Genomic DNA, 57,671 nt, shown 5'->3' on the forward strand with positions numbered 1-57,671 from the left:
TCCGATCCGTCCGAAGGTGTTTGCGTCTTTGCTCCGTGGGCGCCTGATGCGAGGGAGGATCTTCCGCGTGGCCGCCCTGGGCCGGAAGATTCTTACGCCGCATTCCCCTGTGCCGCTCGACGCCCGCTGTGCGGGCTCTCCACCGGTCTGCGAGCGTCCGTCGAGGGCGGGGCGCCAGGCTCGGGGCGTGAGCTCCTCGTGGGCGGCACGAGCCCGAGCGGAGCAGCGGACCGCCCGTCGGCGCCCTACCTTCCCCCGAGGGCACCGGCGGGCTTCCTTCGTGCCGCCGTCATCGTCGTAGCAGGTCGTGTGCCGCGCAGTGGAACGGTCCCGCCTCGGGCGGGGCAGGTCGGCACAGAGGAGACGGAAGGACACATCTACGGTGAACAACACGTGGTTCCGGCGCTTCACCACGGTCGCGGGGGTCGGGCCGCGGCTTGTGTGCTTCCCGCACGCGGGGGGCTCCGCGACGGCGTACATGCACCTGGCGCGTACGCTGCCCGCGGACTTCGACGTGCTGTCCGTGCAGTACCCGGGGCGCCAGGACCGGTACGGCGAGGCGCCGTTCACGGACCTGGCTCCGCTCGTCGAGGCGGTGGCCGAGGAGCTGGCCCGCGAACTGGCCGCGGACCCCGGGCGGCCGTACGCCCTGTTCGGCCACAGCATGGGCTCGCTCGTCGCGTTCGAGACGGCCCGGCTGCTCGTCGAGCGCGAACTGCCCGGCCCGCAGCGGCTGTTCCTCTCCGGCCGGGGCGGGGCGCACCTCCCCAACAGCGCCGACTACCACCTCTTCGACGACGCCGACGTGCTGGCCGATGTGCGCGAGCTGGGCGGCACCGATCAGATCATGCTCGACGATCCCGAGATTCTGCGGATGGTGCTGCCGGCGCTGCGCGCCGACTACCGGGCCCTCGGCACCTACCGCTTTGTCGCGGGAGAGCCGCTCACCGCCCCGATCACCGCCCTGACCGGGGACCGCGACCCGATGGTGACGGTCCAGGAGGCTCGGACGTGGCGGGAGCACACCAGCGGCGACTTCGCCCTGAAGGTCTTCCCCGGCGGCCACTTCTACCTCGCCGAGCGGATCGGCCCGGTCGCCGCGGCCGTCACCGAGGGGCTGCTCGCCGGCACCGCGGCTTCCTGAGCGCTCACCGTCGTACGGGTATGGGTACGGCGACCGCACGCACCACGTCCCCGCAGGTCAGCTGCGCGCGGGACTGACGGTGTGTCATTCCCGCAGGGCATCGAGTGCGGTTGCCGTCTCGACCGGCCGGGAAGCCACCCGAATCACCGCCGGTGGCCCGGGCCGGGGGGCTCCTCGGCCCGGGGAAGGCCGGCGATGAGCAGGTCGAGGGCGAATTCGAACCGCTGGTCGAAGCTGTCGGGGCCGACGTACGGCAGGACCTCGGCCAGGGCCGGGTAGCTGTCGGCCGCGACCTGGTCCGGCAGGAGGGCCGGTGCGGTTTCCTGGGCGGCCTGCTGCTCCTGGGTGAGGCCCAGGGTCAGGTAGAAGATCGTCCAGTGGGTCCACGCGGCCGTGCGCCGCGAGTGGCCGGCCGCCAGCAGGGTCGCGACCACGGTGTCGGCGTAGCGCAGCGTGCGGGGCTCGGCCGCGAAGACGCCCGCGACCATCCTGGCGGCGTCGCGGTGGGAGAGCAGTGCCGTGCGGCAGCGGCGGCTCAGTTCCTTGAGGCGGTCGGGGAAGGTCTCGGGCAGCGGCTCGTCGAGACAGTGCGCGAGGAGTTCGTCGGAGGCCAGTTCGAGCAGGCGGCCCTTGCTGGAGGCGTGCCAGCGGACGGTGTTGTGCTGCACGCCGAGCCGGGCCGCGACGGCGCGCATGGTCACGCCGTCCAGCCCGTCCTCGTCGAGGACTGCCAGCGTGGCGGCGACGATCTCGCCCCGTGTCGTACCCATCCGATGCCCCTCTCCGGTCGGCTTCCGCGCCCTGTTGTGAAGCCCCTGCCGTCCAACCCCTGTTGTCCAATGGACAATTCTAGGGCATGCTCACTCTTGTCCAACGGACAAGAGTGAGAGGAAGTGATGGTCATGCTCGACGTGCTCATCGCCGGGGCGGGCCCGGTGGGGCTCTGGCTGGCCGCGGAGTTGCGCCTGCACGGGGTGGAGGTGACCGTCGTGGAACGCCGGGCGGCACCGGACGGACGGTCGCGCGCGGTCGGCATGCAGGCCGGCACGCTGGACACCTTCGCCACCCGCGGACTCGCGCAGCGGTTCATCGAACGGGGCAACCCGGTGCCGACCGGCCACTTCGGGGCGGCGACCACCAGGCTGGACTTCTCCACGGTCGGAGCGGTGCACCCGTTCATGCTGGCGCTCGGTCAGTCCGTCACCGAACAGCTCCTGGAGGAGCACGCGGTCGCCGTGGGCGCCCGGGTGCAGCGCGGGGAGGAGGTCGTCTCGCTCACCCAGGGGCCGGACGCCGTCGAGGTGGTGGTCCGGTCCGGCCGCAGCCACCGGACCGTGCGGGCCCGCTGGGTGGTGGGCTGCGACGGCACCCGCAGCGCGGTGCGCCAGGCGGCCGGCATCGACTTCCCCGGTCAGGACACCACGCTGACCGGGTGGCTCGCCGACGTCGAGCTCGACGACCCGCCCACCGCACCGCTCTCCGCCACCGGACCGGCCGGTTCGTTCCTGGTGGCCCCGATCGGCGACGGCGTCCACCGGCTGGCGGGCCTCTCCACGGCCACCATGCACCGCGGCGCCGGTGAACCGCTGACTCTGGAGGAGGTGCGCGAGCAGACCCGCGCGCTCCTGGGGCGGGACCTGGCCATCCGCAACCCCCGGTGGCTGTCGCGCTACGGCAACGCCACCCGCCAGGCCGCGCGGTACCGGGACGGACGGGTGCTGGTGGCCGGGGACGCGGCGCACATGTTCTTCCCGGCCGGTGGCCAGGGCATGAACGTCGGCATCCAGGACGCCACCAACCTGGGCTGGAAGCTGGCCGCCACCCTCCAAGGCCGTGCGCCCGACGGACTGCTCGACAGCTACGACACGGAGCGCCGGCCGGCCGGCCGCGCCGTCATCGACAACACCCGTGCGCAGCTCGCCCTGTTCGCGGCGGCGAGCCCGGAGCAGATCGCGCTGCGCGAGGTCTGGTCCGCCGCGCTGGCCGAACCGCGGACCAACCGCCAGTGGGCCCGCAGGATCGCCGGTTTCGACGACCCGCTCCCCGCCGACGCCGCACCCGGCGCGCACCCGCTGGACGGCACGCGACTGGCCGGCCTCGCCCTGGACACGGCCGAGGCACCCACCGCCCACCCGTTGATGCACCACGGCCGGCCGCTGCTGCTGGACCTCGGCGGGACGCGGACGCCGTGTTCCGCGGGCGGTGTGGAGCAGCGGGCGGCGACCGTCGACACCGAGGCGTCGGACGGGATCTGGCGGGACGTCACCGCCGTGCTCATCCGACCGGACGCCCGGATCGCCTGGGCCGGCACCGACACCGACCCGCAGCGCCGGGCCGCTAAGTGCCGCACCGCCCTGCGCACCCTGTGCCGCTGAGCGCGCTCGGTGAGCCCACCCGCCGGACAGCGCCGGCCCACCAGTGGGTGGGCCGGTGCTTCCCGCGTTCCCCTGCAAACGCCGAGGCCGCCCTGAGTGCTAGGCCTGCTCCCAGGAGACCGGCAGGCTGTGGACGCCGTAGACGTTCTCGCGGGTGCGGATGCTGATCTCCTCGTCCGACGCGGCCAGCCGCAGGGACGGGAAGCGCTCCAGCAGCGCGGGGATGGCGACCTGCATCTCCGTGCGGGCGAGCTGCTGTCCGAGGCACTGGTGGACACCGTGCGAGAAGGCCAGGTGGCCGGTGGGCCTGCGGCGCAGGTCGAGCCGGTCCGGGTCGGGGTACTTCTTGGGGTCCCGGTTGCCCACCGCGAGGGAGGACACGACCGTCTCCCCCGCCTTGACGATCTCGCCGCCCAGCTCGACGTCCTCCAGCGCGGTCCGGAACGACATGTCCGCCACGGTCAGATAGCGCAGAAGCTCCTCCACCGCGTCGTTGATCAGGGTGGGGTCCTCCCGCAGCGCGGCGAGCTGGTCGGGGTGGGAGAACAGCACCCACATCCCGGTCGCGATCATGTTGGCCGTCGTGTCCATCCCGGCGAACAGCAGGTACAGGCAGAAGCCCACGACCTCGTCGAGGGCCAGCTCCGTGGCGGCCAGGTCGCTGATCATGTCGTCCGTCGGGTTCGCCCGCTTCTCCGCGACCAGGCCGGTGAGGAACTCCTGGATCCCCGAGATGGCGGCGCCCCGCTCCTCGAGGCCGGCGTCCCAGCTCTGCACGGTGCGGGCCTGCCGGTGGAACTCGCCGCGGCGGTCGTCCGGGATGGCCAGCAGTTCACAGATCGTCAGATACGGAATGGCCTCCGCGAACACCTTCATCAGGTCCACGGGCGGAGTCAGCTTCTCCATGGCGTCCAGATGCCTGGTCGTCATCTTCTCGATGCGCTCGGTCAGCTGCCGCATGCGCCGCACGGTGAACAGGCCGGCCACCGCCCGGCGCAGGCGGGTGTGATCCGGCGGGTCGATCCCCGAAGGGTCGCCGGGCCCCGCCGGCGGCATGGTGTCCCCCTCTCCGAGGAAGGGGAAGGGGAGGTGCCACAGCTCCTGGCGGGAGCTGAACCGCTGGTGATCGGCGAGCACGCTCCGAATCAGCTCGTAGTCGGTGAGGATCCAGGCGTGGTGGCCGTCCGGCAGGTCGACCCGGTGAATCGGGGCGGACTCCTGCAGTTCCCGCCACGCCGGGGAGGGAGCGACGGGGCTTTCCTGAGTGCGCGTCGAGGGTTGCAATATCAGATCGATCATCTGCTCGGTCACTCGTACACCCTCCATGGCAACGGTGTCGTGGGCGGCGGTCGAAGGGGACTTCGCCTGTGGGAACAGTGCAGCAATCTAGCTTCGGGGCCGCGGCGGCTCCCGATTCTGGACCGGGGGTGCGACGCCGGTCGAGCGGATCTGAGGTCGCGGCGGTTCCGGGGCGTGCATCGGATTCGGCCGACGACCGAGCCCAGGTTGGCGCGAAGTCGATGGTTGACCTTGACCTAGGGTCATGGTGGACGCTGCTTCCATGACCAGTTCTACTGCCTCGGCCTGGACCGGCATGGTCCCTGTCGACGACACTGCCCTGGCCGTCAGCGACACGCGAGGCCCCGGCCGTCCGGTCGTGTATCTGAACGGCTCCTACTCCAGCCAGCGGCCCTGGCGGCCCGTGATCTCCGAACTGGGCACCGGATGGCGGCACATCACGTTCGACGAGCGGGCCCGCGGCCGGTCGAAGCGGTCGGCGGACTACTCCTTCGAGGCGTGTGTCCGAGACGTCGACGCCGTGCTGGAGGCGACGGGGGTGGACCGGCCGCTGCTCGTCGGCTGGTCCTACGGCGCGGCGGTGGCGGTGCACTGGGCCGACCGGAATCCGGACCGTGTCCTCGGGGTGGTGTCCGTGGACGGCGCCGTTCCCTACGGTCTGACCGGAGAGGCGGGCCGGGAGCGGATCCGGCGTCAGTTCCGCCAGATGCGGTTGCTGCTGCCGCTGGTGCGCCCGCTGGGCATGGCCGCGCGGATGACCGTCGACCAGCACGCCGATGTCAATATCGAGATCAACGAGATCGCCGCCGCCATCGAGCCGGTCCTCGACCGCCTGACCTGTCCGGTGCGGTACGTCCTCGCCACGGGTGCCAGTCTCGGCGGGGGCCAGGAGGAGATGGAGCAGATGCGGGCCTCTCTGGATCCGGTGCTCGCCCGGAACCCGAACCTCAAGGTGAGCACGAAGGTCACGAGCAACCACTCGCACATTCTGAGCAAGGACTTCCGGGCCGTCGCCGCGGCCGTGCGGGAGACCGCGGCCGCTCACGACCAAAGGGCCCGCTGAGCAGATGGTGTACGGACTCACGATCGGTCAGGCGGCCGTGTTCGCCGACATCACGGTGAAGACCGTGCGCCACTACCACCGGCTCGGCCTGGTCGACGAACCGGAACGCGACGGCTCCGGATACCGCCGGTACGGCTCGTCCCACATGGTACGGCTGGTCCAGGTCCGCACGCTCGCCGGCGCGGGTGTGCCGCTGGCCGAGATCGGTGACCTGCTCGACGCCGATCCCGAGCGGTTCGCCGGTGCCCTCGTCGACGTGGAACGGCGGCTCACCGAGCGGATCGAGGAGCTGATCGCGCGGCGCGCGGTGCTGCACCGGCTCGCCGCCGGCGACCGGCTCCTGCTGCCCGAGCGCGCCTGCACGGCCCTGGACCGGTTCGCCGAACTCGGCTTCAGCGCCGACTACGTGGCCATGCAGCAGGAGGCCCTGATCCTGGCCCGGGCCCTGGTGCCGGAGGTCTTCGACAGCTTTCTGGTCCAGATCGAGCGCCAGCTCGGCGACCCGGAGTACGTCGAGCTGATGAAGTGCTCCCTGGACGCCGAGTCGTGGGATCCGGACGACCCGCGGCTCGCGCAGCTCGCGTCCGCCCTGTCCGCGAAGCTGCTGGCCGATCGCGAACTGCTCGCGATGCCGGCCGAGTTCCGGGCCAGACCCGACGCCGCCACCCGCTACGGGGTGATCAACCACCACCGGGACGACCAGGCGCCGGCCGCCGCCCGGCTGACCGAGCTGCTGGAGGCGAACCTGCGCGCGGCCGGTGTCGACATCCCGCACCAGTGACGGCCGGCCGCCCGGCAGGCCCGGTCGGGGCGATCGACGCCCGCGCCGGGGGCCTGCCTTCGGGTGCCGCGCGGGCGAGCGGCGGACGGCGTTCACAGGACGGCGCCGTCCCTCGTCCTCCTGCGCAGCGTCGGCCTGCTGGACTGGGCGAGGTCCTTCCACATGTCCGACAGACCGATGATGGTGCGTGCCGCGAACAGCTGGCGGATCGACACCTCCTGGTGCAGCTCCGCCCGGATCAGGCCGACCAGCCTGATCGCCCGCAGCGAGTTGCCGCCGAGGTCGAAGAAGTCCTCGTCGATGCCCACCCGGTTCAGTTCCAGTACGTCGGCGAAGGCCGCGGCCAGCACCCGCTCGGTGTCGTTGCGCGGTGCCCGGTACGTGCCGTCGTCGAACTCGGGCTCCGGCAGCCGGGCCCGGTCCACCCTCCCGTTCTCCGTCACCGGCAGGCGTTCCAGCACCGTGAACACCGACGGCACCGCGGACTCCGGCAGCCGCCCGGCGGCGAACCGGCGCAGCTCCTCACCCGGGACGGCCCGGCCGGCGACCGGGACCGCGTAGGCCACCAGCCGCTGCCGGCCCGAGCCGTCCTGCCTGACGACCACCGCCGCCCCCGCCAGCCCGGCGTACTCGGACAGCGCCTCCTCGACCTCGGCCGGCTCGACCCGGACGCCGCGGACATCCAGCTGGGCGTCGGCCCGGCCCACGTACTCCAGCCGGCCGTCGCCGCCCCAGCGCACCCGGTCTCCGGTCCGGTGCATGAGCCCGCCGTCCGGGCCGAACGGGCAGGGCACGAAGCGCTGCGCGGTCCGCCCTGGGCGCCCGGGGTAGCCACGGGCGACGCCGGGCCCGGCCACGTACAGCTCTCCGGTCACGCCGACGGGGACGGGGGCCAGTCCCGGCCCGAGCACATAGAGGGCGGTGTGGTCCATCGGGCGGCCGAGCGCACCGGCGCGGGGCGCCGGTGCGTGTGCGGCCAGGCGGTGGCATGCGGTGAACACGGTCGTCTCCGTCGTACCGTGACCGCTGACGATCGCCAGTTCGGGGCAGGCCTCCCGCACCCGCCGCAGCGCGGTCGCGGGCACCCGGTCGCCGCCGGTCCACACCTCGCGCAGCCCGGCGAGGCACTCGGGGCGCTGCGCCGCGATCGCCGAGAACAGTCCGGCGGGCAGCCAGAGGGCGGAGATCCCGTGGGCCGCTCGCAGCTCGGTGAGCGCGTCGGTGTCGAGGTCCCCCGGGGGAGCGACGACCACCCGGCCGCCGTTGAGCAGAGGCGTCCACACGTCGAGGGCGAGCGCGTCCGAGGTGTGCGGGGCGTGCCACAGCACGGTGCTGCGGCCGGCCTCCTGCCAGTGGCGGTCCAGGACGAACCGCTCCATGTTCCGGTGCGTCACGGCGACCGCCGTGGCCGTGCCGGTCGATGCGGAGCTGTACATCAGGGCCAGCAGGCTGTCCTGACGCGGCGGGGCCGGCGCCTGCGGCGCACCGTCGCCGTCCGTGTCGGCGGTGTCCGACCGGAGGTCGTCGAGCACCAGCGCACTCACGTCCAGGTCGCGGGAGAGCGCTTCGGCGCTCGCCGCATCGGTGGTGAGCAGGGCGCGCGCCGACGAGTCGGCGATCTGCGCCCTGTTCCGCTCGGCCGGGGAGGTCGGGTCGATCGGCAGGTAGGCTCCGCCGGCCTTGACCACTGCCAGCAGGGCGACGACCAGGTCGACGCAGCGGGGCATCGCCACCGCCACGACCGTCTCGGGTCCGATGTGCCGGCGTCGCAGTGCCTCGGCCAGGTGGTCCGAGAGCCGGTCCAGTTCCCGGTAGGAGAGCGCGACGTCGCCGGACAGCAGCGCGACGGCGGCGGGATCCCGCTCCACCTGCCGGGCGAACAGTTGTGCGACCGTCAGCCCCGGCAGTGGCGCGTCCGTGGCGCCCGGCGTCGTCAGCACGCGGTCCCGCTCGGCACCGCTCACCACGTCGAGGGCACCGACCGGCTGGTTGCCGGCGGCGACCACGGCACGGATGTGTGCGATCAACTCCTCACCGATGAAGCGGAGTTCCGCGCGGGAGTACAGGCCCGCGGGGGCGTCGAGCCGGATGAACAGGTCGCTGTCGGCGCTTCCGTCGCGGTAGACGCCGATCGACAGTTCGTCGAAGGCCCCGGTCGTCCCGCCGAGGTAGCGCGCCGGGCTGTCGGCGAAGTGGAGCTGCTCCACGAAGTCGACGACGTTCACGACGGCACCGAAGCTGCCGCGGTCGCTGAGGACGGTCTCGCTCGCGCGCTGGATGTCCGAGTAGTGGCAGGCGGTGTGACCGAAGATCTCGTACGTCTCGTCGACCATCGCGTCGGCGATCTCGCCGAAGGTCGCGTGAAGCGGAACCCGCACCCGTACCGGCACCACGTTGACCGCGAGACCGGGCGTCCTGCTCGCCACCCCGACCCGGTTGCCCACGGCCAGCGAGACGAGGAACTCCGGACGGTCGCAGCGGTGCCGGAGGAACACCGCCGCGGCGGCGGTCAGCATCGTGGACATCCACACGCCCAGGGAGTCCGCGGTCTCGGTCCACACGTCCGCCTCGGCGTGCGGGACGGACAGTGTGCGGCTGACCATGCCGATGGGTTCGGTCAGCTCCCCCCAGCGGTCGGCGCTGTTCACCGGTTCGGACAGCGCGGACCGCGCCGCGTCGGACAACTCGACGCGCGGGATCTGCGCGGGCGCGGGCGCGTCCGCGAGGTAGTCGCGCCAGAACTCCTTGTCATCGGTGAACTTCTGGGACGCGAGGTACTCCGTCGCCTCGGCCGCGAACGACTCGGCGTCCCAGGGGTGGGGCAGCTGCGGCACCTCCTCCCCTCTCGCCAGCGCCGTGTACACCTCGGCGAGGCGCCGGGACAGCAGGCCGCCGGTGCCGAACCCGTCCGATATGAGGTGGTGGTAGGCGATCACCACGACGTTGCGGGCCGCCGCGAGTCTGACCACGCCCATCCGGAACAGCAGGTCCCGCTCCAGGTCGAACGGCCCCCGCAGCAGGTCGGCCAGCGCGGCGCGCGCCGCCCGCTCGGGGTCGGCCTCGGCGGCGAAGTCCAGGAAGAACGGCCGCCAGTCCCCCAGTTCCCGCGGTGTCAGCCGCAGTCCGCTGCCGTCGTCGGCGAAGGTGACGCGCAGTACCTCCGCCTCGTCCAGCACGTGCAGGAACGTGGCTTCCATGATCGCCGCGTCCAGTTCACCGTCCACGTCCCACATGGTCAGCGCATGGTTCAGCGTGTCGGGGGACACCTTCTCCGCCAGCCACAGTCCTTTATGCGCAGGCGGCGCACCGAACGAACGCACACAGATCAACCCCTCAGCAGACAGGCCCGGGAATCGGAGGAATTTCGCAGATCACCCCCACCTTCAGGGAAGTGATTCAGCCGTTCAAGACACCTTGGTGCCGGGCGGGACGGGCCGCTTTCGTGCTTGCGGTGTCCCGCCGGCGGGACATGCCCGCCGGGCGGAAGATCGCCCGGAACCCGGCGGGATCACTACCGGCCGCTCTTGGCCATCGAGGACGTGATGTGCTCGGCGACCCGCCTCGGAGACGGGTGTCGCAGCACCAGGTTCGCCCTCAGCTTGAGTCCGGTGGACGCGGTCAGGCGTTTGCTCAGCTCGACCGAGAGCAGCGAGTCGAATCCGATCTCCTTGAACTCCTGGTCGGGGCCGACGGATTCGCGGGAGGAGTGTCCGAGCACGACGGCGACCTTCTCGAGGACGTGGTCGAGGACGAGTGCCTTCGCGTCGTCACCGGGGAGGTCGCAGAGCCGGTCGGACAGGGGGACGGCATCGGCGTCGTCCGCGGTCGGCTCGGTCGGGGGCAGCTCCGCCGCGGCCGGTGTGTGCGAGGAGTTCAGCCAGTACCGCTGCCGCTGGAACGCGTACGTCGGAAGGTCCACCCGCCGGCGCGCCCCGAACAGGGCGCCGAAGTCCACCGATCCGCCCCGGACGTGGAGGTGGGCCAGCGAGCCGAGCACGGCCTCCACCTCGTCCCGGTCCCGCCGTGCCGAGGACAGGACGACGGCGTCGTCGACGTCCTCGACCATCTCCTGGACCGGGACGGTCAGCACGGGGTGCGGGCTCATCTCGACGAAGACGCGGAAGCCGTCCTCGGCCAGGCGTCGCACGGAGGTCGCGAAGAGGACCTTCTCGCGCAGGTTGGTGTACCAGTAGTCGCCGTTCAGCCGCGCGGTGTCGATGCTCTCGCCGTACAGGGTCGAGTAGAAGGGCAGCGTCGACGTCTTCGGGCCGACGTCGGACAGCGAGCCGATCACCTGGTCGCGGACCCGGGCCACCTGGTGCGAGTGGGAGGCGTAGTCGACCGAGATCCTGCGGGCCTGAGCACCGTCGGCCTTCATCTTCTCGACGAACTCGTCGAGCGCGTCCGGCTCCCCGGAGACCACCACCGAGCGGGGTCCGTTGACGACGGCGACGCTCAGCCTCTCGCCCCACGGGGCGAGCCGCTGCGCCACGACGTCCGCGGACTCCGCGACCGATGCCATCCCGCCGTGGCCGATCAGGTCCACCAGAGCCTTGCTGCGCAGCGCCACGGTCTTGGCGGCGTCCCGCAGGGACAGCGCGCCGCAGACGTGGGCGGCGGCTATCTCGCCCTGGCTGTGGCCCACCACCGCGGCCGGTTCCACGCCCCAGGACCGCCACAGGGCGGCCATGGACACCATCACCGAGAACAGCGCCGGCTGCACCACGTCCACCCGGTCCAGGCCCGGCGCCCCCGCCACGCCGCGCACCACGTCGAGCAGCGACCAGTCGACCCACTCGGCCAGTGCGGCCCCGCACGCGTCGAGGCTCTGCGCGAAGACGGGGAAGGTGTCGTACAGCTGCCGGCCCATGCCGACCCACTGCGAGCCCTGCCCGGGGAACATGAAGACGACGCCGCCGAGCTTCCCTGCGGTGCCTCGCACCACCGCCGGGGACTCGGCGCCGTCGCTCAGCGCCGTCAGGGCGCCGAGCAGTTCGTCCTGATCGCGGCCCAGCACCACCGCACGGTGCTCGAACCGCGACCGGCTCGACACCAACGACCAGCCGAGGTCGGCGACATCCGCATCCGGCGCGGCGGCGACGAAGTCGCGCAGCCTGCCCGCCTGCCGCCGCAGGGCCGCCGCACTCTTGCCCGACACCACCCACGGCACGAGCCCGCCGACGGCGCCCGCGTCCGGGCCGGGCCCGGCCGCCCGCTCCGCGGGCGGGGCCTCCTCCAGGATCACATGGGCGTTGGTGCCGCTGACTCCGAACGAGGACACCCCGGCCCGCCGCGGACCGTCCGCCCGGGTCCACTCCCGCCCCTCCACCAGCAGTTCGACCCCGCCCGATGACCAGTCGACGTGCCGTGAGGGGGTGTCCACGTGCAGGGTCTTCGGCAGGTACCCGTGGCGCATGGCCATCACGGTCTTGATGACCCCGCCGACCCCGGCGGCGGCCATGGAGTGACCGATGTTCGACTTCAGGGAGCCCAGCCGGAGCGGCCTGCCCTCGGCCCGGTCCTGCCCGTAGGTCGCGAGCAGCGCGTCCGCCTCGATGGGGTCGCCCAGCGTGGTTCCGGTGCCGTGGGCCTCGACCAGGTCCACCTCGGCGGGCGAGACACCCGCGTTCGCCAGTGCCCTGCGGATCACCTTCTCCTGGGCGCGGCCGTTGGGGGCGGTCAGCCCGTTGCTGGCCCCGTCCTGATTCACCGCGGAACCCCGCAGGACGGCCAGCACCGGGTGGCCGTTGCGGCGGGCGTCGGACAGCCGCTCCAGCAGCAGCACACCCACCCCCTCGGCCCAGCCGGTCCCGTCGGCTCCGTCCGCGAAGGCCTTGCACCGGCCGCCGGCCGACAGGGCGCCCAGCCGGGAGAACTCCACGAACATCGCGGGCGTGGAGATCACCGACGCCCCGCCCGCCAGCGCGAGCGAGCACTCGCCCGAACGCAGTGACTGCGCCGCCATGTGCATGGCCACCAGCGAGGACGAACACGCCGTGTCCAGGGACACGGCCGGTCCGGTCAGCCCCAGCTCGTACGCCACCCGGCCGGAGGCGACGCTCAGCGAACTGCCGTAGAGCAGGTAGCCCTCCAGTTCCTTCGGGCTCCCCTCCAGGAAGCGCCACCCGTACTCGGTCGAGCTGACCCCGCAGAAGACGCCGACGTCGGTGCCGCGCACGTCGGCGGGGACGATCCCGGCCCGCTCGAAGACCTCCCACGACGTCTCCAGCAGCAAGCGGTGGTGCGGATCGACCGCGAGCGCCTCGCGCGGACTGATGCCGAAGAATTCCGCGTCGAAGCCGGCCACGTCGGTGAGGAACCCGCCCTGGCGCGTGTACGACCTGCCGACGGCGTCGGGATCCGGGTCGTACACGTCCCGCCACCCGCGGTCCTTCGGGAACTCGTCCACGACGTCCAGGCCGCCGCGGACCACACCCCACAGCTCCTCGGGCGAGGTGACGCCTCCCGGGTAGCGGCACGCCATGGACACCACGGCGATCGGCTCGCCGCGGCCGGCTTTCAGGGCGTCGTTCTCCTGCCGGAGGCGGTCGCGCTCCTCCAGGAGTGTGCGGAGCGCTCGCTGGACCCGGTCCGCGCCCTCCGCCGTGCCTTGAGCGGAGTTGGTCATGTCACTTACCTCTTCTCGTCCAGAGCCAGGTCGACCAGTGCTTCCAGGTCCAGGTCCGACAGTTCGTCCGCACCGGCGTCCGTGTCCGCCACCGGTGCGTCGCCGCCCGGCCGGGGCTGGTCGGCGCACGCCAGAACCAGCTCCAACAGGCCCGCGCTGCGCAGGCTGTCGATCGAGACGCTGCGCAGCGCCTCCCGGATCTCCGCGTCCTCGGCCGCGTCCGGGCCCGCGTCCGGTACGGGCCGCAGCAGACCGAGGAGGTGCCCGCTCAGCTCGCGTGGCGTGGGATAGCTGAAGACGAGGGTGGAGGGCAGGCGCAGTCCGGTCGCAAAGGCCAGGCGGTTGCAGAGTTCGACCGAGGTCAGCGAGTCGAATCCGAGCTGGGTGAACGCCTGGTCGACGTCGAGGAGCGCGCCGGCGGGGTGTCCGAGCACGATGGCGACCTGCTCGCGGACCCAGTCCAGGGCGGCCGCCTCCGCCTCGTCCGCCGTGAGGGCGGCCAGCTTCGCGGACAGGCCGAGGGAGCTGCCGTCCTTGGCCGTGCCCGCCCTGTCTCGGCGTGGACGACCGCCGTCGGCGAGGTCGCGCAGGAGCGGCGGCAGTTCGTCACGGGCCCGCTCGCGCAGCGCGGCGACGTCGACCCGGGCCGGGACGAGGACCGGTTTGCCGAGCGCGCACGCCGCGTCGAACAGGGCCAGTGCCTCGGGTGTCGGCATCGCGGCGACGCCCGTCCGCCGCAGCCGGGAGAGGTCGGCCCGGTCCAGGTCCCCGGTCATGCCGCTGCTCTGCTCCCACCAGCCCCAGCACAGCGAGGTGCCGACCAGGCCGGCCGCCCTGCGCTGTGCGGCCAGGCCGTCCAGGAAGGCGTTCGCGGCGGCGTAGTTCGCCTGCCCCGCGTTGCCGAGCGTGCCCGCGAGGGCGGAGAACTCGACGAACGCCGACAGGGGGCGTCGGCGGGTCAGCTCGTGCAGGTTGAGGGCACCGCCGGCCTTGGCCCGCAGCACATGGTCGAGGCTCTGCGCGGTCAGCGACTCGACGGTGCCGTCCGCCAGCACACCGGCCGCGTGCACGACCGCCGTCAGCGGGTACTGCGGGGGCATGTCCGCGAGCAGGTCCGCCACGGCGGCCCGGTCCGCGACGTCGCAGGCCACGACGCGGACGGCCGCGCCCGCGCCCTCCAGGTCCGCGACCAGCTCGGGAACCCCGTCGGCCGCCGTTCCCCGACGGCTCGCCAGCACCAGGCTCCGCACGCCGTGTTCGGCGACGAGGTGCCGCGCCACGAGCGAACCCACTCCCCCGGTCCCGCCGGTGACCAGTACGGTGCCGCCGCCGAGGCCGCCGCCCACGTCGAAGACCAGCTTGCCGACGTGGCGGCCCTGGCTCATCTCGCGGAACGTCCTGCGGGCGTCGCGGATGTCGCGGACGCAGATCGGGGTCAGCCGCACCCGCCCGTCGGCGAACAGCTCCATGACGTCCCGGAACAAGTCGTGGATCACGTCCGGGCCCGCCGCGTAGAGGTCGAAGGCCGCGTAGTCGACTCCGGGGTGATCGGCCGCCACCCGGTGGGGATCGCGGATGTCCGTCTTCCCCATCTCGACGAAGTCCCCGCCCTCGGGGAGCAGCTTCAGCGAGGCGTCGACGTAGGAGTGCGCGAGCGAGTTCAGTACGACGTCCACACCGCGCCCGCCCGTGGCGTGCAGGAACTTCTGCGCGAAGTCCAGATCGCGCGACGACGCCAGGTGCTGCTCGTCCAGTCCGAGGCCGCGCAGGACGGGCCACTTGGCCGGGCTCGCGGTCGCGTAGATCTCGGCGCCGACGTGCTGGGCCAGTTGGACGGCGGCCATGCCGACGCCGCCGGCCGCGGCGTGGATGAGGATCCGCTGCCCCTTCCTGAGCTTCGTCACGTGGAACAGCGCGTAGTAGGCGGTGAGGAAGGTGCTCGGCATGGACGCCGCCTCGGCGTGGCTCCATCCGTCGGGTACGGGCACGAGCAGGCGGTGGTCCGCGACGGCCACGCGGCCGAAGGCGCCGGAGAAGATGCCGGTCACCCGGTCGCCCGGCGCCAGACGTGTCACGTCGGGCGCCACCTCCAGCACGACTCCGGAGCCCTCGCTGCCGAGCCCGGCGTCGATGGCGGTCCTGTCCACCAGTCCGAGGGCGATGGTGACGTCCCGGAAGTTGAGCCCCGCGGCCTGGACGGCGATGCGGACCTGGCCGCTCGTCAGGGGCGCCGCCACCTCGGGGCACGGCACCCAGGTCAGGTTCTCCAGCGTCCCCTTGCTCGGGATGCCCAGCCGGTGGGCGCCGGGCGCCGGGGGATCGAGCCGGTGGTCCGCGGGTGCGGCCGGCGCCAGGCGCGGGACGAGGTACGTGCCGCCGCGCAGCGCCAGTTGGTCCTCGCCGAGGGCCGGCGCGTCGGGCAGGCGGGCCCAGGAGGCGTCCTCGTCGTCGATGTCGAGGAGCCGGAACCTGCCGGGGTGCTCCGTCTGGGCGGAGCGGACCAGTCCCCACACCGACGCGCCGGGAAGGCTTTCGACGCTCTCCCCGCCACCGGTGTCCAGGGCCAGCCGGGTCAGCACCACCAGCGTGGACGCGGCGAGCGCCTCCTCGGCGAGGAACCGCTGGACCAGGTCCAGCACGTGCTTGTCCGCGTCGCCGACCGCGGTGAGCGGATCGGTGTCGGTGCCGGTGTCGACCGAGTCGTCCAGGCAGAGGACGAGGTGCCGGGGCACCTCCCCCGCGAGGACCTCGTCCAGGGACCCGTGGAGCACGACGCTCTCGCCCCCCGCATCGAGGAGCCGGGCGGCCAGGCCGTCGCCCGCGCCGAGCACGCCCCACGGCTCGCGGCGCGTCACCCGCTCGCCGTGCCGGACCGGTCGCCACTGCAGTTCGTACAGCGACCGCTCCTGACCGCCGCGCGCCGAGCGCACCTGCTCGGCACTGGCCGGCCGGAACGTGAGGGACTCGGCATGCGCGACGGGGCGGCCGTGCTCGTCGGCGATCGCCAGCGACACGACGCCTTCGCCGGCCGGGGAGAGGCGGACCCGCACGGTCGGGCCGCACTCCCCGGCCAGGTGCACGCCGGACCACGAGAAGGGCATCCAGCCCTTCTCGCCCGTCACCTCGATGACACCGCCGGCCACCACCGCGTGCAGCACGGTGTCGATCAGCGCCGGATGCAGTGCGAACCCGCCGCCCCTCGAACCCCCGGCGGTGTCCGGCAGGGTGGCGAGGGCGTAGAGATCGTCGCCGTGCTGCCAGACCTCGCGCAGCCCGCGGAACGCCGGACCGTAGTCGAAACCCCCGTCCGCGAGGGAGTCGTAGAGGCCGTCGAAGTCGAGCCGCCTCGCACCGGCCGGTGGCCACACGGCGAGCGAGCGTGTGTCCTCGGCCCCCGCGGCCGGGTGCGGTGTGCTCGGCGACAGGCTCCCCATCGCGTGGCGGGTCCAGCCGCCCACCGCCGGGACGGCGTCGCCGGGACGCGCGTACACGTCCAGGGAGCGGCGTCCCGTCTCGTCCGCCGCGCCGACGACGACCCGCACCTGTACATCGCCCGAGTCGGGGAGGACCAGGGGGACTTCCAGCGAGAGTTCCTCGACCGCGGCGCACCCCACGTGGTCGCCCACCGACAGCGCCAGGTCCAGGTAGGCCGTCGCCGGGACGACGACCGCCCCGAACACGGCGTGATCGGCCAGCCAGTCGTGGGTCCGCAGGGACCACAGGTCGGTGAAGACCAGCTCGTCGGTGCCGGGGTGGTCGACCACGGCACCGAGCAGCGGGTGGTCCGGGGCCGACAGACCGGCGGAGGCGACGTCCGCCGACCGCATCCCGGCCAGGAAGTCCAGCCAGTACCGCTGCCGCTGGAACGCGTAGGTCGGAAGATCGACCGGCCGGCGCGTCCCGAACAGGGCGCCGAAGTCCACGGATGCGCCCCGCACATGCAGCTCCGCGAGCGCGCCGATCAGCGCCTGCGGCCCGGTGCGGTCCCGCCGTGCCGCCGAGAGGACCACCGCGTCGTGCACGCCCTCACCGGCGAAGTTCTCCTTGGTGATGGTCGCGAGCGTCGCGCCCGGCCCCACTTCGAGGAAGACGTGTCCGCCGGCCGCACGGGCGCACTCCACCGCGTCGTGGAAGCGCACGGGTTCGCGGACGTGGTTCACCCAGTACGCGGCGGACGTCAGTTCCTCGGGCGTGACCTCGCGGCCCAGCCTGGTGGAGACGATCGGGATCGACGTCCCGCCCGGGGGGAGCTCGCCGAGTGATCGGGCGAACTCGTCCAGGATCGGGTCCATGAGGGGGGAGTGGAAGGCGTGGTCGACGGCGAGCAGCTTCGCCGAGGTGCCGTCGGCGACGAGCCGGTCGCGCAGGGCGTGGACCTGGTCGCGCAGGCCCGAGACGACGACCGACTCCGGGCCGTTGACGGCGGCGACGCCGACACGGTCGTACCCGCCGAGCAGCGCGCTCACGTGGGCTTCCGTGGCGCGTACGGCGAGCATGGCGCCGGGCTCGGTGACCGTCTGCATGGTGCGTCCGCGCGCGGCCACGAGCCTGGTCGCGGTGTCCAGGTCGAGGACTCCCGACACATGGGCGGCGGCGATCTCGCCGACGGAGTGGCCGATCAGGTGGCTCGGCCGCGGGCAGTACCGGGCCAGGAGCCGGTACAGGCTGACCTGCAGGGCGAACAGCGCGGGCTGCGCGATGTCCGTCCGCTCGGGACGCGCGGGCTCGTCGGCGAGGAGCAGGGGCCGCAGGGCGAAGGGCAGATGGGCGTCGAAGCGTTCGCAGATCTCGTCGAGGCTCTGCGCGAAGGCGGGGTAGGTGTCGTACAACTGCCGTGCCGCGCCGGCCCATGGGGAGCCCTGGCCCGGGAACATGAAGACGGTTCCGCCGAGTTCCCCGGCGACGCCGCGCACCACCGCGGCGGACTCCGTGCCCTCGCTCAGTGCGGTCAGACCGCGTCGCAGCTCGTCCCGGTCGCCTCCCAGCACCACCGCGCGGTGCTCGAAGGGCGTCCGGCCCGACACCAGCGACCAGCCGACGTCGGCGATGTCCGCGTCCGTGTCGGCGGCGACGTCGCGCAGTCTTGCGGCCTGCGCCCGCAGCGCCTTGGGCGAGCGGGCCGACACGATCCACGGCACCGGCCCGTCGGCGGCGGCGGCGGGCGGGACATGACCGGCGGCGTCGGGCGCCGTCTCCTCCTCGGGGGCCTGTTCGAGGATCAGGTGCGCGTTGGTGCCACTGGCCCCGAAGCTGGAGACGCCGGCCCGCCGGGGCCGTCCCGGTGCGGTGGTCCACTGCCTGGCCTCGGTGAGCAGTTCCACCACGCCGGCCGTCCAGTCCACATGTGTCGAGGGACGGTCCACGTGCAGGGTCCTCGGCAGCACCCCGTGCCGCATCGCCATGATCATCTTGATGATCCCGCCGACGCCCGCGGCGGCCTGCGTGTGGCCGATGTTCGACTTGAGCGACCCCAGCCACAGCGGGTTGTCCGGGTCGCGGTCCTGGCCGTAGGTGGCCAGCAGGGCCTGCGCCTCGATGGGGTCGCCCAGCGTGGTGCCGGTGCCGTGCGCCTCCACCACGTCGACGTCGCTCGCCTGCACCCGGGCGTTGGCCAACGCCGCCCGGATCACGCGCTGCTGGGCCGGCCCGTTCGGCGCGGTCAGGCCGTTGGAGGCACCGTCCTGGTTGATCGCCGAGCCGCGGATCACCGCCCAGACGCGCCGGCCGGCCCGGCGCGCGTCCGAGAGCCGCTCCAGGACCAGCATCCCGACGCCCTCGGAGAAGCCGGTGCCGTCCGCCGCGTCGGCGAACGCCTTGCACCGCCCGTCCGCCGACAGGCCCCGCTGCCGCGCGAACTCCCGGAACACCTGCGGCAGCGCCATGACGGTGACGCCGCCGGCCAGCGCGAGGCCGCATTCGCCCTGCCGCAGCGACTGCACCGCCTGGTGCACCGTCACCAGCGACGACGAGCAGGCGGTGTCGGTCGAGACCGCCGGGCCCTCAAGGCCCAGTGTGTACGCCACCCGGCCCGAGGCCACGCTCAGCAGCGAACCGGTCTGCGCGTAGCCCGAGATGGCCTCGGGGGTGAAGAAGTGGTTGCCGTACCCGAAGTACGCGAGACCGGCGAACACGCCGGTGTCGCTGCCGCGCAGGGTCAGCGGGTCGATGCCGGCGCGTTCCAGGGACTCCCACGAGGTCTCCAGGAGCAGCCGCTGCTGCGGGTCGGCGGCCAGCGCCTCGCGCGGGTTGATCCCGAAGAACTCGGCGTCGAAGTCGGCCGCGTCGTACAGGAACCCGCCCGAGCGCGTGTAGCAGGTGCCCGGCCGGTCCGGATCGGGGTCGTACAGGCCCTCCAGGTCCCAGTTGCGGTCCTCGGGGAAGTCCGACACGACGTCCGCGCCCGCCCGCACCAGCTCCCACAGCTCCTCCGGGGAGGCCGCCCCGCCCGGGAACCGGCAGGCGGCCCCCACCACCGCGATGGGTTCGGCGGCGGCCTCCGTCAGCTCCTGCAGCCGCTTGCGGGTCTCGATCAGCTCGATCGACGTCCGCTTGAGGTAGTCGAGAACATCGGCGTTGTTGTCGTTCGTCATCGCTCTCCCCTAGCCGAGCTCTTTGTCCAGTAGCGCGAGAAGCTCTCCCGCCGAGGCCGAACTGATCTGGTCGACGATGGCGACCGGTGATCCGGCGCCCGCCATCGAGCGGACTCGGCCCTGCAGCTCGCCGAGCAGTGTGGAGACGGTCGCCTGCTCCTCCTGTGCGAGCTGCAGGAACGCGTCCTGCAGCAGGGCGCCCAGTCCTTCGATCTCCTTGACCAGGTGATCGGCCGCGGACGGCCGGCCGGCACCGGGGTCGGGGGCGATGCGCGTGGTCAGGAACTGCGCGAGGGCGCTGGGGTTCGGATGGTCGAACGCGAGCGTGGCGGGCAGCTTCAGGCCGGTCACCGCCCCCAGCTTGTTGCGCAGTTCCAGCGCCGTGAGCGAGTCGATCCCGAGCTTCTTGAACGTCGCGTCGGGTCCGATCCTCCCGGTGTCGGCGTGGCCGAGGACGATCGCGGTCTGCGTGCGGACCGCGTCGAGCAGCGCCGCCTCGGCGTCGGCCGGCGGCAGCGACCTCAGGTGCTGCGCCAGCGCGCCGTCGGTGGACTCCCGGCCGCCCGGACCGGCAGGCGTCCCGAGCAGAGCGCGCAGGAGCGGCGAGGCCACGGGCCCGGCGTGCGGGGCGTCCGGTGCCGACAGGCGCAGTCGCGCGGGCACCAGCACCGGCTCGTCCAGCGCGATCGCCGCGTCGAAGAGGGCGAGCCCCTCCCGTGTCGACATCGGCAGCACGCCCTGCCGTTGCAGGCGTACGACGTCCGCGTCGCCGATGTCGGCGACCATCTCACTGCGTTCCGCCCAAAAGCCCCAGCACAACGAGGCGGCCGCCAGTCCTTCGGCCCGGCGGGCCTCGGCGAGGCCGTTGAGGAACGCGTTGGCCGCCGCGTAGTTGGCCTGTCCCGCCGTCCCGAGGACGCTCGCGATCGAGGAGAACAGCACGAACGCGGAAAGGTCCAGATGCCGGGTCAGCTCGTGCAGGTGCCAGGCGCCGCGCACCTTCGGCGCGAGGACCGCGTCGACGCGGTCCTCGGTGAGCGCCTCGACGACGCCGTCGTCGAGCACGCCCGCGCAGTGGATCACCGCCGTCAGCGGATGCTCCGACGGCACCGCGGCGATCGCATCGGCAACCGAGTCGCGGCTCGTGACGTCGCAGGCCACGACCTCGACGTGGGCGCCCGCCCCGGTCAGTTCCTCGCGCAGCGCTGCCGCCGCCGGGGCCGCCGGCCCTCGCCTGCTGGTCAGCAGCAGGCTCCGCACGCCGTGCCGCGCCACGAGATGCCGGGCCAGCTTCGCTCCGAGGCCGCCGGTGCCGCCGGTGATCAGCACGGTCCCGGATCCGAGGGCGGGCACGTCCCGCGCTCCGCCGTGGGACGCGCGAGCGGCGGGCGCACCGTGGGCGTGGGCCAGTTGCGGGGTGGTCACGATGCCGGCCCGGATCTTCAGCTGGTCCTGGCCGGTCTCGGCCGCCGCCGGGACGCAGGCCCACGAGGCGGGCCGGCCGTCCGTGTCCACGAGTACGAACCGGCCCGGGTTCTCGGTCTGCGCGGTGCGCACGAATCCCCAGACCGCGGCCGCCGCGGGGTCGGCGCGGGCGACCTGCTCGTCGTGGACCGCCGCCCGCGTCACGATGACCAGGCGTGCGTCGCCGAACCGGTCCTCGCGCAGCCAGTCCTGCGTCCACCGCAGCACCTGGTGCAGGTCGCGTGCGACGGCGGCGGGTGTGTCCTCGCCGTCGGCGCCCGCCCCCTCCGTGCCGGCGATGACGACGGGGGGTATCTCCCCGCCGGACGCGGCGAGTTCCCGGAGGTCGGCGAAGACCGCTTCGCCCTGTCCCGGGGACGCGGTGAGCGCGTCGGCCGCGCCCAGCAGCGCACAGCGGCCGGCGGCGGGGGCGGAGGGGACCGCGAGGGGCACCCAGTCCACCCGGAACAGGGAGTCCTGGTGGTCGAAGCTCAGCTCGGTCAGTGCCTCGACGTCCGCGGGCCGCAGGTCCAGCGATGCGATCCCGCCGACCGGCCGGCCGTCCAGATCGGCGATGGTCACGGACAGCGCGTTCTCGCCCGCGGGCGTGAGGGCGACGCGCAGCCCGGCCGGCCGGGCGCAGTCCACGCGGATGCCCGTGCAGCGGTACGGCAGCCAGCCCTCGGGCCGGGAGTCGTCGACGATCCGCCCGAGGCCGATCGGGAGCAGCGCGGCGTGGAGCAGTGCCGGGTGGATGCGGAACCGGCTCCGGTCCGCGCCGTCGGGCGCGGGCAGTTCCACCTCCGCGTACAGGGCGTCGCCCCGGCGCCACACCTGCTTCAGACCGCGCAGCAGCGGCCCGTGGTCGAACCCGAGGGCGGACAGCCTCGTGTACTCGTCCTCGAAGGGCACGCCGACCGCGCCCGCGGGCGGCCACGCGAGGAGGCTTTCCCCGTCAGGGGTGCGCGCGGTGCCGGACCCGGCGGCCCCGACGGCGTTCCGCGTCCACCCGGGTTCGCCCTCCCCCCGTGAGTGCACGCTGATCACACGCTTGCCGTCGACGACGACACGGATCTCGCGACCGGCCGTCCGGGAGAGCACCAGCGGTGTCTCCAGGGTGAGTTCGTCGACGACGTCGCATCCCGCCCTGTGCGCCGTCCACACCGCCATCTCCAGCAGCACCGTCGCCGGGACCAGGACGGCGCCGTGGACGACATGGTCGGCGAGCCAGGGGTGGCGCTCGAGCGACAGGCGTCCGCTGCCCACCACGCCACCGTGCTCCGTGTCGTCGGGCAGCTCGATCACGGCATCGAGCAGCGGGTGGTCCGACGTGCTCTGCGCGGTGGTGGTCTCCTCGGGTGTGTCCAGCCAGTAGCGCTGCCGCTGGAAGGCGTACGTGGGCAGTTCCACCCAGCGGCCGTCCCAGCCCTCGAACGCCGGCTCCCAGGACACCGCGGCGCCCGCCACGAAGGCCTCGGCCGCCGACCGGTACCACCGTGCGAGGTCGCCCTCGCCGCGGCGCAGGGTGCCCACGACGACGGCCTCGACCCCGGCGCCGTCCAGGGTCTGCTCCACCCCGACCGTCAGGACCGGGTGGGCGGAGGCCTCGACGAAGCACCGGAAGCCCTGCTCGGCCAGGGCCGAGACCGCCTCCTGGAAGCGGACCGTGCGGCGCAGGTTGGTGTACCAGTACTCGGCGTCCAGCTCCGTCGTGTCCAGCCAGTCGGCCGTCACGGTCGAGAAGAACGGCACCTTCGCCGTACGCGGCTCAAGTCCCGCGAGAGCTCGGCGCAGTTCGTCGTGGATGGCCTCCACGTGCGCGCCGTGCGAGGCGTAGTCCACCGGAACCCGGCGGGCCCGTACCTCGTCCGCTTCGCAGGCGGCCAGCAGCGCGTCCAGTTCGGCCACGTCGCCCGACACCACGACGGACGAGGGCCCGTTGACCGCCGCGACCGACAGCCCGTCCGTCAGGCGGGCCCGCACGTCCTGGACCGGCAGCGCGACCGACACCATGCCCCCGTGCCCCGACAGTGCCAGGATCGCCTTCGAGCGGAGCGCGACCACCTTCGCGGCGTCCTCGATCGAGAGGGCACCCGCGACACAGGCGGCGGCGATCTCCCCCTGCGAGTGGCCCACGACGGCCGCGGGCCGCACCCCGTACGAGCGCCACACCTCGGCCAGCGACACCATCACGGCCCACAGCGCGGGCTGGACGACATCCACCCGCTGAAGCGCCTCGGCGTCCCCGAGCACATCGAGGAGGGACCAGTCCACGTACGGCGACAGTGCCTCGGCGCACTCCCGCATCCGGCGCGCGAAGACCGGGGAGGAGGCGCACAGTTCTCGCCCCATCCCGGTCCACTGCGAGCCCTGGCCGGGGAAGACGAACACCGTGTCGCCCACCGGCCTCGCGGCTCCGGACACCACACCGGCAGGGCCGCTCGCGTCGCCGGCGGCAGCGGCGGTGAGGGCGGCGAGCAGTTCGTCCCGGTCGGCGCCGATCACCACCTGTCGGTGCTCGAAGAGCGATCGCGTCGTCAGCAGCGCGTGCCCCACGCCCGCGAGCGGCAGGTCCGCGTCCGCGGCCACGAGGTCCCGCAGCCGCAGCGCCTGCTCCCGCAGCGCCTGCTCCGACCGCGCCGACAGCACCCACGGCAGCGCCGCCGGGGCGCCGGTGGACGCCTGGCCGGAACGCGGACGAGCCGGGGTCTCCTGCTCCTGCCGTGCGTCGGGGGCCTGTTCGAGGATCAGGTGCGCGTTGGTGCCGCTGATCCCGAAGGCGGAGACGCCGGCCCGCCGGGGCCGTCCCTGTGCGCCGGTCCACCGCCTGGCCTCGGTGAGCAGCTCCACCGCACCGGCCGTCCAGTCCACGTGCGTCGAGGGACGGTCCACGTGCAGGGTCCTCGGCAGCACCCCGTGCCGCATCGCCATGACCATCTTGATGATCCCGCCGACGCCCGCGGCGGCCTGCGTGTGGCCGATGTTCGACTTCAGCGACCCCAGCCACAGCGGGCTGCCCGGGTCGCGGTCCTGGCCGTAGGTGGCCAGCAGCGCCTCCGCCTCCATCGGGTCGCCCAGCGTGGTGCCGGTGCCGTGCGCCTCCACCGCGTCCACCTCGCCGGCCGACAGCCCGGCGTCGGCCAGGGCCGCCCGGATGACCCGGCGCTGCGCCAGTTCGTTCGGCGCGGTCAGGCCGTTGGACGCCCCGTCCTGGTTGATCGCCGAGCCGCGGATCACCGCCCAGACGCGCCGCCCGGCCCGGAGCGCGTCCGAGAGCCGCTCCAGGACCAGCACGCCCGCGCCCTCGGAGAAGCCGGTGCCGTCCGCCGCGTCGGCGAACGCCTTGCACCGGCCGTCCGCCGACAGGCCCCGCTGGCGGCCCAGCTCCACGAGCAGTCCCGGAGTCGGCAGCGTGGAGACCCCGCCGGCCAACGCCAGCGTGCACTCCCCGGAACGCAGGGACCGCACGGCCTGGTGGACGGCGACGAGCGACGACGAGCACGCGGTGTCGGTCGAGACCGCCGGGCCCTGCAGACCGAGCACGTACGCCACCCGGCCCGAGGCCACGCTGGTGTACCTCCCGGCGAGCGCGTAGCCCTCCACCTCGGCGGCGGCCCGGCCGCCCATCCGCGGGCCGTAGTCGACGGCGTAGATCCCGGTGAACACCCCGGTCGCCGAACCCCGCAGCCCGGCCGGGTCGATGCCCGCCCGTTCCAGCGCTTCCCAGGACGTCTCCAGCATCAGCCGCTGCTGCGGATCCATCGCCAGCGCCTCGCGCGGGCTGATGCCGAAGAACGGCGCGTCGAAGTCGGCGAGACCGGTCAGAAAGCCGCCGGAGCGCGTGTACGTCGTCCCGGGCGCCTCGGGGTCCGGGTCGTACAGGGCCGCCGTGTCCCACCCGCGGTCCGCCGGGAACTCGCTCATCGCGTCCACACCGCCGGACACGACCGACCACAGCCCTTCGGGGGACGTCACCCCGCCCGGGAAGCGACACCCCACACCCACGACCGCGACGGGCTCGCGAGCGGACTCCTCCAGCTCGCGCACCCGCTCGCGCAGCTGCTGCGCATCGCCGACGGCGCGTCGCAAGTAGGACCGGAGCTTGTCGACATCCTCCACCAGGGCCTCCCCCAACGGTTGCTCAGAAGAACAGCTGTGGCTACACGTATCCGCGGTCGATCAGTTCGAACAAATCGTCATCACTGGTGCTTTCCGGTCTCGTCTCCGCCACCGGTTCCGGGGCGTCGGGCACGTCCGGCTCCAGGAGGGAGAAGAGGTGGAGGGCGAGCGTCTGCGGAGTGGGGTGGCTGAACGCGACGGTGGCCGGCAGCCGCACCCCGCTCGCCGCGGTCAGCCGGTTGCGGAGCCCCACGGCCATCGAGGAGTCGAAACCCAGCGCCTTGAAGGTCTCGCTCGCCCGTGCCGCGAGATCGGCGCCCGTCGGAGCCGTTGCCCTCGCGCCCAGCAGCGCGGCGGTCTCGGCGCACACGAGCGTGAGGACCGCCGAAGGCGAGTCCAGGTCCGCCGCGCCGGTGCCCGGGCCCGCGCGGCGCGCCCGCCCGGCGGGGCCGTGCACGGTGTCGGTGTCCTCGGGCGCCGTCAGCCAGTACCGCTGCCGCTGGAACGGGTAGGTGGGCAGGCCGATCCGGCGCGGCCGGTCCGCGGCGAACGCCGCCGTCCAGTCCACCGGCACACCACGCACATGCAGCTCGGCCAGCGACGTCAGGATCCTGCCCGCGCTCCCGTCGTCCTTGTGCAGGGTGCCCACCACCACCGGCGCCTGCGCCAGCGCGTCGGCTGCCTCCTCCATCGCCACCCGGAGCACCGGATGCGGACTGATCTCCACGAACACGCCGCCGCGGTCGCGCATCAGGTTCTCGACGACCTCGCCGAAGCGCACCATCGAGCGCAGGTTGTCGTACCAGTACGCGCTGTCGAGCGCGCGCGTGTCGAGCACCCCGGCGGTGACCGTGGAGTGGAACTCCACCGCCGACTCCCTGGGCGCGACATCCGCGGTGGCCTCCAGCAGCCGGTCACGGACGGGTTCGACATGGGGCGAGTGCGAGGCGTAGGCCGCTTTGACCCGGCGCACCCGGACGCCGTCCTCGGCGGCCATCGCGGCGAACTGGTCCAGGGCCTCGATGTCGCCGGCGATCACCACGGACGTCGGCCCGTTGACCGCCGCCGTGGAGAGCCGCCCGGACCACCGCTCCAGCCGGTCGGCCACCCATCGGGGGGACGCGGCCACGGCGCTGAGCCCGCCCGACTCGAGCAGCTCGATCGCGAACCGGCTGCGCAGGGCGACGATCCGCGCCGCGTCCTCGACCGAGAGCGCGCCCGCCACGCACGCCGCGGCGATCTCCCCCTGCGAGTGCCCCACCACGGCCTCGGGGACCACCCCCAGCGACCGCCACACCCGTGCCAGCGACACCATCATCGCGAACAGCGCCGGCTGGACGACGTCCACCCGGTCCAGCGACGCGGCCGACTCGGCACCGGTCACCACGTCCACCAGTGACCAGTCCACCCACGGCTCGAGGGCCCGCGCGCACTCGTCGATCCCGCGCGCGAATTCCTCCGACTCCTGGTACAGCCGCCTGCCCATGCCCAGCCACTGCGACCCCTGGCCGGGGAACACGAAGACGACCGGACCGGCCGGTGCGGTGGCCGCGCCGCGCACCGCCCGCGCCGAGTCGCCGCCCGCCGCGACCAGGTCGAGACCGGCCAGCGACTCCTCGCGGTCACCGGCGAGGACCACCGCCCGGTGCTCGAACAGCGACCGCGTCGACACCAGCGAGTGCCCCACGTCGGCGGCCGGCAGCGACGCGTCCGCGGCCACGAGGTCGCGCAGTCGTGCCGCCTGCTCCCGCAGCGCCGGCTCCGACCGCGCCGAGAGCACCCACGGCAGCACCCGGGGACCGCCCGCGCGGGCCGAGTCCCCAGCCGGGGCGCGCCGTTCGGTCCGCTCCTCGGGGGCCTGTTCGAGGATCACGTGCGCGTTGGTGCCGCCCATGCCGAACGCCGACACCCCTGCCCGTCGCGGCCGGCCGGGCTCGCTCGGCCAGGGCCGCGCGGTGCGCAGGACCTCGAAGTCCTTCTGGAAGTCGGGGATGGCGGGGTTCGCGGAGCGGAAGTTCACGCTCGCGACCAGCTGCGCGCGGTCGAGGCAGAGCGCCGCCTTCACGAAGCCGACGATGCCCGCGGCCGGCTCCAGGTGCCCGACGTTCGCCTTCACGGAGCCGATCACCAGGGGGCGGCTGCGGCCGGTCTCCCGGAACACCTCGCGCAGACCGGAGATCTCGGCCGGGTCGCCGAGCCGTGTGCCGGTGCCGTGAGCCTCGACGTAGTCGACACCGTCGAACGCGACATCCGCGCACTGCAGGGCGCGGAGCACGGCCGCCGCCTGCCCGGTGGGGCTGGGATCCGGCATCCGGGAGGACGCGCCGCCGCTGCTGACGCCCCAGCCGCGCACCACCGCGTAGATGTGGTCGCCCTCGGCGACGGCGAGGTCGAGCCGCTTCAACAGGACGAACGCCCCGCCCTCGCCCCGGACGAAGCCGCCTGCCCGTTCGTCGAAGGGGAAGCAGCGGCCGTCGGGCGACAGGGCGCCCAGATTCGCCAGGGCGGCTCCCGCCTCCGGATCGACGACCAGCTCCACGCCGCCGGCGATCGCCATGTCGATGGCGCCGCTGCGGATCCGTTCGCACGTCAGCGCCAGCGACACCAGCGAGGAGGACTGGCCCGAGTCCGCGCAGAAACTCATGCCGCGGACGTCGAACAGGGCCGAGATGCGGTTCGCGATCAGCGCACCGCTCGAACCGAGCGCGGCGTAGTGGTCGTCGCGGTCGCTGCCGGACAGCTTGCGCAGCAGGTCGTAGCCGGAGGGCGCGGAGCCGACCACGACGTCGATGGCGCGGCCCGCGAGCGCGCTCGCCGGGATGCGGGCGTCTTCGACGGCCTCCCAGGCCAGCTCCAGCCCCAGCCGCTGTACGGGGTCCATGGCGGCCGCCTCCGCCGCGGGCGTCTCGAAGAACTCCGCGTCGAACCCGTCGACGGAGTCGAGGAACGAACCCGCGTTCAGGGTGTCGGCGTCCGGATGGGACATGTGGTGGGAGCCGGCCGCCCGACGCTCGGGGAACGTCGCGACGGTCGACCCGCCGTCGAGCAGCAGGCGCCAGAACTCACCCGGGTCGCGCACGCCGGGGAAGCGGCACGACATCCCGATGACGGCAATATCGGTGACTGCGCCACTCATGCGAATTCCTTCCGGTTCCCTCGGCGTACGGCTCTTGCGGGGCGCACCGCCCTCACCGCCAACCGGTCAACAGGTTCCGCAGCTCGTGCGGCGCGTCCATGAAGTCGTAGTGGCCGCCCTCGACCACCCGGAACTCGACGGAGTCCGCGTACCGGCGCCACCCCTTGAGCGCGTCGAGGCTGACGTCGGGGTCGTCGCGCCAGTGCAGTACGACGACGGGGCAGTCCACCGCGACCGGCTCCCGGCGCCGGTACGCGCCCGCGGCGGCGTGGTCACGCAGCAGCACCATGAGGCCGAGGTCGACCATGTCCGGCCGTGGCTCGACGCCCCGGCTGCGGACGAACGACTCCACCTCGGCGCGCAGTTCGGGCTCGGTCAAGGTGAGCATCCGGTCGCACGAGGCGTCGTGCGGTGCCGGCTGGCCGGACACGAACAGGCACTCGGGTGTGGGCAGGCCGTGTTCGGCGAGCCTGAGCACGGTCTCGTAGGCGGGCAGCGCGCCCGCGCAGTGCGCGAAGAACGCGAACGGCCGGTCGAGCAGCGGTGCCAGGGGCTCGACCAGGGCGGCGGCGAGGTTCTCGTAGGTGCCGTAGTGGGGATGGCCGAGCCGGTTCTCGCGGCCGGGGAACTGCACCGGGCAGACCTCTACGTCGTCGAGCGCGGCCGGCCAGGCGCTGAAGGCCGAGGCCCCGGACCCGGCGAAGGGGAAGCAGAAGATCCGGGCGGCGTGGTCGGTGGACGGCGGCCGCACGAACCACGGCGACGGGGCGGTGGTGGAGCCTGATGTCATGGCGTCCGCCGTTTCTGGGCGACGATGGGGAGGTGGGTCATCCCGGCGATGAAGTACGACCGCAGGTGCTGCGGTTCGCCGGCGAACTCGATCGATCGGAAGCGTTGGAGCAGTTCCTCGAAGAAGACGCGCAGGGTCATCCGGGCCAGCGGTGCCCCGATGCAGAAGTGCGGCCCGAACCCGAAGGCGACCTGCCGTTTGGCGTTGCTCCGCGTGATGTCGAAGGTGTGCGGGTCGGGGAACTGCGCCGCGTCGCGGTTGGCCGATCCGATCCACGCGACGACCGCCCCACGGGCCGGGATCGTGCCCCCGCCGATGTGGACGTCGTCCACCGCGTACCGCATGAAGTTGCACGCGGCCGACGACCAGCGCAGCCCCTCCTCGACCAGGTTCGGGATCAGCGACGGGTCCGCCTGCGCCTTCTCGAACTGCTCGGGCCGCTCGACGAGCGCCTGCACCGTGCCCGAGACGGTGTGCGGCGTCGTCACGTTGGCGCCCAGGAGAATGCTGTAGCCGTCGAGGGCGATCTCCTCGTCGCTCAGCGGCGCGCCTCCCGGGCGGACGCTCATGAGGTGGTGGAGCAGGCTGTCGTCGCCGCCTTCGGCCGCCCGCCGCGCCGTGACCCATTCCTTGACGTAGGTGACCAGTTCGTGGTGGGAGATGGCCAGCGTCGCCGCTTCGCTGCCCTGCAGGAAGTGCGGGTCCGAGGGAGCCGTCACCATCGCGGTCAGTTGGACCAGTTCCTCCCAGTCCTTCTCGGGGATCCCCAGCAGCGGGCCCGTGACCATCGCCGGCAGCAGCAGCGCCCGCTCGGCCAGGTCGAAGGTCTCGCCGTCGAGCGCCGGTTCGAGGAAGCGCTGGATCGTCCCGCGGATCGAGTCCTCCCAGGACTTCACCGCCCGCGCGGTCAGCTTGGCGCCGAGCGGCCGGCGGACCTCGGTGTGCCGCGGCGGGTCGGTGGACGTCATCAGCACGCCGGCCGCGACGTCGTCCGTCCCGAGGTGGGTGGGGACCGTGCCGCGCTCCGAGGTGAACTCGCGGTGGTCGCCGAGCACGCGGCAGACGTCCTCGTAGCGGGTGACCGACCAGAACTCCCGGCCGTCCGGCAGGACTTGGTGGTGCAGGGGTGCCTTCGCCCGCATCGCGTCCCAGATCGGGTGCGGATCGCCCGAGGTGTACAGGTCCAGGTCGAACAGGTCGACGCTGTCGAGGTCGACGTCGTACCCGGGACCCGGCGTCAGCCTCACGCCCCGGCCCTCCCCTGCTCGATCAGCTCGGCGACCCGGGCCGGGGTCTGCGCCAGGTAGAAGTCGCGCACGGACAGCTGGACACCGTAGTCCTGCGCCACCCGGTCGATGATCTTGATGCCGGTCAGCGAGTTGCCGCCGAGCGTGAAGAAGTCGTCGTCCGGCCCGATCCGGCAGTGGAGGAACTCCCCCCACAGCTCCGCGATTTCCTGCCCCAGCGATACCGGCGCGCTCGAAGGCGCGGCTTGTCGTTCCATTGCCAGTCTTTCCTTCCTCCGCCGACCGGGAGTGCCCGCTCGCGTCCTTTTCGGCCCTGTCCGCGGACCGTCACCGCCATGACGACCGCGGGGGACCCTGTGCGCCGTCCCGCCGGCGAGACAAATTCTTCGAATGGCCGAATGGAGTGTTGCGTGAATGCGCGTCCCGCTCACACCGTCCCGGCGGTGTCCGGCGTGCGAGGGCCGGTGGGGTTGAGAGTGCACCGGCGAGCTGCATGCCGGCGCCTGCTCGCCCCGCGGGAGTGTCCCGCCGGCGGGACAGGGCAAGTTCGGGCGCGGCTCGCCCGTCGCGGAACCGGCATTTGTTGACCGGCCGATCCACGTTCCGTGAACGTGAAGGTGGTTCGACGACGATAGAGGCCCAGTGGAAGAGGGGGAACGACGTGGGACACACCGGCATGGACGCGGACGTGGTGATCGCGGGCGCCGGGCCGACGGGCCTGATGCTCGCCTGCGAGCTGCGGCTCGCGGGCGTCGACGTGGTGGTGGTCGAGCGGCTCGCCGAGCGCACGGGTGAGTCGCGGGCCGGCGGGATGCACTCGCGCACCCTGGAGGTGCTGGACCAGCGCGGAATCCTCGACCGCTTCCTGGCGGTCGGCGAACCGCAGCCGGTGGGCCACTTCTCCGGCCTCTACCTGGACTTCGACGAGTTCGAGTCCAGGCACCCCTATCCGCTGATGATCCTGCAGTCCGCCATCGAGCGGCTGCTGGAGGAGTGGGCCGGCGAACTCGGCGTGCGGGTGCGCTTCTCGTCCGAGGTGAGCGGGATCCGCCAGGACGAGGCCGGCGTGACGGTCGAGCTGAGCACGGCCGAGGCGGCACCGGCGACGCTGCGCGCCCGCTATCTGGTGGGCTGCGACGGCGGGCGCAGCACGGTGCGCAAGCTGTCGGGCATCGACTTCCCCGGCACCGAGGCGACGATGACCGCGCTGATCGGCGACGTGGAACTGCCCGATCTGCCCGAGGACTACGTGTGGGTGCGGCGCTGTGCGGGCGGCGACTGGTCGGCGATCGCCTTCGAGCCGGGCTGGTACCGGGTGATCACCTCCGAGTACGACCGGGTCGTGGACCGCGACGAGGCTCCGACGTTCGAGCAGCTGAGGCAGTCGCTCGTCCGGCTGGCGGGCACCGACTTCGGCATGCACAGCCCGCGGTGGGTCTCCCGGTTCAACGACGCCGCGCGGCAGGCCGCCACGTACCGGGACGGCCGGGTGCTGCTCGCGGGCGACGCGGCGCACATCCATTTCCCGGCCGGCGGGCAGGGGCTGAACATGGGCGTGCAGGACGCGGTCAACCTCGGCTGGAAGCTCGCCTCGGTGGTGCGCGGACGGGCTCCGGAGAGTCTGCTGGACACCTACCACACCGAGCGCCACGCCGTCGGGGAGCGCGTCCTGCACAACACCCGGGCGCAGTCGGCGCTGGCCCGCCCCGGCGCCCAGACGGACGCGCTGCGCGAGGTGTTCGGCTCGCTCATGGTGTTCGACGACGTCAACCGGCATCTGCGGGGCATGCTCACCGCACTGGACATCCGGTATCCGGTAGACGGCGACCACCTGCTGGCGGGCCGCCGGGTCCCCGACGCCGACCTCAAGACGTCCGACGGCACCACCCGTGTCCACGAGCTGCTGCACTGCGCCCGCCCCGTCCTGCTCGATCTGCGCGGCAGCGCCGAGTTGGCGAAGGTCGCCGGGGGCTGGGCCGACCGTGTCGACGTCGTCGAGGCGCGCAGCGAGGACGAGCACTGGCCGGTCCCGGGCGTCGGCGAGATCCCCGCTCCCGCCGCGCTCCTCATCCGCCCCGACGGCCATGTCGCCTGGGCGGCCCCCGCCGAGGGCGCACCCGGCGTCCGCGCGCTGCGGGCCGCCCTCACCACCTGGTTCGGTCCGGCCCGGCACGGGTGAGACACCGCCCCGGACCGAGGGGCACCTCAGCCGGTGCCGGTCGGTCCGGGGCTCGTACGGCGGCGGCCGCCAGGACCCGGTGGGGGTCCTGGCGGCCGCCGTCGTCGTGCGGGGTGGACGCGGGTGCCCGTGGCTCAGACCCGCTTCTTGAAGTTGGCGATCGCCCACACGTATCCGACGAGCGCGAGCCCGACGCACCAGGCGACGGCGGCGACGGCGTGGCCGGTCGACACATGGCCTTCCAGCAGCAGCCCGCGCAGCGTCTCGATGATCGGGGTGAAGGGCTGGTACTCGGCGAACTGGCGCACGCCGGTGCCCATCGTGTCCGCGGGGACGAACGCGCTGCTCAGGAACGGCAGCATGATCAGCGGCACGGTGGCCAGGCCCGCCGATTCCACCGTCTTCGCACCCAGGCCCAGGGCGACCGTGAGCCAGCTGGTCGCGAGGGCGAGCAGCAGCATCAGGCCGATCGCGGCGAGCCACTGCGCGACGTCGGCGTGCGGACGGAATCCCATCGCGAAACCGACCCCGATGATGGCCGCGTCGGCGATCAGCGCGCGCACCGTCGTGGCGACGACATGGCCGGTCAGCACGGCGCCGTGCGAGACGTCCATGGCCTTGAACCGGTTGATGATGCCCGTCGTCATGTCGCCGTTCACGGCCGCCGCGGTCGGTCCCAGGCCGTAGGTGATGGCCATCACGAGCAGGCCCGGCACCGCGTAGTCGATGTACTTGCCGTCGACCTTGAAGGCGCCACCGAACACATAGACGAACATGAGCATCATCACGATGGGGAACAGGACCGCGTTGAACACCGTGACCGGATTGCGTGCCGTGTGCTTGAAATTGCGACGCAGCATGATCGCCGAGTCGCCGAACGACGTCGAGACAGCGCTCATCGGGCGATCGCCTCCTCGCTGGTGCGCTCGGTGCGCTCGGTGCGCTCGGTGCCCGCGCGCCCGGTCAGGGCGAGGAAGACGTCGTCGAGGTCCGGTGTGTGCACGGAGAACTCCTTGGCGTTGATCATGTGCTCGTCGAGCCGGCTCAGCAGGCCGAGCAGCGACTTCGACTCACCGTCGCTGGGCACCCGCAGGATCAGCTCCTCGTCGTCCCGCGTGGCCCCGGCTAGGACCCGCGCCGCCTCGTCGAGTTCGTAGAGGTCGGCGAACCGGAGCCGGACATGGGTGCCGGGGACCTGGCGCTTGAGCTCCTCGGGGGTGCCCTGGGCGACCAGGTGGCCCTGGTCGAGCACCGCGATCCGGTCGGCGAGCTGGTCGGCCTCCTCGAGGTACTGGGTGGTCAGGAAGATGGTGGTGCCGTCGGCCACCAGCTCGCGGACGATCCCCCACATCGTGCGCCGGCTGCGCGGGTCGAGACCCGTCGTCGGCTCGTCCAGGAAGATGATCTGCGGGGCGCCGACCAGCGTCATCGCCAGGTCCAGCTTGCGGCGCATACCACCGGAGTAGGTCGCCGCCATCTTGTCCGCCGACTCCACCAGGTCGAACCGCTCCAGCAGCTCCGTGACCACCTGGTCGCCGGGGCGCACGCGCTTCAGGTCCGCCATCAGCCGCAGGTTCTCCCGGCCCGAGAGCAGCTCGTCCACCGCGGCGAACTGACCGGTCACACCGATGACCCGGCGCACCTCCTTGGTCGCGCTCGCCACGTCGTGCCCGGCGATGCGCACCGTGCCGGCGTCGGCCTTCATCAACGTCGTCAGGACGTTCACCGTCGTCGTCTTGCCGGCCCCGTTCGGGCCGAGCAGGGAGAAGACCGAACCCGCGGCGACATCGAAGTCGATGCCGTCGAGCACGACCTTGTCGCCATATGCCTTGCGCAGCCCCGAAACCGCGATCGCTGAACTTCTCATGCCTCCACGTTCCTCTCCGGCCCTGTCACACACCTGTCCTGGCGTTCGACCACAAATCCCCTGGTCACATGGGTGCTCATCACGTCGTGCCCACCCCGCACGAGCGACCGCGGGCGGACTCCGCCTCGATCACGTCCAGCACCTCGCGGCCGCTGTCGACCAGGTACATGTGATCGCCCGGGAACTCCGCACAGCTGAACCCGCCCGTGGTCGCCGCCTGCCACTGCCGTGCCTCTTCCGCGGTGACCAGGCCGTCGGAGCTGCCGCGCAGCGAGCAGATCGGCACGGACACCGGTTCGTCGGTGCTCGGCACGTAGTTCTCGTGCATCTCGCAGTCGGCCTGCAGTACGGGGAGAATCAGTTCACGCATCTCCGGGTGGTCGAGCGCCTCGTGCCGGAACCCCGCGAACTCCTCGACCCGGGCGAGGAACTCCTCGTCCCTGAGCCCCGTCGCCCGCCGCTCGCGCTGGGTCCACGGCCCCGGCGAACCGCTGACGACGAGCCGTTCGACGTGCACGCCGCGCGCGCTCAGCAGGTGCACCAGCTCGTACGCGAGCACCGCGCCCAGGCTGTGCCCGAACAGCACGGTCCGCGCCCCCGCGCCGAGGTCCGCGACGATCTCGTCGATCGAGCCCTTGGCCGCTTCGACCACGTTGCGGTACGGCGTCTCGAGGATCCGCCGCTCCCTGCCGGGCAGTTCGACCGAGGTCACTCGCCACCGGCCGGCGGACAGCTCCCGCCAGGGGTGGAAGAACGAGGGACCCGCTCCCGCGAAGGGCACGCACAGCAGCGTGGCCCGGTCCCCGTGTTCCGCTGACATGCCGGGTTCTGTCACCCCGACCAACCCCAATCATCCATTCGTCGGTTCGTCGAACCGGTTGCGGGAAGGCGATGCCCGGTCATGGCGCGAGCCTGCGGCCTATGACCTCGAAGATCTCGGCCACGGGTCCGGGCATGTGGAAGTCGTTGTGCGTGGCGCGCACGTCGTAGGAGTCGATGGCACCGAGGACATGGGGCTGCCACAGGGGCGCCCATGACTCGTCCTTGTCCGACGCCGCGTTGAAGAAGAGCACGTCGCCGCGGTAGACCGGCGATTCGAACTCCGCCATGAGGGACAGGTTGTTGGCCCCCACCCTCGACATGTTGTCCAGGAAGTCGTCCATGTTGCGGGTGTTCATGTACTGGCCGAACTGCTCCTCGATCTCCTCGCGGTACGTCGAGGCCTTCCAGCCGGCCAGCTCCCTGAACCCGCTGCCCGGCTGGGCGTCCAAAATGGCCACCAGGGCGACCTCGTGCCCGCGCCGGTCCAGTTCCGTGGCGACGGCGTGCGCGACCGGGCCGCCGTAGGACCAGCCGATCATGTGGAAGGGCCCTTCCGGCTGGATGTCGAGCATCTGGGCGACGTAGTCGTCGACCATCTCCTGGACCGACCCCGCCAGCGCGCCCGTGCCGTCGGAGCCACGGGACTGCAGGGCGTACGCCGGCCGGTCCGGCACGTACGGGGCGAAGCTGAAGTAGGACCAGCCGAGCCCGCCGCCCCCGTGGAAGAACCACATCGGCGGCTTGCCCGTACCGGGGTCGGCGTGCAGCGGCAGCACGACCGCGTAGGAGTCGGCCTCGTCGTCGGGAATGCCACCGATCAGCACGAGCGCGGCCAGCTCGGCCACGGTGGGGTACTTGATGATCGTGCTCATGGGCATCTCGACGTCGAACTGCTTGCGGATGGCGGCGCTGAGCCGGGTGGCCATGAGCGAGTGCCCGCCGAGCGAGAAGAAGTTGTCGTCGATGCCGACCTTCTCCTTGCCGAGCAGCTTGGCGAACAGGGCGCACAGCTTCTCTTCGTGGGAGTTGCGCGGCTCCCGGCTGACCGTGGTGCGCGTGTGCTCCGAGGGCAGTGCCCGACGGTCGAGCTTCCCGTTCGGGGTCAGCGGGATCTCCGGCAGCGAGATCACCGCGGAGGGCACCATGTAGTCCGGCAGACGCCCGCGCAGGTGCACGTTCAGCTCGGCGAGCAGCCGGTCGGCCGGCTCGTCGGTCGCCGCGGCACCGGGCGTGGGCACCACATAACCCACGATGCGCTTGTCGCCCTCCTGGTCCTCGCGCACCACGACCACCGCCTGCGCCACACCGGGATGTGCGGCCAGGGCATGCTCGATCTCGCCCAACTCGATCCGGTAGCCCCGGATCTTCACCTGGAAGTCGGTGCGCGCGATGTACTCCAGCTGGCCGTCCCTGTCCCACCGCACCAGGTCTCCGGTGCGGTACATCCGGGCGCCGGCGGGGCCGAACGGGCAGGCCACGAAGCGCTCCGCGGTCAGCTCCGGCCGGCTCTGGTAGCCGCGGGCCAGCCCGTCGCCCGCGATGTACAGATCGCCCTGCACGCCGCGCGGAACCGGGCGCAGCCGCGCGTCGAGCACATACACCTGGGTGTTCCCGATCGGTGTCCCGATCGCGGGTGCGCCCGTCCCCGCCTTCACGGGCGCGGTGGTGGACCAGATCGTCGTCTCGGTCGGGCCGTACCAGTTGCTCACCTCGGTGGCCTGGTCCGCCAGCGTCTCGGCCAGGCGGGCCGGCAGTGCCTCACCGCCGACCATGATCCGCAGGCCCTGCGCGGCGTCCGGCTCGCTCGTCAGCAGCATCTGCCAGAACGCGGGCGTGGACTGCACCACGGTGACCTCGTGGCGGCGGATCATCTCCACCACGGCCGCCGGATCGGTGAGGGTGTCCTTCCCCGCCACCACCACGGCGGCGCCGCAGATCAGCGGGAGGTACAGCTCGGTGCCCGCGATGTCGAACGACACCGTCGTGCTGAACAGCATCCGGTCCGCGCACGACAACGGGATCCGGCGCCGCGCCGTCGCCAGGTAGTTCGCCAGCGCACCGCGCGGGACCGACACCCCCTTGGGGGTCCCCGTCGAGCCCGACGTGTAGATCACGTACGCCGCGTTCTGCGGCCGGACGACCACCTCGGGCGCCGTGTCCGGATACGTCGAGCAGTCCGCGCCGGCCAGCACACCGGCGTCGAGCACCAGCACCGGATCCGCGTGCTCGAGGACGTAGTCGATGCGGGAACGCGGGTGGTCCGGGTCGACCGGGACGTAGGCCCCGCCGGCCTTCAGCACCGCCAGCAGCGCCACGACCAGGCTCACGGACCGGGGCAGGCACACGGCGACCGGCGACTCCGCCCGCACACCGCGGTCGGCCAGCCAGTGCGCCAGCCTGTTCGACCGCACCTCCAGCTCCTGGTAGGTGAGCACCTCCTCCTCGCCGATGAGGGCGAGTGCGTCCGGTGTCGCCCGTACCTGCCGGCGCACCGCCTCCACCAGCCCCGGCTCCAGGGTCGGCTCGACGGTGTCGTTGACCTCCCCGACCAGCCGCTCCCGCTCGGCCGCGCTCAGTACGTCGACGTCCCCGACGCACAGGCCCGGTTCGGCGACCAGCTGCTCCAGGACGCGCCCGAACCGGGCGGCCATGGCCTCGATCGTGTCCCGGTCGAAGAGCTGGGTCGCGTACTGGATGTCGACCTGCAGCGTCCCGGACTCGTCCGTGATCATGCTGAAGTACAGGTCGACCTGGGTGGTCGAGGTGAGGGCCTGCTGGAACTCCACGTCGAGTCCGGGGAGTTCGAGGGTCTGGCGGGCGTAGTTCTGCCAGGCGGACAGCACCTGGAACAACGGCTGGTACGCCGTGGAGCGGTCGGGGTTGATCGACTCGACGAGCAGCTCGAAGGGCACGTCCTGGTGCTCGTAGGCCGCCAGCGCCTTGTTGCGGACCTGCCCGAGCAGGTCGGCGAACGACGGGTCGCCGGAGAGGTCGGCGCGCACCACCAGGGTGTTGGCGAAGAGCCCGATCAGATCGGCCAACGCTTCGTCGGTCCGCCCGGCGATCGGGGTGCCGATCGTCACGTCGTCCCCGGCGCCGAGCTTGCGCAGCAGCACCGCCAGCGCGGCCTGCATGACCATCGACATGGTCGTTCCGCGCTCGGTGGCCAGCTTCTCCAGCCCGGCCGCCACCCGCGGTGCCACGGTGAAGCCGACCGTGTCGCCGTGCGAACTCGGCTTCACGGGCCGGGGGCGGTCCAGCGGCAGGTTCAACGGCTGCGGCACCCCGGCCAGTTCCTCGCGCCAGTACGCGATCTGCGCCGCGGCGAGACTGCCCGGGTCGGACACGTCGCCGAGCACCTCGCGCTGCCACAGCGTGTAGTCCTTGTACTGCACGGGCAGCGGCTCCCACTGCGGTGCCCGGCCGTCCCGGCGGGCGGTGTAGGCGGCGGCCAGGTCCCGTGTCAGCGGCGCGCCCGAGCTGCCGTCCATGGCGATGTGGTGGACGACCGTGACCAGGACGTGTTCCTCGGGCGAGCAGCGCAACAGGGTGGCCCGCAACGGGATCTCGGCCGCCAGGTCGAACCGGTGCGCGACGGCCTCGTCGATCGCGCCGGACACCTCGTCGGGCGCCACGTCGACCACCGGCACCTGCGGCGCCGCCTGCTCGATCGGCAGGATCCGCGTGTGCAGCTCACCGTCGTCGTCCGTCACGTAGACGGTGCGCAGGATCTCGTGCCGCTCGACCACGTCGCGGATCGCCGCGACGAGTGCGGCCCGGTCCAGGCGTCCGGTCAGCCGGAACGAGCCCGTCATGTTCCAGGCCTCCGACCCGCCCCCCAGCTGGTGCAGGAACCACATGCGGCGTTGGGCGTAGGACAGCGGAATCATTGCTTCACTCCTTCACGGTCATCGGGCGCAGACTGGGGCGGCGTGGAGCGGCCGATTCCTCCGACCACGCTGCGAGCGCGGCCACCGTCGGCAGGTCGAAGATCTTGCGGATGGGGATCTCGATGCCCAGCTCTGCACGGGCGCGGCTGATCAGCCGGGTGGCGAGCAGGGAGTGCCCGCCCAGCTCGAAGAAGCCGTCGTCGATGCCGACCCGGTCCACGTCGAGCACCTCGGCGAACAGGCCGGCCAGGGTCTCCTCGCGGGCGGTGCGGGGAGCCCGGTAGGCGGCGCCGGTGTACTGCGGTTCGGGCAGCGCGGCCCGGTCCAGCTTGCCGTTCGGGGTGAGCGGCAGCCGGTCGAGGACCATGAAGGCGGAGGGCACCATGAAGTCCGGGAGCCGCTGCGAGACGAAGCCGTGCAGTTCCCTCGGCTCCAGGTAGGAGCGGTCGCCGGTCGCCGGGTCGTCGCCGGTGGCGGCGGGCACGACGTACGCGACCAGCTGTTTGCCCGAGCCGCCGCCGCGCCCGTCGCGGGCGATGACGGCGGCCTGCGCGATGCCGGGGTGCGCGGTGAGCGCGGCCTGGACCTCGCCGGGCTCGACGCGGAAGCCGCGCACCTTGACCTGCGCGTCCGAGCGGCCCGCGTACTCCAGCCGGCCCTCGGCGTCGAGGCGAGCCAGGTCACCGGTGCGGTACATGCGCGAGCCGGCCGGGCCGAAGGGGTCGGCGACGAAGCGCTCGGCGGTCAGTCCGGCGCGGCCGTGGTATCCGCGGCCCACCTTCCCCGCGACGTACAGCTCGCCGACCGCGCCCGGCGGCACCGGGGCCAGGCCCGGATCGAGGACGTAGGCCCGCATGTTGCCGAGCGGGGTGCCGACGGGCGCGCTGCCCGCCCGGTCCTGTGTGCCGCCGCGGACGGTGCAGGTGGTGGCGTAGAACGACTCGCTCTGTCCGTAGGCGTTGACGATCCGTACGCCGGGGAAGGCGTCCCGGGTCCTGTCGACGAGCGAGGCGGGCAGGGCCTCGCCGGCGAAGACGACCGTCTCCACGCTGGTGCGGCCCGCTATCTGGTCGACGAGTTCGGCGAAGGCGGAGGGCACGGTGGAGATGACGGCGCCGCTCCAGGCGTCGCGCTCGCCGAGGACCAGGACGTCGCGGACCACTTCGACGACGCCGCCGGTGGCGAGGGTCGTGAAGATCTCGAACGCCGAGACGTCGAAGTTGACCGAGGTGCCCGCGAGGAGCCGCTTGCCCGGCCGCATGCCCACGCGGGAGGCGAGCCCCAGCACGCCGTTGACCACGCATCGGTGGGTGATGGCGACGCCCTTGGGCTTGCCCGTGGAGCCGGAGGTGTACATCACGTACGCCAACCGGTCGGCGTGGAGCGGCAGTTCGGGGACGGTGCCGTCGTCCTCGGACAGGTCGAGCGCGTCGAGGAGGAGGTCCGGGGCGTCGTGCCGCGGCAGCACCGCGACCGTCGTGGAGTCCGTCAGGACGAGGCGCGGCCGTGCCTCCTCGAAGATGGCCTCCAGACGGTGGCTGGGGTACTTGGGGTCGACGGGCAGATAGGCGCCGCCCGCCTTCAGGACCGCGAGCAGCGCGACCACCAGGTCCGCCGACCGCGGCAGCGACACGGCGACCACCGACTCCGGGCCCACCCCGCGTCCGGCCAGTTCGCGCGCGAGGCGGCCCGCCCGGGTGGTCAGCTCGCGGTAGGTGAGCGACTCGCCCTCGGCGACCACGGCGGTCTCGTCCGGGGTGCGCGCCGCCTGTGCCTCGACGAGCCCGTCGATGGTGGCGTCGGCAGTGGGGACGGCCGTGTCGTTGAACTCGGTGAGCAGCCGCTCGCGTTCGGCCGGGTCCAGGACGTCGACCTGGGCGACCTTCAGCTCGGCGGTGGCGGCCAGCTGCCGCAGGACGCGCAGGAGGCGGTCCGCGAGCACCTGGACCGCATCGCGGTCGAAGACGCCCTTCGCGTACTGGAGGAAGAGCGTCAGGTGCGGGTCGACGGCCGCCATCAGGGTCAGCGGGTAGTTGGTGGCCGTGGACGCGCGCAGGCCGGTGAAGGCGATCCCGTCCGCGGCCTCGGTGGCGGCGCTGAGCCCGTCCCGGTCCACCGGGTACGACTCGAAGACGACCAGCGTGTCGAAGAGGGACTGCAGGCCGATGGACTGCTGGATCTCCGTGAGCCCGTAGTGGTGGTGGTCCAGCAGCCCGGCCTGCCGGCTCTGCAGCCGGGTGAGGACCTCGGCGAGGGTGTCGCCGGGCGCGTACTCGACGCGTACGGGCAGGGTGTTGATGAACATCCCGACCATCGAGTCGACGTCCGTCACCGCGGGCGGGCGCCCGGAGACGGTGGCGCCGAACACCACGTCCCCTCGGCCGGTGAGCCGGCCCAGCAGCAGCGCCCAGGCGCCCTGGACCAGGGTGTTGACGGTGACGCCCAGCTCGGTGGCGCGCCGGCCCAGTTCGCGTGCCTCCTCGGGCGGGAGCGCGATGTCGAGCTGGTCGACGCCCTCGTCGCCGACGCCCTCGGAGCCGGGGGCGAGCAGGGTCGGCTCCTCGACCCCGGCCAGCTCGGCCGCCCACACCCGTGCGGACTCCTTCTCGTCCTGCCGGGCGCGCCAGGTCAGGAACTCGCCGAAGTCGCGGGTCGCGGGCAGGCCGGCCGGGTCGCCGCCGGACGCGTAGAGCAGCAGCAGGTCCCGCATCAGCAGGGGCATGGACCAGCCGTCGATCAGCACGTGGTGGGCGGTCATCACGAGTTCGGCGCGGCCGGGTTCGAGGACGGCGAGTGCCAGCCGGATCAGCGGCGGGGCGCCCACGTCGAAGTGGGTGGCCCGGTCCTCGGCGAGGAACCGCTCGAACGTCTCGGTCCGCTCCGCCTCGCCGGCGGCGCTCAGGTCGAGGTGCCGCCAGGGCAGGGCCACCGTCCGGGGCACGACCTGCACCATCTCGCCGTCCGCGCGGTCGGCGAACCCGGCGCGCAGGCCCGCGTGGCGCTTCAGCAGCGCCTGCGCGGCCCGGTGCATCCGCTCCGGGTCGACCTCGCCGGACAGGTGGAACACCAGCTGCATGTGGTAGGCGTCGAAGGAGGATCCGGCCAGCATCGTGTGGAACAACATCCCGGACTGCACCGGTGTCGTCGGCCACACCTGGTCCAGCCTGCCGAACCGGTCCTCCCAGGTGTCGATCTCCTGCTGGCGCACCGGGACCAGGGGCGCGTCGCTCGGGGTCAGCCCGCCGGCGTCGGGGGCCTGGGCGTGGCGGGCCAGGGCGGTCAGCGCCTCGACCCACAGCCCGGCCAGCTCGCTCACCTCGTCGCGGGAGAGCACACCGGTCGGGAAGCTGAAGTAGGCGGTCAGTTCGTCGCCGCCGGGGGCGCTGGTGGCCACCGCGTTGACCTCCAGCGCCGACAGCACCGGCATGTCCGCGTCGGGCGCGGCGATCAGTCCTCGGTGTGCGGTGTCCGGGGCCCAGCCCAGGCCGCGCAGTTCCTCGGGGATGTCCGCGCCGGAGGACCGGCCCAGGTAGTTGAAGCCGATCCGCGGCCGGCGCTCGCCGGCCAGCGCGGCGGCGGTCTGCGGGTTGAGGTGGCGCAGCAGGCCGTAGCCCATGCCGTTGTCCGGCACGGCCCGCAGCTGCTCCTTGACGGTCTTGATGGCCCGTCCGGCGGCGGGACCGCCCGCGAACGCGTCCGCCAGGTCGATGCCGGCCAGGTCCAGCCGCACCGGGAACATCGCCGTGAACCATCCGACGGTGCCCGACAGGTCCGCGCCGGGCACCACGTGTTCCTCCCGGCCGTGCCCCTCCAGCCGCACCAGCGCCGAGGACGCCGCGGGCCCGGTCACGCCGCGCGCCCCGCGCCAGCGCGCCAGCGCCAGTGCCAGCCCGGCCAGCAGCCCGTCGTCGACACCGCCGCGGAACACCGCGGGCACCGTGCTGAGCAAGGTCTCGGTGACGTCTGTCGGCACCTGGACGCGCACCATGTCCACGGTCGACGTGACATCGCGGACGGGGTCCGGTTCCCGTGCTCCCAGCACGAGGTCCTCCGCGCGCAGGATCTCCTGCCACAGGGGCAGTTCCGCCGTCCGGTCGGGGGTGGCCGCCTCGTCGGCCAGCGCGTGCGCCCACCGCCGCAGCGAGGTGCCCGGCCCGGCCGGCTGCGGGGGGAGTCCGCCCTGGATCCGCTGCCAGGCGGACACCAGGTCCGGCACCAGGATCCGCCAGGACACCCCGTCGACGACCAGGTGGTGCAGCACGATCAGCAGCCGGCCCGCATCCGCGCCCGTGTCCGTGTCCGTGTCCGTGTCCGTGTCGGAGGTGAACCACACGAACTGCGCCATGACGCCCGCGTCCGGGTCCAGCCGGTCCGCGGCCGCGTCCAGCTCGGCCTTCACATCGGCGTCTCCGTAAGGGACTTCCCGTACCAGTGCGCCCGCGTCCACGCTGCCGACGGGCTCCATCCACAGGCCCGGCTTCGCCCGGTCGAGCCGGGAACGCAGGACGTCGTGCCGGTCCAGCACGGCCTGGAGCGTCGCGAGCAGCCCCGTACGGTCGATGTCCGCGGGCAGGGTCAGCATCGCGGACATGCAGAACCGGCCGAGGCCACCGCCCAGCGCGAGCACGTGCGCCGCCGTCGGCGTCAGCGGAGCCCAGCCCACGCCGCCGCCCGGCAGTTCGGCCAGGATCACGCGCTCGTCCGCTTCGCGGCCGTCGACCAGTTCCGCGAGCCGGGCGATCGTGCGGTGCTCGAAGATCTCCCGTGTGCTGACCACCACGCCGCGCGTCTTGGCCCGCGCGACGACCTGGATCGACCGGATGCTGTCCCCGCCGCTGGTGAAGAAGTCGTCGTCGACGCCCACCCGTTCGGCGCCGAGGACGTCCGCGAACACATCGGCCAGGGCGCGCTCCGTGTCGCTGCGCGGCGCCCGGTACTCGGCGCCGGCGAACACCGGCTCGGGCAGGGCCGCCCGGTCCAGCTTTCCGTTCGCGGTCAGCGGCAGCTCCCCCAGCACCACGAACAGGGCGGGGACCATGTAGTCCGGCAGCCGCTCGGCCACGAACCGCCGCAGCTCCGCCACCGACACCCTGGCGTCCGGGTCCGTGCCGCCGTCCGCGTGGCCGTCCTGGGTGCCCGCCGGCGCCACATAGCCGACGAGGCGCGTGGTGCCGGTGTGGTCCTCGCACACCGTGACCGCGGCGCGGCCGACCGCGGGATGCCGGGCGAGGACCGTCTCGATCTCGGTCGGCTCGACCCGGATGCCGTTCACCTTCACCTGGGCGTCGGCCCGTCCCGCGTACGTGAGCCGGCCGTCCTCGTCCCAGCGGGCCAGGTCGCCGGTGCGGTACATGCGCGCGCCCGCGGGGCCGAAGGGGCAGGCCACGAACCGCTCCGCGGTCACCGCGGCGTTGCGGTGGTAGCCGCGGGCGAGCAGCCCGCCGACGTAGAGTTCGCCGATCACGCCGGGCGGGACCGGAGTCAGCTCCGGGCCCAGCACATGGGCCTGCATGTTGGCCAGTGGCCGTCCGACCGGTACCGCACCGGTGTCAGCCGGCTGCTGCGGGAGCGTGAACGTGGCCGCGTAGAAGCTCTCGGTCTGTCCGTAGGCGTTGACGACACGGGCTGCGGGCAGGGCTTCACGCACCTTGCGGACGAGATCGGCCGAGAGCGCCTCACCGGCGAAGACGACGGTTTCCACGTCGAGTTCGAGGCCGCCCTCGCCGTCGGTGCCGATCCGGTCGAGCAGCGCGGAGAAGACCGAGGGCACGGCGGAGACCGTGGTCCCCGACCATCTGCCGCGTTCGGCGAGTTCGAGTACGTCACGGACGATCTCGACGCTCGCTCCGCAGGTCAGCGCGGTGAAGATCTCGAACACGGAGACGTCGAAGTTCACCGAGGTCGCGGCGAGCATCCGGGACCCCGCCCCGACCCGCACGATCCGGCGCAGATCCCGTACGCCGTTGACCACAGCGGCGTGGGTGACGGCGACTCCCTTGGGAGTCCCGGTCGACCCCGAGGTGAACATGACATAGGCCAGGTGGTCCGGCTCCAGCCGGACGTCCGGGGCCTTGAGGGCGCGGCCGTCGAGGCTCAGGTCGTTCAGGTGCAGCACCCGCTGCGGGCACTTGGCCACGACCGGCGCCGTCGCGTAGTCGGTCAGCACGAGGGCCGGATCGGCCGTGCCGAGCAGGAGGTCGACCCGCGCGGCCGGGTAGTCGGGGTCGATCGGCAGATAGGCGCCGCCGGCCTTGAGCACGGCGAGGAGCGCGGCCACCAGGTCCGCGGACCGTGGCAGCGCCACGGCGACCAGGACGTCCGGCCCGACACCGCGGTCCCGCAGTGCGGCCGCCAGCCGATCGGCGCGGGCGTCCAGTTCCCGGTACGACCACTCGGTCTCGCCGCACACCACCGCTGTCGCGTCCGGCGTCCGCGTCACCTGGGCGGCGAACAGCTCCGGTACGGTCGCCGCTCGCGCCGGCACCGTCGTGTCGTTCAGCCGGGCCAGCCGGTCCCGCTCGGCGCCCGTGAGCACGTCCACGCCGCCGAGCCGGGTCCCGGGTGCGGCGACCACCTGCCGCAGCACACGGACGTAGCGCTCGACGAGGCTCACGGCCGTCGCGTGGTCGAACAGTTCCGTCGCGTACTCCAGCCGCCCGTACGCGCCCCCGGACGGGGCCGGGACGATGTTGAAGAAGAGGTCGAACTTCGCGGTGCCGGTGCCCGCCGGGAGGGGGGTGACCCGCAGGCCCGGTGTCTCGATCTGCGACCACTCGAACTGCCAGGCCAGCATCACCTGGAACAGCGGCTGGTAGGCGGTGGTGCGTTCGGCGTTCAGCAGCTCCACCAGGCGCTCGAAGGGAACGTCCTGGTTGTCGTAGGCGGCCAGGGCCCGGTCCCGCACCTGGTCCAGCAGATCGCCGAACGAAGGGTTCTTCGACAGGTCGACGCGCAGCACCCAGGTGTTGGCGAAGAACCCGATCAGATCGTCGAGTTGCTCATCGGCGCGCCCCTCGATCGGGCTGCCGATCGTCAGGTCGTTGCCGGCGCCGACGTGGTGCAGGAGCACCGCCAGCACGGCCTGGGCGACCATCGGTGCCGTGGCTCCGTGCTGCGCGGCCAGCTTCCCGATCCCGGCGAGCAGTTCCGCGTCCAGCTCGAAGTCGACGTGTCCGCCGTCGTGGCCGGCCGCCGTCGGCCGCGGCCGGTCCAGCGGCAGCTGCACCGGCTGCGGCACCCCGGCCAGTTCGTCGCGCCAGTGCTCCAGCTGCGCGGCGGCGACGCTCTCGGGGTCCTCTTCGTCGCCCAGCAGCTGCCGCTGCCACAGCGTGTAGTCCTTGTACTGCACCGCGAGCGGGGCCCACTGCGGCGCGGCTCCCTGGTGGCGGGCCGAGTACGCCGTCAGCAGATCCCGCATGAACGGCGCCATCGACGCCCCGTCCGCGGCGATGTGGTGGAACACGAACACCAGCACGTGCTCCTGCGGGGAGATCCTGACCACGGTGGTGCGCAGGGGGAGTTCCGTGTCCAGGTCGAAGCCCTCGCGCGCGGCCTCGTGCATCGCGGCGTCCACCGCGTCCGCGGCCACGTCGACCACCCGGAACTGCAATACCGCCTCTTCGGGAGGCAGGATCCGCTGCTCCGGCGTGCCGTCCGCGTTCTCGACGACGAGCGTGCGCAGGCTCTCGTGCCGGGTGACGACGTCCGTCACCGCCGCGGCCAGGGCCGCCGTGTCCAGCAGCCCCTCCAGGCGCAGCACGAACGGGATGTTGTAGGTCGCGGACGGGCCTTCCAGACGGTGGAGGAACCACAGCCGACGCTGAGCGAAGGACAACGGGATCATCGACGTACTCCTACACGTTCATCGGGCGCAGTTGGGGGCGGTTCGACGTGGCGAGCTTCTCGATCCGCGCCGCCAGCTGGGCGACGGTCGGACTGCGGAACACCGTGGTGACCTTCACGTCGACGTTCAGCTCGGTGCGTATGCGGCCGATCAGCCGGGTGGCCAGCAGCGAATGCCCACCGTGGTCGAAGAAGTCGACGTCGATGCCGACCTCCTCCACCCCGAGCAGCTCCGCGAACAGCCGGCACAGGACTTCCTCGTTGCGGTTGCGCGGTCCTCGCCCGGTCACGGCCTCGGTGCGGTCCGGGGCGGGCAGCGCCTTGCGGTCGAGCTTCCCGCTCGGTGTCGTCGGGAACTCGGCGAGCGGCACGACGGCCGAGGGGACCATGTACTCCGGCAGGTGCTCGCGGACCAGGTCCGTCAGGGCCGCGGGATCCGGCGTCGTGCCCGCCTTGCCGTCGCCCGGCACCACGTACGCGACCAGGCGCTGGTCGTCGGGGCGGTCCTCCCGCACCACGACCACGGCGGCGCCTACGTCCGGGTGCCCGGCCAGCGCCTGCTCGATCTCGCCCAGTTCGATGCGGAAGCCGCGGACCTTGACCTGGAAGTCGGACCGCCCGATGTACTCGACCTGGCCGTCCTCGCTCCACCGCACGACGTCGCCGGTGCGGTACATCCGGGTGCCCGGCTCGCCGAAGGGGCAGGCGACGAACCGGTTCGCGGTCAGCCCCGGCTGTCCCAGATAGCCCCTGGCGAGCCCGGTGCCGGCCAGGTACAGCTCACCGGTGACCCCGGTCGCGACCGGGCGCAGCGCCGCGTCCAGCACGTACACCTGGGTGTTCCACACCGGTCGCCCGATCGGCACCCGGTCCGCGCCCGGCACGTGCTGCCACGCCGTGACCTCGACCGACGCCTCGGTGGGCCCGTAGAGGTTGTGCACCCCGCAGCCCGGCAGGACCTCGACGGCCCTGTTGGCCAGCGCGGGCGGGAACGCCTCCCCCGCGACCTCGATCCAGCGCAGGCTCGTGCACTCCTTGGCGAGGGGCTCGGCGACGAACGCCTCCAGCAGGGAGGGCACGAAGTCGGCGCCGGTCACCCGCTCGCGCCGGACCAGTTCGGCGAGGTAGGACGGATCCCGGCGGCCGTCCGGACGCGCGATCACGACGGCGGCTCCGACCTGCAGCGGCGCGAACAGCTCCGGCACCGACACGTCGAAGCTCGCCGTCGTGCTCAGCAGCACCCGGTCCTCGGCACCGACGTCGAAGTGCGCGAGGCCCCATGCGAGCCGGTTCATGATGGAGCGGTGCGCCACCTGCACGCCCTTGGGGCCGCCGGTGGAGCCGGAGGTGTAGATGACGTACGCCAGGTTGTCCGGGGACAGCGAGCGCTCCGGGTTCGTCTGCGCGTGCCCGGACACGTCGGGGAGTGCTCCGTCGAGCACGAGCAGCGGCTTCGCGCTGTCCAGCACGTGCCGCACCCGGTCCTCGGGCAGCTCGGGGTCGATCGGCAGGTAGGCCGCGCCGGACTTCACCACCGCGTAGATCGCCACCATCAGCTCGACGGAACGGGGGATGCGCACGGCGACCAGCCGCTCGGGGCCCGCCCCCTGCTCGACCAGCCAGTGCGCCAGCCGGTTGGCACGCCGGTTGAACTCGCCGTAGGTCAGCGTCTCCTGCTCGCCGATCAGCGCCACCTTGTCGGGGTCGCGTTCCACCTGGGCCTCGAACGCGCCCGGCAGGGTGTCCGCGGCCACCGGGTGCGCCGTGTCGTTGACGCCCCGCAGCAGCCGGTCCCGCTCGTGCGCCGACAGCACGTCCATGGCGCCGACGGGCGTCGTCGGGTCCTCCAGCACCTGCTCCAGCACCCGCACGAGCCGGGCGGCGATCGCCTCGGCGGCGTCGCGGTCGTAGAGGTTGTTCTGGTAGTCGAGGGAGAGCCGCAGGTAGGGGTCGGAGGAGTTGAGGGTGAGCGGGTAGTGCGAGCCGGCGAAGGGCCGGATGGCGTCGATCGTGAAGCCCGCGGAGGTGTTCGCCCAGGCGATGCCCTCGCGGTCGATCGGGTAGTTCTCGAACACGACGATCGTGTCGAACAGGGCGGGCAGCCCGACGCCGCGCTGGATGTCGGCCAGCCCGTAGTAGTGGTGGTCGAGGAGCGCGATCTGCCGGTTCTGCAGTTCGGTGACGACGTCGCCCACGCTCTGGTCCGGCCGGCAGAACACCCTGGTCGGCAGGGTGTTGATGAACAGGCCGACCATCTCCTGGGAACCGGCCAGGTCCGCCGGGCGACCGTTGACGGCGGCGCCGAAGACCACGTCCTGCCGGCCGGTCAGCTTCGAGAGGAGGATCGCCCACGCGCCTTGCAGGAGCGTGTTCAGCGTGATGCCGAGCTCCGCGGCGCGCCGGGCGAGTTCGCGGCCCTTGTCGATCGACAGCGGTACCTCGACGCGCCCGAGGGAGGACGCCTCCCCCGTCGGCGTGATGTCCGCGGCCATCAGGGTCGGCTGGTCGAATCCGGCCAGCTCGTCCTTCCACCGGGCGGCCGACGCCTCGCGGTCCTGCGTGGACAGCCAGGTCAGGTAGTCGCCGTAGCTGCGGACCGGAGCGAGGGTGCCGGCCTTGGCGTACAGCTGGATCAGGTCCTTGATCACCAGCGGTGAGGACCAGCCGTCGAACAGGGTGTGATGCGCCGTGATGACGAGTTTCGCCGCTTGCGGCCCGCAGGTGAGCAGCGCCAGTCGGATCAGCGGCGGCCGGGTGGGGTCGAGCTGGTCGGCGCGGTCCTCGGCGAGGGTACGGTCGAGCGCCGCGTCCTGCTCGGCCGCGCCCCGGCCGGTGAGGTCGATGTGCCGCCAGGGCAGGGCGACGTGCTCCGCGACGACCTGTACCGGGTCGCCGCCGGCCGCGGTGAGGAACGCCGAGCGCAGGTTCGGGTACCGCTCCAGGAGGGCCTGCCCGGCCGACCGCATGCGCGCCGGGTCCACAGGGCCGGTCAGGTGCAGCACGAACTGCATGTGGTAGACGTCGAAGGTGCCGTCGGCGAGCGCCGCCTGGAACTGGATGCCGGACTGCCCCGGGGCCTGCGGCCACACCTCGACCAGTCGGCCCCAGCGCTCCTCCCAGGTCTCGATCTCGTCCTGCCGCACCGAGACCAGGGGGGCGTCCGCGGGGGTGAGCCCGCCGGTCCCCGGGTGTGCGGCGTGCGCGGCCATGCCGTGCAGCACCTCGACCCACAGCTCGGCCAGTTCCCGGGTCCGCTCGCGGGACAGCACTCCGGTGGGGAACATGAAGGCCGCCTGCAGCCGGGTGCCGTCGGCGCTGTCCGTGGCGACCGAGTTGACCTCCAGCGCGGACAGCGCGGGCAGGTCCGGGTCGGGCGCCGCGATCAGCTCGGCGGACCAGGACGCCGGTCCCCAGCCGTGCGCACGCAGGTGCTCGGGCACATCGGCGTCGGAGATCCGGCCGAGGTAGTTGAACCCGATCTGCGGCACCGGGTACTCGGCGAGCTGCTCGGCGGTCTCCGGGTTCAGCCGGCGCAGCAGTCCGTACCCCATGCCCTTGTCCGGGACACCGCGCAGCTGCTCCTTGACCAGCTTGACCGCCTTCCCGGCCGCGGGGCCGCCGGCCAGCACGTCGGCGAGGTCCACCCCCTGTACGTCGATCCGGGCCGGATACATGCTGGTGAACCACCCGACGGTCCGGGAGAGGTCGGCCCCGGGGACGACGTCCTCCTCGCGGCCGTGGCCCTCCAGCCGGACCAGGGCCTGGCCGTCCGCGCCGCGCCACCGGTTCACCGCGAGGGCGAGAGCTGCGAGCAGCACGTCGGTCGCGGTGCCCTTGAACGCCGCGGGAAGCCTGGTCAGCACCGCCTCGGTGACCTCGGCGGGCAGCTCCACGCGCACGGTGTCGACCGTGGACCACACGTCCACCGCCGGGTCGAACGGCCGTGCGCCCAGCGGGGGGTTCGGCGTCTCGAGCACGTCCTGCCAGTACGCCAGTTCCGCTTCCCGCCGCGGGGAGAACGCCTCGTCCTCCAGGGCCGAGGCCCAGCGGCGGGCCGAGGTGCCGACCGCGGGCAGCTCGGGCGCGTTGCCGGAGCGGATCTGCTGCCACGCCTCGGCCAGATCCGACATGAGGATGCGCCAGGAGACACCGTCCACCACCAGGTGGTGCAGCACCACGAGCAGCCGGCCCTCGCCCGACTCCGCGGCGAACCAGACGAAGTCCGCCATGGTCCCGGCCTCCGGGTCCAGTCGCCCGGTCGCCGCGTCCAGCTCCGCCCTCGCCGCGACGAGCGAGGACGGCTCCTGCCACCGGCCGTCGCAGTCCACCCGGCGGATCAGGTCCGCGGCCCGCACGGTGCCCTGCTCCCGCACGAGAAGGGAGGGTTCGTCGCTGCGCACCAGCTGCGCGCGCAGGAGGTCGTGCCGGTCGAGCACGGCGTCCAGCGTCGCGGCCAGCCCGCTCGCGTCGATGCCGACGGGCAGCTCCAGCACCATCGACATGGCGAACCGGTCGGTCCCGCCGCCGTGCTCGAACACATGCCGTGCCACCGGCTGCAGCGGCATCGGGCCGACGCCGCCGCCCTCGTCCTCCGCGAGCGCGGGCACCCGCTCCCGGCGGGCGGAGGCCACCTCGGCCAGCCGGGCCGCCGTGCGGCACTCGAAGATCTCCCGCGTGCCGAGCTCCAGGCCCCGGGCCCGGGCCCGCGCCACGACCTGGATGGAGCGCAGGCTGTCCCCGCCCACCGCGAAGAAGTCGTCGTCGACGCCGACCCGCTCCACGCCGAGCACATCCGCGTACGCCGCGGTGATGATCTTCTCCGCCTCGGTGCGCGGCTCCCGGTAGGCCTCGCCCAGGAACTCCGGTTCGGGCAGCGCCGAGCGGTCCAGCTTGCCGGTCGGCCCGAGCGGCAGCCGGCCGACGGCCACGAAGGCCGACGGCACCATGTAGTCGGGCAGCCGTGCCGCGACGAACTTGCGCAGCTCGGCGGCCGAGGCGCCGGACTGCACATCGACGTCGCCGATGCCGCCGGCGCCGTCGTCGCCGACGGCTCCCTCGCCGGTGTGCACGACGTACGCGACGAGCCGCCGACCGCCCGAGGGCACCTCCCGGCTGATCACCACGGCCTCGCTGATGCCGGGGTGCGCGGTGAGCGCGGCCTCGACCTCGGCCGTCTCGATGCGGAAGCCGCGCACCTTCACCTGGCCGTCGCCGCGGCCGACGCACTCCAGCTGCCCCCGCGCGTTCCAGCGGGCCAGGTCGCCGGTGCGGTACATCCGCTCGCCGGCGGGGCCGAAGGGGCTCGCCACATAGCGCTCGGCGGTCAGGCCCGGGCGGCCGTGGTAGCCGCGGCCGAGGCAGGTGCCGACCACGTACAGCTCGCCGATCACGCCCTGCGGCACCGGGGCGAGTCCCGGGCCCAGCACATAGGCCCGCATGTTGCCCAGCGGGGTGCCGATGGGCGCGACGTCGCTCTCCGTCCACTCCTCGGACGCCGCGAGGGAGAACGTGGTGGCGTAGAAACTCTCGCTCTGCCCGTAGGAGTTGACGATCTGCACCCCGGGCAGGGCCTCACGCACCTGCCGCACCAGCCGGCCCGGGAGCACATCGCCCGCGAACACGACCGTACGCACGTCGGGCGCCTTGTGCAGCTGGCCCACCAGTTCGCCGAGGACCGAGGGGACGCCGCTGATCACATGGCCGTCCCAGCCGTCCCGCTCGGCCAGGGCCAGCGCGTTCGGCACGACCTCGGCCGTGCCGCCGGTGGACAGGGTGGTCAGCAGCTCGAAGACCGAGACGTCGAAGTTCACCGAGGTGCCGGCCAGCATCCGCCACCCGGGGGGCGCGTCGAGGACGCGGACCAGTTCCCGTACGCCGCCCACGACACCGCGGTGGGTGATCGTCGCGCCCTTCGGCTTGCCCGTGGAGCCGGAGGTGTACATCACGTACGCCAGGTTGTCCGGGCCGAGCGGCGCGATCCGGTCCGCGTCGGCCGGCGCTCCCTCGGGCGAGTCCCAGTCCGCGCGGTGGTCGAGGTTGACGGCCGTCATGTCGCCCTGCGGCAGGTCCTGCCAGGTGGCGGTGTCGGTGACCGCGAAACGCGGGCGTGCCTCGGACAGCACGCTCTCGGCCCGTCCGGCCAGATACTGCGGGTCCATCGGCAGGTACCCGGCACCGGACTTGAGGATGCCGAGCAGGCCGGCCACCAGGTCCTCCGTGCGCGGCAGCGCCAGCACCACCAGGTCCTCCGGACCGGCACCGCGCCGGACCAGCTCCCACGCGACGCCGTTCGCCCGGTCGTCCAGCTCCCGGTAGGTGAGGGTCCGCCCGTCGCACTCGATCGCCGGGGCGTCCGGCGTCCTTGCGACCTGGCTCTCGAACAGCTCCGGGACCGTCAGCTCGTTCGCCGCGGCGGCGGTGTCGTCGAACGGGGAGAGCAGCAGGTCCCGTTCGGCCGCGTCGAGCACGTCGATGCCGTCGATGCCGCGTCCCGAGTCGGCCACGAGCCGGCCGAGCACGCGTACGAACCGGCGCGCGAGGCCCTCGACCGTGTCCCTGTCGAACAGGTCGGTGGCGTACTCCAGGCGGACCCCCGCGCCACCGGAGCCGTCCGGGATCATGTTGAAGAACAGGTCGAACTTGGCCGTCTTCGTCTCCAGCGTCTCGGACTCGACGTCGAGGCCGGCGAACTCCAGCTCCCCGAGGGGCTCCTGCCAGGCGAGCATCACCTGGAAGAACGGGTGGTAGGCGGTGGACCGGTCCGGGTTCAGCAGCTCCACCAGCCGCTCGAACGGCATGTCCTGGTTGTCGTACGCGCCCAGGGACCGGTCCCGCACCCGCTCCAGCAGCTCCAGGAACGTCGGGTTCCCGGAGAGGTCGACGCGCAGCACCCAGGTGTTGACGAAGAACCCGACGAGGTCGCGCAGTTCCTCGTCGGTGCGGCCCGCTATCGGCGCGCCGATGGGTACGTCGTCGCCGCACCCGAGGTGGCGCAGGAGCACCGCCAGCGCCGCGTGCATGACCATCGACACCGTGGTGTCCCGTTCCGCGGCCAGCCGCTCCACGGCCCCGAGCAGGTCGGCGGGGACCGGGAAGCGGACCAGGTCGCCGCGGGGGCTCATCGCCCTCGGGCGCGGGCGGTCCGTCGGCAGCGCCAGCGGCTGCGGCAGGTCGGCCAACGCCTCGCGCCAGTACGCCAGTTGCCTGGCCGCCACACTCTGCGGATCGGACTCGTCGCCGAGCACGTCCTGCTGCCACAGCGTGTAGTCCGCGTACTGCACCGGGAGCGGCTCCCACACCGGTGCCGTGCCCGCCCCGCGGGCCGAGTACGCCACGGTGAGATCGCGCAGCAGCGGCCCGAGGGACTCCCCGTCCAGGGCGATGTGGTGCACGACGAGGACGAGGGTGTGCTCGCGCGGTCCGGTCCGCACCAGCCTCGCGCGGATCGGCACGTCGGCGGCCAGGTCGAAGGTCTCCTTGGCCACCTCCCGGGCCGCCGCCGCCCGCTCCTCGGGCGCGACCTCGACGACCGGCAGGTCGAAGGGCGTGTCGTCGGACGGCAGCACCTGCTGGTGCGGGACTCCGTCGCCGTCCTCGACGATCACCGTGCGCAGGACCTCGTGCCTGTCGATGACATCGCGGAGCGCCGAACGGAGCGCGCCCGCGTTCAGCTCACCGGTCAGCCGCAGGGCGAAGGCGCCGTTGTAGGTCGGCGAGGGGCCTTCGAACCGGTCCACGAACCACAGCCGACGCTGCGCGAACGACAACGGGATCATTGTGTCTCCAAATCGGCGAAAACCAGGGAGCAGGTCGTCACTCAGCTCTGGTCGAGCAGGGTCAAGAGTTCGTCGTTGTAGAAGTCGTCGATGGAGCACGCCCCCGACAGCGTCGAGAAGTACCGGTCGATGTGCTCCTGGTGGCCGACCAGTTTCCGCAGCATCTCGGTCCGCCCCTCGGGCTTGAGCTCGGCCACGTTGAGGGCGCCCTGGTAGTGGCTGAGCGCCTCGCCGCCCAGGTCGTTCTCGTAGCGCCGCAGCGCCTTCTCCAGCGCGGCGTCGTCGTGCAGCCGCTCCCCGACGCGGTCGGTGAGCGACTGGGCCTGGACGAAGGCCTCGGTGATGCCCCGGGCGGTGATGGAGTCCTTGTGGTTCACCGCGTCGCCGACCAGCACCCACCCGGGACCGTAGGCCTTGCGGAAGTAGTTCTCCTGGTGGCCGGTGCCGTACAGCTGCTCCACGCGCCGGCCCGCCCGCATCCGCTCGTACACGTCGGGCGCCGTCGTGCGGAAGGCCTCGAGGTAGGCGGGTTCCACGTCCTTGCGGACCAGGTTGTAGTCGTCCTGCGGGAAGTAGGCCATGAGCAGGGTGAGATCGTCGTTGGTGGGGATGACACCGATCCAGCGGCCCGGCCGGTCGTACAGCTCGAAGTGCGAGGGCACGTCGGCCCAGTAGCTGTAGTAGGTGGTGGTCATCCGCGGGTGCTCGATGACGTTCGGCGCGCCGACCTTGCGGGCCACCAGCGAGCGCATGCCGTCCGCGCCGACGACGAGGCGCGCCCGCTCGCTCGCCTCGGCGCCGCCGGGCGTCGTGTACCGCACCCCGACGACCCGGTCGTCCTCCCACAGCAGGTCCTTCACCGCGCAGCCCTGCCGGAACTCCACGCCGGCCGCCACGGCGCCCTCCGCGAGCAGCGGGTCGAGTACGTAGCGCCGCGGTGCGTAGGTGTACGTGAGGCCGTCCATCGGCAGGGAGAAGCCGTCGATGCGGACACCGGGCCCCTCGTAGCTCTGGTGGGTGATGGGCCGGCAGCCCGCGGCGCGGAACTTGTCGAGCAGGCCCCACCGGTTGAGCAGCGACATGCCCTGCATGTGGATGTAGTGCGAGGACAGCGTGTCCTGCGGGAACCGTGCTTTCTCCAGGAGCAGGACGCGATAGCCCTGCCGTGCGAATAGCATGGCCGTCGGCGAACCCGCGCAACGGGCACCTATGACAATCACGTCGTACATGGCGCCTCTCTTACCAGATAGGTGTTCTGACCCAACGCGGCCGCAACCGGAAAACCCATTGCGCTACGGGGCCACGGTCCTGAGGGACTCGATGTACGCGGAGATCGACGCCACCGTCGTGTTGAGGAACAGCTGGTCCATCGGGACCTCGACGCCCAGTTCCTCGATGAATGCACCCTGAATCCTGATCATGATCAGAGAGTTGCCGCCGAGGGCGAAGAAATCATCGTCGACCGATATCTCTTCGCGCTGGAATTCCCGGCACCAAATGGCGCGCACGCTGTCGGCGATCATCATGTTCCTCCCGGTTGTCATCAAGGTCCGTCGGCTATGACGCCGTGCCGCTGTCGGCGTACCGGTTCCGGTGTGCATCGACCAGCGCGGCGCGGTCGACCTTTCCGTGCGGGCTCAGCGGAATGCGCGGGACGTTCAGGAACCTGGCCGGCACCATGTTCCGCGGCAGCGTCCGAAGGAGGCGGGAACGCAGGTCGTCCTCGGCGAGGTCGTCTCCCGCCGGGACGACGAACGCGGTCAGCTCGGCCTCGCCGGAGTCGGTGGACGTGATCGCGACGGCGGCCTCCCGGATCCCGGTCAGCCTGCCGAGCGCGCGCTCGATGTCGGTGGGGTCGATGCGCATGCCCCGCACCTTCACCTGCGCGTCGATCCGGCCGAGGACGACGAGTTCACCGGCCTCGCTCACATAGCCGCGGTCGCCCGTGCGGTACAGCCTGCGCGGCTCCCCGTCGACCTCGATCGTCGTGAACTTCCGGTTCTCGGGGCCCGTGTTGAGGTAGCCCGCGCCGACGCCGGCCCCGGCGATGCAGATCTCACCCGGCTCCCCCGGCGCGACACCGCGCAGGTTCTCGTCGAGGAGGTGGATGTCGGTGTTGTAGGCCGGCCTGCCGACCGGCGGGATGTCCTGCTCGCCGGGGCGGTGGCCGGCGAGGTCGTACGACGTCGCGACGTCCGTGCACTCGGCCACGCCGTACTGGTGCAGCAGGGTGCAGGTGTTGCCCTCGCGCCGCGCCCAGTCCGTGAGCCGCTCGACCTTCAGGGCCTCACCGCCGAAGAGCACGTAGTCGAGGCGGGTGAGCGCGTCACCGCCGCGTGCCGTCTCCCAGTCCACCAGCAGGTACAGCGTGCTGGAGGCGCAGTGCACCACGCGGATGTCGTGCTCGTTCAGCATGCGGTAGGCCAGCATGGCGTCGAAGTTGCGGCTCGCCATCAGGTGCTGGGTGGCGCCGCAGAACAGCGGTGTCATCAGGGCGCGCTGGGAGAGGTCGAAGCCGAACGCGCTGACGACCAGGTTGTGCGATCCGCGGTGCAGGCCGTACTCGAGCTGCAGCCAGTTCATCAGGTTGAACCAGCCCTCGTGCCGCACCGCGGTCAGCTTCGGCGTACCGGTCGACCCGGAGGTGAAGACCGCGTAGC

At 72.6% G+C, this 57,671-nt stretch carries 24 protein-coding genes (1 of these 24 running past the window's edge); 5 read left to right on the forward strand and 19 right to left on the reverse strand.

Features of this window, described 5'->3' with window-relative positions; translation table 11 throughout:
* Window positions 1-382 precede the first annotated feature (382 nt).
* Complete coding sequence (locus AQI95_RS40300) at window positions 383-1,144, forward strand: thioesterase II family protein (protein WP_067135887.1); 762 nt, start codon at window positions 383-385, stop codon at window positions 1,142-1,144.
* Between the two features lie 143 nt (window positions 1,145-1,287).
* Here AQI95_RS40300 and AQI95_RS40305 read toward each other — a convergent pair whose 3' ends face one another.
* On the reverse strand, window positions 1,288-1,914 hold the full coding sequence (locus AQI95_RS40305) for a TetR/AcrR family transcriptional regulator C-terminal domain-containing protein (RefSeq protein WP_067135889.1): 627 nt from the start codon (window positions 1,912-1,914) through the stop codon (window positions 1,288-1,290).
* A 132-nt stretch (window positions 1,915-2,046) separates the two neighbouring features.
* Here AQI95_RS40305 and AQI95_RS40310 point away from each other — a divergent pair, with 132 nt between their 5' ends.
* Window positions 2,047-3,519 carry an FAD-dependent monooxygenase gene (locus AQI95_RS40310; RefSeq protein ID WP_079071872.1) on the forward strand — a complete coding sequence of 491 codons (1,473 nt, stop codon included), beginning with the start codon at window positions 2,047-2,049 and terminating at the stop codon, window positions 3,517-3,519.
* A gap of 99 nt (window positions 3,520-3,618) precedes the next feature.
* Here the strand turns inward: AQI95_RS40310 and AQI95_RS40315 are convergent, their stop codons facing one another.
* On the reverse strand, window positions 3,619-4,830 hold the full coding sequence (locus AQI95_RS40315) for a cytochrome P450 (RefSeq protein WP_244189030.1): 1,212 nt from the start codon (window positions 4,828-4,830) through the stop codon (window positions 3,619-3,621).
* 250 nt (window positions 4,831-5,080) lie between these two features.
* Between AQI95_RS40315 and AQI95_RS40320 the strand changes: the two genes are divergently transcribed.
* Both AQI95_RS40320 and AQI95_RS40325 read left to right on the forward strand, forming a co-directional pair.
* A complete protein-coding gene (locus AQI95_RS40320) occupies window positions 5,081-5,881 on the forward strand; it encodes an alpha/beta fold hydrolase (RefSeq protein WP_067135892.1) in 801 nt (266 codons plus the stop codon).
* 4 nt (window positions 5,882-5,885) lie between these two features.
* Window positions 5,886-6,662, forward strand: a complete 777-nt coding sequence (locus tag AQI95_RS40325) for a MerR family transcriptional regulator (protein WP_067135894.1) — start codon at window positions 5,886-5,888, stop codon at window positions 6,660-6,662.
* 92 nt (window positions 6,663-6,754) lie between these two features.
* Here the strand turns inward: AQI95_RS40325 and AQI95_RS40330 are convergent, their stop codons facing one another.
* The 8 genes from AQI95_RS40330 to AQI95_RS40365 form a co-directional block, all read right to left on the reverse strand.
* Window positions 6,755-9,982 (reverse strand): non-ribosomal peptide synthetase, encoded by a 3,228-nt coding sequence (locus AQI95_RS40330; protein WP_279617050.1) that lies wholly within the window; start codon window positions 9,980-9,982, stop codon window positions 6,755-6,757.
* Between the two features lie 191 nt (window positions 9,983-10,173).
* Complete coding sequence (locus AQI95_RS40335; RefSeq protein WP_067135896.1) at window positions 10,174-13,290, reverse strand: type I polyketide synthase; 3,117 nt, start codon at window positions 13,288-13,290, stop codon at window positions 10,174-10,176.
* 5 nt (window positions 13,291-13,295) lie between these two features.
* Entirely contained in the window at window positions 13,296-19,880 is a 6,585-nt protein-coding gene (locus AQI95_RS40340) for a type I polyketide synthase (RefSeq protein ID WP_067135898.1), read from the reverse strand.
* A 9-nt stretch (window positions 19,881-19,889) separates the two neighbouring features.
* Window positions 19,890-25,463 carry a type I polyketide synthase gene (locus AQI95_RS40345; protein WP_244189031.1) on the reverse strand — a complete coding sequence of 1,858 codons (5,574 nt, stop codon included), beginning with the start codon at window positions 25,461-25,463 and terminating at the stop codon, window positions 19,890-19,892.
* 40 nt (window positions 25,464-25,503) lie between these two features.
* Window positions 25,504-28,599, reverse strand: a complete 3,096-nt coding sequence (locus AQI95_RS40350; RefSeq protein WP_079071866.1) for a type I polyketide synthase — start codon at window positions 28,597-28,599, stop codon at window positions 25,504-25,506.
* A 52-nt stretch (window positions 28,600-28,651) separates the two neighbouring features.
* Window positions 28,652-29,389, reverse strand: a complete 738-nt coding sequence (locus AQI95_RS40355) for a thioesterase II family protein (RefSeq protein ID WP_067135903.1) — start codon at window positions 29,387-29,389, stop codon at window positions 28,652-28,654.
* Window positions 29,386-30,636 carry a cytochrome P450 gene (locus AQI95_RS40360; protein ID WP_067135905.1) on the reverse strand — a complete coding sequence of 417 codons (1,251 nt, stop codon included), beginning with the start codon at window positions 30,634-30,636 and terminating at the stop codon, window positions 29,386-29,388. The genes AQI95_RS40355 and AQI95_RS40360 overlap by 4 nt, the downstream gene beginning before the upstream one ends.
* A complete protein-coding gene (locus tag AQI95_RS40365) occupies window positions 30,633-30,893 on the reverse strand; it encodes an acyl carrier protein (RefSeq protein ID WP_067135907.1) in 261 nt (86 codons plus the stop codon). The genes AQI95_RS40360 and AQI95_RS40365 overlap by 4 nt, the downstream gene beginning before the upstream one ends.
* 404 nt (window positions 30,894-31,297) lie before the next feature.
* On the opposite strand from AQI95_RS40365, the gene AQI95_RS40370 reads away from it, so the two are divergent.
* Window positions 31,298-32,815 (forward strand): FAD-dependent monooxygenase, encoded by a 1,518-nt coding sequence (locus AQI95_RS40370; protein ID WP_244189032.1) that lies wholly within the window; start codon window positions 31,298-31,300, stop codon window positions 32,813-32,815.
* A 134-nt stretch (window positions 32,816-32,949) separates the two neighbouring features.
* On the opposite strand, the gene AQI95_RS40375 is transcribed toward AQI95_RS40370, so the two are convergent.
* The 9 genes from AQI95_RS40375 to AQI95_RS40415 form a co-directional block, all read right to left on the reverse strand.
* The gene (locus tag AQI95_RS40375; protein ID WP_067135909.1) at window positions 32,950-33,714 is read right to left on the reverse strand and encodes an ABC transporter permease; all 765 of its coding nucleotides are present in this window, start codon (window positions 33,712-33,714) and stop codon (window positions 32,950-32,952) included.
* On the reverse strand, window positions 33,711-34,682 hold the full coding sequence (locus tag AQI95_RS40380) for an ATP-binding cassette domain-containing protein (protein WP_067135910.1): 972 nt from the start codon (window positions 34,680-34,682) through the stop codon (window positions 33,711-33,713). Before AQI95_RS40380 ends, AQI95_RS40375 begins: the two co-directional genes overlap by 4 nt.
* Before the next feature lie 79 nt (window positions 34,683-34,761).
* A complete protein-coding gene (locus AQI95_RS40385; RefSeq protein WP_067135912.1) occupies window positions 34,762-35,502 on the reverse strand; it encodes a thioesterase II family protein in 741 nt (246 codons plus the stop codon).
* 79 nt (window positions 35,503-35,581) lie between these two features.
* On the reverse strand, window positions 35,582-39,394 hold the full coding sequence (locus AQI95_RS40390; protein WP_067135914.1) for a non-ribosomal peptide synthetase: 3,813 nt from the start codon (window positions 39,392-39,394) through the stop codon (window positions 35,582-35,584).
* A 4-nt stretch (window positions 39,395-39,398) separates the two neighbouring features.
* The gene (locus AQI95_RS40395) at window positions 39,399-47,237 is read right to left on the reverse strand and encodes a non-ribosomal peptide synthetase (protein ID WP_067135915.1); all 7,839 of its coding nucleotides are present in this window, start codon (window positions 47,235-47,237) and stop codon (window positions 39,399-39,401) included.
* Between the two features lie 10 nt (window positions 47,238-47,247).
* Entirely contained in the window at window positions 47,248-55,011 is a 7,764-nt protein-coding gene (locus AQI95_RS40400) for a non-ribosomal peptide synthetase (RefSeq protein WP_067135917.1), read from the reverse strand.
* Window positions 55,012-55,052: 41 nt separating this feature from the next.
* A complete protein-coding gene (locus AQI95_RS40405) occupies window positions 55,053-56,240 on the reverse strand; it encodes an NAD(P)/FAD-dependent oxidoreductase (protein ID WP_067135919.1) in 1,188 nt (395 codons plus the stop codon).
* A 63-nt stretch (window positions 56,241-56,303) separates the two neighbouring features.
* The gene (locus AQI95_RS40410; protein ID WP_079071867.1) at window positions 56,304-56,537 is read right to left on the reverse strand and encodes an acyl carrier protein; all 234 of its coding nucleotides are present in this window, start codon (window positions 56,535-56,537) and stop codon (window positions 56,304-56,306) included.
* Between the two features lie 31 nt (window positions 56,538-56,568).
* On the reverse strand, window positions 56,569-57,671 hold the 3' portion of the coding sequence (locus tag AQI95_RS40415; RefSeq protein WP_067135921.1) for an amino acid adenylation domain-containing protein. Its footprint extends 481 nt past the window's final position; the window shows 1,103 of its 1,584 coding nt (coding positions 482-1,584); the start codon falls outside the window, past its right edge; its stop codon occupies window positions 56,569-56,571.

The sequence above is a fragment of the Streptomyces yokosukanensis genome (assembly GCF_001514035.1).
GTDB classification, from domain to species: domain Bacteria; phylum Actinomycetota; class Actinomycetes; order Streptomycetales; family Streptomycetaceae; genus Streptomyces; species Streptomyces yokosukanensis.

What these genes read in the sequence shown, in the direction of transcription:
- AQI95_RS40305 (WP_067135889.1), bottom strand. Translation starts at nt 1,914, where the DNA reads ATGGGTACGACACGGGGCGAGATCGTCGCCGCCACGCTGGCAGTCCTC.
- AQI95_RS40310 (WP_079071872.1), top strand. Translation starts at nt 2,047, where the DNA reads ATGCTCGACGTGCTCATCGCCGGGGCGGGCCCGGTGGGGCTCTGGCTG.
- AQI95_RS40320 (WP_067135892.1), top strand. Translation starts at nt 5,081, where the DNA reads ATGACCAGTTCTACTGCCTCGGCCTGGACCGGCATGGTCCCTGTCGAC.
- AQI95_RS40325 (WP_067135894.1), top strand. Translation starts at nt 5,886, where the DNA reads ATGGTGTACGGACTCACGATCGGTCAGGCGGCCGTGTTCGCCGACATC.
- AQI95_RS40335 (WP_067135896.1), bottom strand. Translation starts at nt 13,290, where the DNA reads ATGACCAACTCCGCTCAAGGCACGGCGGAGGGCGCGGACCGGGTCCAG.
- AQI95_RS40340 (WP_067135898.1), bottom strand. Translation starts at nt 19,880, where the DNA reads ATGACGAACGACAACAACGCCGATGTTCTCGACTACCTCAAGCGGACG.
- AQI95_RS40350 (WP_079071866.1), bottom strand. Translation starts at nt 28,599, where the DNA reads ATGAGTGGCGCAGTCACCGATATTGCCGTCATCGGGATGTCGTGCCGC.
- AQI95_RS40355 (WP_067135903.1), bottom strand. Translation starts at nt 29,389, where the DNA reads ATGACATCAGGCTCCACCACCGCCCCGTCGCCGTGGTTCGTGCGGCCG.
- AQI95_RS40365 (WP_067135907.1), bottom strand. Translation starts at nt 30,893, where the DNA reads ATGGAACGACAAGCCGCGCCTTCGAGCGCGCCGGTATCGCTGGGGCAG.
- AQI95_RS40375 (WP_067135909.1), bottom strand. Translation starts at nt 33,714, where the DNA reads ATGAGCGCTGTCTCGACGTCGTTCGGCGACTCGGCGATCATGCTGCGT.
- AQI95_RS40380 (WP_067135910.1), bottom strand. Translation starts at nt 34,682, where the DNA reads ATGAGAAGTTCAGCGATCGCGGTTTCGGGGCTGCGCAAGGCATATGGC.
- AQI95_RS40385 (WP_067135912.1), bottom strand. Translation starts at nt 35,502, where the DNA reads ATGTCAGCGGAACACGGGGACCGGGCCACGCTGCTGTGCGTGCCCTTC.
- AQI95_RS40390 (WP_067135914.1), bottom strand. Translation starts at nt 39,394, where the DNA reads ATGATTCCGCTGTCCTACGCCCAACGCCGCATGTGGTTCCTGCACCAG.
- AQI95_RS40395 (WP_067135915.1), bottom strand. Translation starts at nt 47,237, where the DNA reads ATGATCCCGTTGTCCTTCGCTCAGCGTCGGCTGTGGTTCCTCCACCGT.
- AQI95_RS40400 (WP_067135917.1), bottom strand. Translation starts at nt 55,011, where the DNA reads ATGATCCCGTTGTCGTTCGCGCAGCGTCGGCTGTGGTTCGTGGACCGG.
- AQI95_RS40405 (WP_067135919.1), bottom strand. Translation starts at nt 56,240, where the DNA reads ATGTACGACGTGATTGTCATAGGTGCCCGTTGCGCGGGTTCGCCGACG.
- AQI95_RS40410 (WP_079071867.1), bottom strand. Translation starts at nt 56,537, where the DNA reads ATGATGATCGCCGACAGCGTGCGCGCCATTTGGTGCCGGGAATTCCAG.